The following is a 57,671-nucleotide window of genomic DNA, read 5'->3' on the forward strand; positions in this document are numbered from 1 at the left end:
TGTAGGTTCCCCCGTACACGCTGTTGGAGGCCACAATGTGGTCCCCTGCTCTGAGCAGCACCAAAAGGGCTGTATTCAGAGCCGAGGTACCGGAAGAGGTTACTACGGAAGCAATACCACCTTCCAAAGCGGCCAAGCGCTGTTCCAGGATGTCATTGGTCGGGTTGTTGATTCGGGTATAGATGTTTCCGAACTCCTGAAGCGAAAATAGATTCGCCGCGTGATCGGAATCATTGAACACGTAAGCTGTACTTTGATAAATGGGTACAGCGCGGGTTCCACCGTTCGCTTTAACGTCGTGCCCAGCATGGAGGGCGTTTGTTGAAAATTTTGATTGACTCATGATTTCTTTTTTAATTTATTTCCTAGTAATCTTATAGGATTATCAGAAATCAAGAGAAGGGAAGGCAGTATAAAACTGCTTGGGTTGTTATCTATCCTTATGGGTAGAATGTAGCACCTTCTTTGTAGGAGAACAAAGGGTTGCTAAGGCTTCGCAGGGTCTAGTCCCTCCACCTTTCTTGATAACTTAACAATACCTGTAATGAACTTTTCGAAAGCCAAATATAGAACGCAATTCTAATTCTGACCTAACTTTTTTATTTTTTATGAATTATTTGAGACCGAAGGCGTCTTTCACACGGTCCACATAATCCAGTTTTTCCCAAGTGAAAAACTCCACTTGCTTTTCTACTTTTCCGTTGTAAGGAGACTCGAATACGCGGGTCTCGCTGTGTGGTTCACGCCCCATATGTCCATAGGCTGCACTGGCTTCATAAATGGGGTTTCGAAGCTGTAAACGCTCCTCGACGGCGAAAGGACGCATATCAAAAATCTCTTGTACCTTTTCTGCAATAGCACCGTCATTTAAATCGACCTTGGCCTTGCCATAGGTATCGATAAAAATCGATGTCGGCTCCACAACTCCAATGGCGTAACTCACCTGAACCAACACCTCATCAGACACTCCCGCAGCGACTAAATTTTTGGCAATGTGGCGCGAAGCATAGGCAGCGCTTCTGTCCACCTTACTCGGGTCTTTTCCACTAAAGGCACCTCCACCATGTGCTCCCTTACCGCCGTAGGTATCCACAATAATCTTGCGCCCGGTCAGTCCGGTATCGCCATGAGGTCCACCAATCACAAACTTCCCCGTGGGGTTGATGTGGTAGGTGATTTCTGAGTCAAAAAGGGGACGCAAATTAGCCGGTAATTGCTCAACCACCAGCGGAATCAAAATTTCAATGATGTCTTTTTTGATTCGCGCTAACATGGCCTCATCCTCGTCAAATGCATCGTGTTGGGTCGAAACGACGATGGTATCGATGCGTTGAGGAGTATCGTCATCAGCGTATTCGATGGTCACCTGAGCCTTGGAATCAGGACGCAAATAATTCATACGCTCATCCGTACGTCTTAAATCTGCCAAAACGGTCAAGATACGGTGCGAAATATCCAAGGCCAAGGGCATATAATTAGGGGTTTCTTTGGTCGCATAACCAAACATCATCCCTTGATCTCCTGCTCCTTGTTCCTCCTTATTGGCGCGATCTACCCCTTGATTGATGTCTTGGGATTGCTCGTGTATCAAAGAAATGACCCCACAGGAGTCTCCACTGAATTGATACTCCCCTTTGGTGTACCCAATGCGGTTAATAACATCCCGTGCAATCTGTTGAACATCAAGGTAGGTATTGCTCTTTACCTCACCGGCTAAGACGACTTGTCCGGTGGTAACCAAGGTTTCGCATGCCACCTTGCTGTCTGGATCAAAGGCAAGAAAATGATCGAGTAAGGCATCGCTAATCTGGTCGGCAATTTTATCCGGGTGGCCTTCGCTGACCGATTCGGACGTAAAGAGATATGGCATATCAGTACTTTATCAGCAGATTTGACGAGAGTCAGCAGGAAAGATTACGCTTCCGAAGAGAAGAAATCACTGCTTTAGCATTTTTTCCAGAGGTTGCAATCAGTCAAATCTGTCCTCTATTTTTAAACTGGCACAAAATTAAGGGAATTCATCGGCCTCCACAAAAAAGAAAACCCGGCAAAGAGCCGGGTTTTTTCTTGGGGTAGAGTTTAACTCTTGAACTTCCTGATCGCGGAAGTGGTTTTTTCTACATTTCGGATCATTTGGGCTCTCAGCTCCGTAGTGTCTTTGGTTTGTCCACTAACCGCTACACGCAGGCGAGGAATCGTCATAATGACGTCTTTTTCGTTTTTCACCTTGTAGTTCTTCAAGACAACTGCCACCTCAATAGAATCCTGGGCAGCATTTTCCTTAAAGACACCAAAAATGTCATCCCAATCTACTTCATTCATCTCTTTCACCGTGTCCACCGTGAATTCTACTTTTTGAATGACTGTTTTAGAGGTAGCAAATTGAACTTCTTCTTTTTTGTCCTGGGCTTTAAGCTGAGTGGATACAAGTAAGACTACAAAGGCAATTAAAGCATTTTTCATTTGGATTGTTTTTTAGATTACGAGTCAAAATTGCCCTTTGAACCTTAGTGCATGGGTTAACCAACGTTAACGAGTGTTAAGCCTGCCAATAAAGACAATACTATCCTTAGTACTTTAGAGGCGTGAAGAAAGTCAAACAACACTGGATCGTCCTGGCAATAGCCCTGACAATGGTTTTAACCTTGGGGACCCAATACTATTGGAATGCTATTCATTTTGAAGAAAATCGCGTTCGTGTGCTACAAGACATACAAAAAGATCTTGATCAAGCTGTAATGAACTATTACCAGCGAACCAGTGCGGCCTTCTCTTACACCCTTATCGACACCCGGTCCGAAGAAGAACAAAAAGAGAATCAACTCGCCATGTACGAGTTGGTTCAAATGGACTCCATGAGCAGGTATTTCGGAGACAAGCAAAATCACAAAATGGGCGAGTATGATTTGGGACTAAAAGAGGCCATCGTGGATTTAGAAGGATTTACCCTTGTTAGAGGTAAAACCATTTTAGAAACCCGTCCGGACCTCAAGCAGTTCACTAACCGCATGAGTTGGACAGTACATTCTGATTCCATTCCCCTTTTTGTCTTAGAACAAGAAGTAGAAAAACTGCAAACGGATGGGAAATTTGACTATTCCTACCAGCTGAGCTATTATAAAAAAGACAGTCTAATTATTCAATCTCAGCCTATCGAAGTTGAAGAAGTCCTGATATCTCGAAGTAAATTTCTTCCGGAAAATGACCATATTGAACTCGGCGTAAATTTACCCCCAAACAGTCTCTTTAAAAAAGGGCTCTTAGGCATTGTTTTATCTGTCATCCTCTCGGCCACCGTCCTCTTCTGCCTATTATACTTGTTGCGCACCATCGCTCGCCAGAAAAAAATCTCAGAAATCAAGGACGACTTTATCGGTAACCTCACCCACGAATTCAAAACACCCATTGCCACCGCTTCTGCGGCCCTGCAGGCACTCAATCAGACGGAGGCCGCCAAAGAAGATAGTCTGCTTCAACGCTACACAGGAATCGCTCAAGGTCAGTTGGACAAACTCAATCAGATGGTAGAAAAATTACTGGAAACCGCTTCCCTTCATGCGGAAGAAGTACAGCTGGCCAAAGAAGAAGTGAATGTTGTAGACTACACTAAAGACTGGCTGGAAAGATTAAAAGAACGCAAACCTCAAGGCAGTTTAGTCCTTCAATTTGAGGAGGGGCTTTCATCCTATTCTCTTGACCGTTTTCATTTCGAAAATGCCTTGTCCAATATCATTGAAAACGCTTTTAAATACGGTAAGCCTCCTGTACAAGTCGCTTTTAGTGCAAAAGGAAAATCCCTTTGCATTACCATCACGGATCAAGGTCATGGAATACCCAAAGAAGAGCAAGAGCGAATCTTCGAAAAATTCTACAGGATTCCTTCAGGTAACCGCCACGATGTCAAGGGCCACGGAATAGGACTCTACTACGCCAAGACCATCATCGAAAAACACCAAGGTCAGCTCCGTTACAGTGGAGATGAGCAGACCACCCAATTCGAAATTCTTCTTCCATGAGCACCTCTACTAGACTTCTTTTGGCCGAAGACGAAGAAACCCTCGGAGGCCTGGTTGCTGAGTATCTATCAACGCAGGGCTTTGAGGTGGAGTGGGCCAAGAACGGACAGGAAGCTCTCGAACTCTACCTGAGCCAGAAGCCGGACTTGCTTATTCTCGATATTATGATGCCTCGATTGGACGGACTGGAAGTAGCCAAAAAGGTGCGCATGGACAATGCACAGGTGCCCATTATTTTTCTTACCGCTAAAAGCCAATCGAAAGACGTTGTGGCAGGTTTTAAGGCCGGAGCAAATGACTACCTCAAAAAGCCTTTCAGCATGGAAGAGCTCAAGGTACGGACCGAAGCCCTACTGGGTCGTTTGCAAACAGAAGTGAAAACCGAAAGCCACACGATTGGACGTTGGACCTTCAATCACATTAAGCAAGAACTCAGTATGCCGGAACAACAAATCGCACTCACTCATCGAGAAGCCGAGCTTTTGTTCTATTTGGTTCAAAATAAGAACGAGGTCCTCGACCGTTCCTTTATCCTTAAAAAACTCTGGGGGGATGATGACTTTTTTTCGGCCCGAAGTATGGACGTCTTTATCAGTAAGTTAAGAAAAAAGCTCAAAGCCGACCCCGACGTTCAAATCCTGAACGTGCGAGGTCTGGGCTATAAATTGCTTTGTTAGAGATCGTATTTGATCTTGAAGTAAATATAGCGCGGTTGCACTAAATACTGAGAAGTACGGAAAAACAGGTCGTTAAAGCTGTCCTGGTTCAAATCGGTATTATTCGTCAGGTTCGTCCCATTCAAACTAAATTCCCAATGACTATCGGGCTTTTGATACGAAAGACTGGCATTTAAAAATCCGTACTCATTTTCGATGGTGCCCGCTTTATCCCGGTAATTGAAGTAATCGTAATCGGCCAAAAAGATAAACCCATTCAAGAAAGAGGCATCAAATTTTACAAAAGGACGATCCGTGTAAAAAGTACTTTCAATGGCCCCGTTCTCGTAATTGTTGATGTTGTAGCGGTATCCGATCTCTAGGTTTGGTGCCTTGCGGAAACTACTGCCCAAAGAAGCCGTATAGTCCTGGGTCAGCGAGCGTGAGTTCTGGGCCTGATCATTAATGATGTTGAAGGTGTTGGACCAGAAAACCGTGGCCCGTGTAGATACCTTTATCTTCCCAAATGTACGTTGAAAGCTCCCGGTCCCACTCAGGGTTTCGTCCTCTAGGTTCGAATTGATCGTCGTATTCACCTGGTTGATACCTCTGATGGCTGTGCTGCTTTTGAAAGCATCAATACGTCGGCTGTAGCTGGCATTGGCAAAAATGTTCTGCAAGTTGAACATATTGAAACTGAAGAAATTCAAGGACACATTGTGGTAGAGGGCACTCTCCAGGTCTCGGTTCCCCGAATACAGGGCGTTGTAATTATTGAAAATAAGGCCCTGAGCAAAACTGTTGATGTCCGAAAAATTTCGGGTTACACGGTAATTAAGGCGCAAACTCTCGGATTGCTTCCACTGCCAATTGATAAAGAGATCTGGTACCACATTGGTCAATTCATCGGTCACCGATGTACCCAATTGGCGGTTCGTCGCTCTATATTGGTGGACGAAGAATCCCGGATTGATCGTAAACTTGCCAGCGATCAGTTTTAGATGCAATCCGGCGAATAAATCCGAAAAGTCAAAGCGGACATCGTTGCCCAATTCTGCCTCCTCAAATTCCAACTCCCCTCCTCCATCGAGGATTTGAAATATTCGGGAATCAAAATCCTGCGAACTCTGGGTTGTTCCTAAGGTGAAGTTCAGATTGCTTTTAGCACCAGTCACCCAAAAGTAATCTAGCTTGGCATCGATGCGATTGGTCTTAACCCGTTGGGCCTGGTTGATATCGAAGTTACTTTGCCCTGCATCAAAAGGAATGGTCCCTGCAAAAGGCTGCTGGTCTCGAATCGCCTCGTAAAAAGGATCCTCCTCGCCAGTTTGAGACTCAATTTCAAGCGCAAAAATATGCTTGAGGTTCAGGGTGTAGTACATATTGGAATTCTGTGTCAGCGTATAAGGCTGTTGATCCTGAACTTCCTGAATCTCATCAGTCACATCTGCCACCGAAAGGGTATTGGTGTCTTCATTTTCATTACTCAAACGAAGAAGAGCATCGTACTCCCACTGAAAATTGGATGAAGGATTAAAACTCGAATTGAGTTTGATCAGCCCTAATTTGGATCGCTGGTCAGCTGAGGTCGTGGTTTGTTCCATTTGCCCACTACTGATGAATTGACGGGTTGCAACCGTTTCTAGGAGTGTATTGCTGTAGGAGTAAATTCCAAACCCACTTAAGCGCCAGCTGTTGCTGGGCTTGTAACTGAAATTAACCGCGCCAAACTTGGTGTTGATTTCTTTGGCCCGATTGTTTTGCAACAAGGAAAGCCCTAAACCACCCCCTGAGGTAGTAAAACTGGTCCCTGTATTTTGCTGAGTTCCCCCTCTAAAACCTCCGGTAAAGTTCCAGTAATCCCTTGAAGTAAAAGGCAACTCGCCCACATTATTCAAATCGGTGAGTACGCTTACACTGTACTTAGGGCTGTAGTAAAACAGTTTGGGATGGACCACGTAACGTTCATCTGCTCCCCCACCTGCTGTAATTTCTCCGAACCAGAACTTCTTCTTTCCTTCCTTCAATTTGATATTCAAAGCGATGTTATCCTGGTTATTGGTGACTCCTTTGAGCTGAGAGACCTCGGAATAATTACGTAAGACCTCTACCTTGTCCAAGGCGTTGGCCGGGATGTTTTTGGATGCCAATTTGGAATCTCCGTCAAAGAAGTCTTCTCCTTCAACCATGACCTTAGATACGCGTTTACCCTCCACTTCGATTTCTCCGTCGTCATTGACTTCTACCCCTGGAAGTTTCTCGAGAACGTCCGCCAGTTTTTTCTCGGTTCCTGAAACAAAGGAATCCGTATTGTAAACAAGGGTATCTCCCTTAATGGTAATGGGAATCTCGTAGGTCACCTCCACCTCATCCAAGTTCTGTGTTGCTTCCAGCATGGTCACATTCAAAATGATGTCTTCCGTATTGGTCGTGATGGTGAACTCCTTGGGCGCAAAACCCAGGTAACTGAATTTGATTTTATAAGAATTGTTCGCTTTGAGATTGATTTTATATTCCCCTTGTGGGTTCGTAATCCCGAAGGCTTCAAGGGCTTGATCTTTTTGATTGACCGCAACCACGTTGGCCACATCGAGAGGGTTCTGTAAACTATCACTTACCTTTCCGGTAAGGGTTATGGATTGAGCAGAAAGTCCCGTACAAGCCAGCAATACGATGAGGCTTGCCCATAGAGTGAGCTTATTTTTCATAAGGCCTATCCGCGAATTCTGATGGTGTTTCCTCCTCCTCTGCGGTTTCCTCCTCGGAAGCGCTCAGACATCTCTTCCATCTTATCAGCCATGATTTTGTTGTACTCCTCTTGGCTGACCACCTTGCCCTTCTTAGGTGCCGCAATGGGCTTCTTCTCTTCGGGGTTCAAGGTAATCTTCGTACAGAGAAGTGCGGTACGACCATCGCTTACTTCCAGGATGAGGCCGGGAAGTCCCCAATAAGGACCCGGGCCTTGACTTACCGGGATCTCCGGAGTAAACCAAGCGGTAATAACATCTTCTGTAGGCTCCTTTTCGATTCGACTGAGCAAAGAATTGTTCTCTGTACTGTCTTTTTGAATGCTGTCCTTTGCCGTTTCTCCTTCTTGTCCACGACGTCCTCTCTGCCCTCGGCGAGCCATTCGACGGAAGCGCTGCATCATAGTGGTATCGCGCTTACGGATGGCCGTAGCCTTGTAGCAGGTGTAGTTCCCAATCTTCTTGGTTTCAGTCCCCATTTTCCACTCCCATTGATTCAGACTGTCCGAGACCAAAAAGATCTTGCCGAATAATTCGGTCTGATTCTTAAAAGCCTTTTCCTGTACATTCTTGTAGTAGATGCCATAACTACCGGCAAAAGCCATTCTGAATCCACCACCAGCTGCAGCACCCGGAGTTTCTAATTTGGCCTGCTCTTGGTAGACACTTCCTGTGCGATCAAAATCCAAATCGAAGGTTTTCTCTGAAAATTCCTTCATGCGTTTCATGATCATTTCTTTTTGAGCAGCCGGAATATTCCGACCGTCCAGATCCATTTCGATTTTGGTCTTACTCATGTAAACAGCCTTCCCTTGGAAGTCCTGAGCATTCACCGAAAAATAAGTAAGAAAAACCAAGGTGAAAACGGTCACTAATCCCTTGGCACGAAAAAGGTGTAAAATTGATGTCATATGATGTTTATTACTGGAATGTGACTAATGTATTTGCTTTTGGTTTAAGGGGGACTTAAAAAAATGGTAAAATCCTGCTTTTCCGTCCTAAAGAGAACTCGTATCTTGGACCCTCTTATGGTCACCCCATCGGTGATCGCACCCTAAATTAGAACTTATGCACATTGCCGTAGCTGGAAACATCGGAGCTGGAAAGACCACCCTAACTACTTTGCTCGCCAAGCACTTCAAGTGGGAAGCGCATTTCGAAGACGTAGTGGACAACCCGTATTTGGATGATTTTTACACCCAAATGGAAAGGTGGAGTTTCAACCTTCAAATCTACTTTTTGGGTTCCCGTTACGAACAAGTACTCAAAATCCGCGAGAGTGGCAAGAACGTCATCCAGGACCGAACCATTTACGAGGATGCGCACATCTTTGCTCCCAACCTCCATGCCATGGGGTTGATGACCAACCGGGATTTTGAGAATTACAAGAATCTTTTTGAGCTGATGGAGAGTCTGGTACAGCCACCGGATTTATTGATCTACCTACGCAGTTCTATTCCCAATTTGGTGAAGCAGATCCACAACCGTGGGCGGGATTACGAAAACACCATCTCCATCGATTACCTCAGCCGCCTTAACGAGCGCTACGAGGCCTGGATCGATACCTATACCCAAGGCAAGCTCCTGGTCTTTGATGTAGACAACCTGGACTTTGTCAATAACCCGGAAGACTTGGGCTCTGTGATTACCCGAATTGATGCCGAGGTACACGGTCTTTTCGAAGTCTAATCCCTCAAAAAAAGACACAAAAAAACCGCGCCAATGGCGCGGTTTTTTTCGTTCGGATTGGGCTTAGATGCCTTTTCCATTTTTGTAGTCTTCTACGTGTTGCTCCACCTCTTCACGGGTGTCGCCTTTAAAGGTTACCTTTTCTTCTACAGGCTCTCCTCCTTGACTGTAGCTGGTCTCAACAACCGCCTGGAACTTGCCGTCAACCGTGTTAGACATTTCTACACTGATTTGCTTTTGGATCTCGCGAACCTCTTTCATTCCTTCCGTAGTGATCGCAATTTCAGTTCCGTCAGGACGGGTGATAGAAACAGCAGAATCATCATCCAAAGAAACCAAACTTGGAGCGATAACAAGCGCAACAACAGACATCAATTTCAAAAGGATGTTCAAAGAAGGTCCTGAAGTATCCTTGAATGGATCTCCTACGGTATCTCCAACTACAGCTGCCTTGTGAGCGTCAGAACCTTTGCGGCCTTCACTCTCGATCGTCTTCTTCGCGTTATCCCAAGCTCCACCAGCATTTGATTGGAAGATCGCCATCAATACACCAGCAGTGGTTACTCCGGCCAAAAGACCTCCGAGCATTTCCGCTCCACCGATGAATCCTACGAGTACAGGAACAACAATAGCCAAAAGACCTGGCAATACCATTTCTTTGATCGAAGCCTTGGTTGAAATCTCAACACATTTATCGTATTCAGCAACACCATCAGCCGCATCAAAAATCTTGCGATCCTCTGGAGTGGCTTTGGTGATATCAGAATCGTATTTTCTCATGATTTCCAAGGCATCTTTAAGTGCAGGAATATCACGGAACTGACGACGTACTTCCTCGATCATCGCCATGGCCGCACGACCTACCGCGTTCATCGAAAGGGCAGAGAATACAAATGGCAACATACCTCCGACAAGAAGTCCAGCCATAATGTCTGGCTGAGAAACGTCGATACTTTGGATTTTGGCCGTCTTCATAAAGGCCGCAAACAAAGCCAATGCAGTCAGCGCAGCAGAAGCAATGGCGAAACCTTTACCAATCGCTGCAGTGGTGTTCCCTACTGCATCCAATTTATCAGTACGCTCGCGAACCTCGCTTGGCAATTCAGCCATCTCCGCGATACCACCAGCGTTATCAGAAATAGGTCCATAAGCATCAACAGCCAACTGGATACCGGTGTTCGCTAGCATACCTACCGCAGCAATAGCGATACCGTAGAGTCCAGCGAAGTAGTGAGAAACCAAAATCGCAGCAGCGATCAAGATGATCGGGATAGCCGTAGACATCATCCCTACTCCAAGTCCTGCAATAATGTTGGTTGCAGCACCTGTATTGGATTGCTTAACAATATCGTTTACAGGTTTTGTTCCTGTTCCTGTGTAGTATTCTGTAACCTTACCAACCAAAAGACCGGCTACAAGACCAGCGATAGTCGCCCAGAAAACACCCATAGCGGTGTACTCTGTTCCAGCTTCCGTCCAGCTTTCTGGAAGCATATTGGTAATCAAGAAGAAAGAAGCGATCAACATCAATAATGCAGACCCAAATTCTCCAACATTCAAAGCGGTTTGTGGGTTTCCTCCGTCCTTTACACGAACAAAGAATGTACCGATGATAGACATCACGATTCCAACAGCAGCAAGAGCCATAGGCAAGTAAACGGCCCCAAGTCCGTCAAAGCTTCCTTGGAACTCAGGAAGAACAGCAAAGCTGGCTCCCAAAACCATGGTACCGATGATGGATCCAACATAAGATTCAAAAAGGTCAGCTCCCATACCGGCAACGTCCCCAACGTTGTCCCCAACGTTGTCTGCAATGGTCGCAGGGTTTAGCGGGTGATCCTCAGGAATACCGGCTTCTACTTTACCAACAAGGTCAGCTCCAACGTCAGCAGCTTTGGTGTAGATACCACCACCCACCCGGGCGAAAAGTGCAATAGAAGAAGCTCCAAGAGAGAATCCGGAAAGTACGTTTAGTACTTCACCAATACCCCAGCCCATTGTGCCGTAAATAGCGAAAAGACCACTAAGACCTAATACCCCAAGACCAACAACACCGAGACCCATAACGGCTCCCCCGGCGAAGGCTACTTCAAGGGCTTTCCCTAGGGAAGTTCGAGCTGCTTGCGTGGTACGGACATTGGCTTTGGTTGCGACCTTCATTCCGATGAATCCAGCCAATGCAGAACAAATGGCTCCAACGATAAACGAGACGGCTACAACACCATTGGATCCTTCTTCATTTTCTCCTTTGAAGAAAAGTAAAATGGCCACGGCGGCAACAAAAATGGCAAGAATCTTGTATTCTGCCTTGAGAAAAGACATGGCTCCATCAGCGATGTTCTTGGCAATACCTGCCATTTTTGCATCACCTTCTGATTGTTTGGATACCCATGAATTCTTAATAAACACATAGATGAGGCCTAATAAACCGAAGGCCCACAAATAAGGTACGAGTGCTTCCATAAGGATTTAGTCTAGTAAAAAAATTAGGTTTTTTTTAATGCCTGCAAAAGTAGTAAAATATGCACACAACCTTGATTTTTTAGAAACTAAATCCAAAGCTTCCGGTCACCCCAAATCGACGGGCATCTGGATTGTCGAGGTAATTCCCTCTAAAATTGAAATCCAAGCGGAATATTTTGAAGATGTTCCCCACACCGAAAGAATACTCCCAATACGGTCGGTCAGAGGGCGCTTGCAAGGGAATATTGGTCGGAGCACTCAAGGCGATATTGCCTTGAGAGAGTTCACCCCAGGCCGCCCGGAAGCCGACGATCTCCCGTAGATTAAGTTTCCTCAAAAAAGGAAGCCGTGAAAAAAGCCGTCCATTGAAGTTGTGTTCCAAATGCAGGGTCGCATAGGTGTCGGTGACAAATTCGTAGAAATCCAGATTGGGAAAGGTCTTGTACAGAGAGAAAACGGTTTGGTTCCCTGGGATGACACTGAGCAGTCCCAAAGGCACTTCCCCATAAGTTTTACCTAATTCCAGGGTAGAAGTCAATCGGCCGAAACCGCCGATCTGCCAAGGCTGGGTAATAGACAACTGTACCCGTTCGTAATTAAAGTCACTACCCAAAAATCCAGAAACTCCTTTGGAGTAGTTCACCAGAAAGGTGGGGAAAGGATCATCTATTGTAATGGGTTCCACCCCATAGCCAATAGTCCTTCTTCCCGGGGTATAGATTAAGGTGGTGTTCAGATCCATTTGTTGTAAGGAAGAAGAAACCCCTCCCGGCGCTTCCGGATCGACATAGTCCAAACTGAATTCGTCTGGCAAGGCCGAACTCAAACTCCGGAATGTACTTCCAACTCGGACCCTAAAGTTCTTTACCGGTTGCCACTCGAGGTTGAAGGTACTTAAGTTGATGTTGGTCAATCGGTTGTTGTTCCCTACGGTGACAATGGCGGATGAAGCAATACTGCGACCCAGTACGTCCTGGGTGCTGGTCAGACTCAAGCCCAATTGCTCAATATCTCGCCGGTTCCCCGCCGATAAGATGAGCCGTTGTTTTCGGTCCAAGAGCACCTTGGCCGAGAAGCCATGTTTGAATTTATCGTCCTTAAAACCGTAAGCGGTATATCCCTCTAGGCGCCAGGTGTCGTTTTGCCCAAAATAGGTTCGTCCCCCCACCCGCAAGCGTATACCTTCCGCCTGGTTGTTACCGAAAGTACTGTAGACATCCCCGATATCCAGGTTCCATTTATCAACCTCTATATAACCCGATCCCAAAATACTGACTAGGTTGTAATAGGTTTTGAACTTGGGCACCGTGTTGAGCGTATCCAATAGGGTAAATATGCCCACTTCGTCCTTATTGAGCTGCTCCAGTCGGGCATTGGCCCAAAAGGTGCTGTCCCGGTTAAACAGTCGGGGATCATAAGGATCGCTTTGTTTCTTGTAGAACTCGTCAGGCTTCTTCTGGTTGAATTGATAATTATCGTAAACCGTAGTCCGTTTTCCGTAAATCCCACGAGCATCCTCTTTTTTAGAGAAACTGAAATCACTTAACATATAATCCCGCTTGAGCAGAAAAACGGAGTCGTTCAGAACCTCAAATTCCTGAGCGATATAGATTTCTTTGACCCAGTTGATATTGGCGCTTTTGGTTACTGCCAAATTGATTTTCTTGATCGCATAGGTCGAATCGTTCACCCAAAAATCCCCTTTGAAGGTGAGTTCATTTTTCCGGCGTGGGTAATAGACAATATTGTAACACCATTTGTTGTCGATAAAGGCGCTGTCGTTCAGCACGTAGTTATACACATCCACTCCGGTGCGCGAGAGCGGGCTGGTAAAACTCTTATCAAAAAACTTGAGGTAGTTGTCGTAGATATTGTAATCCGAATAGAGATCTTCCACAAAGGCCGTTATCGCCTGGTTGCCTTCGAATCCGGAATTCTTATTTCCGCGGACATCAACCCGTTCTTTACCTAGAGGGTTGTTACCGTAAACTCTTTCGGAAACCTCATTCAAAAAGAAAGGCAGGTAGGTCTTCCCCGTTATTCGGGAGGTATCGAGGTCATCAAAAATAAATTCCATTCCCCTGAACATTCGGCTGTTGGCCATGCTGCTGTCGATGGAATTTAAATCGAACTGGATCTTCTCGTATTTGTCGTATTGGTAGTAGGGGTATTTGCGCAACCCGTTGACCTTCTTGTTCTTCCAAATTTTCCGGAGTAAATCAATGGCCGGATTGTTCTTTTTGGATTGCTTCCCGGTGTAGACAATCACCTCCTTCAGGGCCTGGGTCGATTCCTCCAAGCGAATTTCCATTTCGTAGGTAACCGCCTTCACCAATTCAATTTCTTGGAGGGAATAGCCTAGAAAAGAAACACTCAAACGGAAGTAACGCTCCTCACTCTCGAGGTAAAAACGCCCATTTTCATCGGTGATGGTTCCTTCGGTTGTATTGGTAAATAGCACATTTGCGAAGGCGATCGGTTCACCTTGAGTGTCCAACACCTTACCGCTGACCTTGGTTTGCGTCCACGCAGAAAAAAAGGAACAGCATAGCAGCCCCAACAAAAATACTCTCTTCAATGACCCTCTCATAGGTGTTGCATTATTCAACGCATAGGCCTTTCGCAAAAACCGTACCCTTCTTTTAAAAAAAAGCCCTGCTCTGTAGTAGAGCAGGGCCAATATACCTTACTTATAAGGCACTAATCTTTGTACAACACTTTTTTAACGGCCTTGATTACATCCTGTGCATTCGGCAACCATTCAGCCAAAAGAACAGGGGAATAAGGCGCGGGAGTATCTGCTGTATTGATTTTTACAATCGGAGCATCCAGATAATCAAAGGCTTGGTTCTGCACTTGGTAGGTGATCTCAGTCGCCACGTTACCAAAAGGCCAGGCTTCTTCAAGAATGACCAAGCGGTTCGTTTTCTTGACCGAATCCAAAATGGTTTTGTGATCCATTGGACGTACGGTTCTCAAATCGATAACCTCACAGCTAATGCCTTCTTTAGCCAATTCATCAGCTGCTTTGTAAGCCTCTTTGATAATTTTCCCGAAAGAAACGATGGTCACGTCATCTCCAGCACGTTTGATATCGGCAATGCCGATGGGAAGCAGGTACTCTCCATCGGGCACCTCTCCTTTATCACCATACATCTGCTCAGACTCCATAAAAATAACCGGATCGTCATCGCGAATAGCCGCCTTGAGTAAACCTTTTGCGTCATAAGGATTGGAAGGAACAATCACTTTTAAACCAGGGCAGTTGGCGTACCAGCTTTCAAAAGCCTGAGAGTGCGTTGCCGCAAGCTGACCTGCTGAAGCGGTTGGCCCTCGAAAAACCATTGGAATGTTGAATTGTCCACCGGACATCTGGCGCATTTTTGCAGCGTTGTTGATGATCTGGTCAATCCCTACCAAAGAAAAGTTGAAGGTCATGAACTCGATGATCGGACGGTTCCCCAACATGGCAGACCCTACTCCGATACCGGCAAAACCGAGCTCCGAAATAGGCGTATCCAACACACGGTCTGGCCCAAATTCATCCAGCATTCCTTTAGAAGCTTTGTAGGCTCCATTGTATTCTGCCACTTCCTCTCCCATGAGGTAAATGGTCTCATCTCTTCGCATTTCTTCAGACATAGCCTCTGCGATGGCCTCCCTAAACTGAATTGTTCTCATTAATCTCTGATCAAATTTTGAATGCTTCTGCTAAAAACAAGCGCTAAAATACAACAATATGCAGCAAACCGAAGGAGCACAATTATCATTTTTTTGTGAAAAAAATACTATGCATGCATAATAAATTCAGAAGAATAGCTTTATCTTTGTGGAGCTTTAATCAATCCTTTTACCCTATGAAAATTCTTGTGTGCATTAGCAATGTGCCGGATACAACTTCCAAGATAAATTTTACGGACGGTGATACTCAGTTCGATAAGAACGGTGTGCAATACGTGATTAACCCAAATGATGAGTTCGGATTGACCCGAGCCATGTGGTTTAAAGAAAAGCAAGGAGCCACTGTACACGTGGTTAGCGTGGGCGAAGCAGATGCTGAACCAACGCTTCGCAAGGCCTTGGCTATTGGTGCTGATGAAGCGATTCGCGTGAATGCACATCCTTCTGACGGATTCTTTGTCGCTCGCCAATTGGCCGAAGTTGTGCAAAAAGGAGAGTACAGTCTTGTCATCGCCGGAAGAGAATCGATTGATTACAACGGAGGAATGGTTCCTGGGATGCTGGCACATCTACTAGGAATGAACTTCGTGAACACCTGTATCAGTCTTGAAATTGACGGAAATAATGCCACTGCGGAACGCGAAATCGACGGAGGAAAAGAAACCCTTTCCACTTCACTACCTCTTGTTATTGGAGGACAAAAAGGATTGGTTGAAGAAAGTGATCTTCGCATCCCCAATATGCGCGGAATCATGATGGCACGCAAAAAAGCCCTCCACCTGGTTGAACCGGTAGAAGCCCCGCAGCGAACACAAGATCAAAAATTCGAAAAACCAGCTCCTAAAGGCGCTGTAAAATTGGTTGATGCCAACAACTTGGATCAATTGATCGATCTACTACACAACGAAGCAAAAGTAATTTAAGCCCGAGCAGATATGTCCATTCTAGTATACGCAGAAACTGAAAACGGAAAATTGAAAAAGAATGCGCTGGAGCTGGCATCCTATGCAGGAGCTCTGGCCAACACCCTGGGAGCCCAAGTAGTCGCAATGACCATTGGCGCCGAAAACGCCAGTGAACTGGGTAAATACGGGGTAAATAAAGTATTAAACGTCACTCAATCCGAATTGAGCTCCTTTAACGCACAGGCCTATGCCTCTGCCTTAACCCAGGCTCTTCAAAGCGAAGGCGCTACTGTTGCCCTCATCGGATCCAGTGCAGATTCCAAGTATATGGCTCCCCTGTTCGCCGCCCAGGCCAACGCGAGCTATGTACCGAATGTCGTGGAGCAGCCCTTGAGCACGTCCCCTTTTCAAGTGAAAAGAACAGCCTTTTCCAACAAAGGATTTGCCATCACAGAAATGTCTGCTGATGTCAAAGTGATCGGAGTGGCTTCCAATTCTTTTGGCCTTCAGGAAAAAGAGACGGCTTGTGAAGTGACTGATTTTAATGTTAACCTTGGAGACGGAGACTTCAAAACCAAGTCTGTAGAGGTAGATAAAGTCGTCGGGAAAGCGACCATCGCTGACGCTGATATCGTTGTCTCTGCCGGACGTGGTCTTAAAGGACCTGAGAATTGGGGCATGATTGAAGAAATGGCCGATATTCTTGGTGCCGCTACTGCTTGTTCCAAGCCTGTTTCTGACCTGGGTTGGAGACCGCACGGAGAGCACGTAGGACAAACCGGTAAACCGGTTGCGACGAATTTGTACTTTGCGATTGGAATTTCAGGTGCCATTCAGCACCTGGCGGGAGTGAGCGCTTCCAAGGTTAAAGTGGTCATCAACACCGACCCGGAAGCTCCCTTCTTTAAGGCAGCAGATTATGGAGTGGTTGGAGACGCCTTCGAAGTTGTTCCTCAGTTGATCGAAAAATTGAAAGAATTTAAAGCGCAAAACGCTTAATTTTTGTTAATTTGTCTTCCTTAAAAGCAGGAGAAATCAGGCACTAAAGACTGTGATCTCCGGCCTTCAAGGCCCTCACTTAGGAAGCGATCATATGAGTTTAGTACGACTTAAAATCAAGGGTATTTCATACAGTCAGACCCAAAACGGTGCTTACGCCTTGATTTTGAACGAAGTAAATGGAGAGCGGAAGCTTCCCATTGTCATTGGAGCGTTCGAGGCTCAGTCCATTGCGATTGCCCTGGAGAAAGACATTAAACCTCCTAGACCTTTAACACACGATTTATTCAAGAATTTTTCGGATCGCTTTGAAATCGTCATCAAACAGGTGATTATTCACAAATTGGTTGATGGGGTCTTTTATTCCAGTATTATTTGTGAGCGGGATAAGGTGGAAGAAATCATCGATGCTCGAACCAGCGATGCCATTGCTTTGGCTCTTCGTTTTGATGCTCCTATTTTCACTTACAAGGCCATCTTAGACAAGGCGGGGATTTTCTTGAAATTCTCTTCCAAAGAGAAGGACGAAGGTGGGGATGAAAGCATCCTTGTCGACGAAATTTTGCAGGAAGGCGAAACGGTTGAAATGGATGCAGGGAATGCACAACCTTACAAAGAATTGAGTTTAGACGAGTTGAGGCGAGAGCTTGAGAAGGCCGTTGCCAACGAAGATTACGAGAAGGCCGCCCAGCTTCGGGACGAGATTTCCAAAAGACAATAAACACCATTTGATCGCAGGCCATCCGTGAACGCATTTGCAAGCACTTTTTTGACCATAGTACCTAATCAGGATTTTTCAATGGAGAGCCTATTGAGAGGACTCTTGGGTCTCTTTGTGGTCCTAGCCATTGCCTTTGTCTTCAGCTCCAATAAAAAAGCCATCAATTGGAAAACCACGGCCATCGCTCTGGTGCTTCAGTTTTTGTTGGCCCTAGGGATTTTGAAGGTTCCTGCGGTTCAATGGTTCTTTAACCTGATGGGGCAATTCTTCAACAATGTTTTGGAGTATACCCGAGAAGGAAGCCTCTTTGTTTTTGGTGGCTTGATGAATCAGGAAGACCCTCATATTGGGTATGTTTTTGCCTTTCAAATCCTGCCGACTATCGTCTTCTTCTCTGCCCTGACCTCTGTTCTCTACTACTTTGGGGTCATTCAAAAAATAGTTAAAGGCTTGGCCTGGTTCCTGACCAAGAGTTTAAAAATATCCGGGGCTGAGAGCCTTTCTGTCGCCGGAAATATCTTTTTGGGCCAAACAGAAGCCCCTCTTCTGATCAAAGGCTATTTAGCCAAAATGACCCGTTCCGAAATCTTTTTGGTCATGGTTGGAGGAATGGCGACTGTAGCCGGTGGGGTACTGGCTTCTTACATTGATTTTTTGGGAGGAACGGATAAGGCTATGCGCTTGGAATTCGCACGCCACCTGATAGCGGCCTCCGTCATGGCAGCACCTGGCGCCATTCTTATCGCCAAAATCCTAGAACCCCAATCCGAAAAAGTAGACTCTACCTTGCAGATGAGTAAACAGGAAATCGGAAGCAATGTGCTCGACGCCATTTCAAAAGGAACATCTGACGGACTCAAACTTGCCATTAATGTTGGAGGAATGCTCCTGGTCTTTATCGCCTTTATCGCAATGATCAATGGAATCCTGGGTTTTATTGGTGGATTCGGAGGCATCGATGAAGCCATTGCAGCCAACAGCTCCTTTGATGGCCTGTCTCTGGAAGCCATCTTAGGCTTTGTTTTTATGCCCTTGATGTGGCTCATTGGAGTGGCGCAAGAAGACCTAGGGCTTATGGGGCAACTATTAGGGCTTAAACTGGTTGCTTCTGAATTTATCGCCTACACAGAACTTGTTCCTTTAAAAGATGCTGCACAAACGCCTCACTTGGCCTATCAGAAATCCATTTTGATGGCTACTTATATGCTTTGTGGTTTTGCCAATTTCGCTTCCATTGGAATTCAAATCGGAGGAATTGGTTCCCTCGCGCCCAACCAACGCAAGCTCCTCTCCGAATTCGGTCTGAAGGCTGTTTTGGGAGGTACACTGGCTTCCCTCTTGTCGGCCACCTTTGCCGGCATGATTCTCGGATAAGCCCTCACACCAGTTTTCGCACCTCTTTTACATTGGCTTAATCTTCTCCCCCGAAGGTTTTACTATCTTCCATAGATTCATCAAACCAAAACTCTAGGGCCATGAGTACAGAAATGAAATACTCCCTCAAATAGCAACCAACTTTATACCAACCAGTACCGATAGCGAAATCAGGGCCCATAATTCCATTGTAAAATGGATCATTTTGGCAACGCCATCACCAATTGGTCTATTTCTGAACTCAAAAGAAACCCGGGGATGTCGTTGGCGGTGAGTTCCTAAGCCTGCCGGTAGATGGCTATCTTCGGCTTACCGTGAACTACAATAACCTCACTGAATTGGAATCCTTAGATGACGATGCAGAAGTGCAGCTAAAGAAGAAACAAAGCGGTTAATAAATCCTTGAAAACCCCTACAAAAAAACAGTATCTCCTCCGGGCTCTTCTGCTATCTTAGAAGTTGCTTAAAAGAGAGGAAAACATGCAGGAATACCACGACTTATTGAAACACATCTTAAAAAGCGGAAACCAGAAAACCGACCGCACCGGGACGGGTACCCAAAGTGTTTTTGGTTACCAAATGCGTTTCGACCTGCAAAAAGGTTTCCCCTTGGTCACGACAAAGAAAATCCACTTTAAATCCGTGGTTTACGAACTGTTGTGGTTCTTGAAAGGAGAAACCAACATTGGTTACCTGCAAGAAAACGGCGTGCGAATCTGGAATGAATGGGCCGATGAAAATGGTGATTTAGGTCCTGTGTACGGTCATCAATGGCGCAACTGGAATAGCGAAGGAATCGATCAAATTACCCAGGCGATTGAACTGATCAAAAACAACCCGGATAGCCGGCGCATTATTGTATCGGCATGGAATCCCAGTGTTCTGCCGGATACCTCCCAGAGTTTTGCAGCAAACGTTTCACAAGGCAAGGCAGCCCTGCCACCCTGCCACGCCTTTTTCCAGTTTTACGTGGCGGACGGAAAGCTTTCCTGCCAGTTGTATCAGCGCAGTGCCGACGTCTTCTTAGGGGTTCCTTTTAATATCGCCTCCTATGCCCTGCTCACCCAGATGATGGCCCAAGTATGCGGTTTAGAAGTGGGGGATTATGTGCACACTTTCGGAGACGTACACATTTACCAGAACCACAGAGAGCAAGTGGAGCTGCAACTTCAACGTGAAGAGAAACCTCTTCCCCAATTGCATCTGAATCCAGCCATCAAATCCATTTTTGATTTTAATTACCAGGATATTGAGCTGGTCAATTATGATCCCCACCCACTGATCAAAGCCCCCGTAGCGATTTAAACTCGACAAAAGGACTTTAAGGACCTGCTCTTTTTCCGTATTTTTAAGGGAAACGACTCGCATGGTTCTGACCGATACCCTTCTCGATCTGTTTATCGAAACCCGGGAGCACAGTGAAGCCCTCTGTGCACCTTTAGAAACAGAGGACTATGTGGTGCAACCCCTCGTAGACGTCAGCCCACCTAAATGGCACTTGGGTCACACCACTTGGTTTTTCGAGGAATTCATCCTTAAGCCCCATGCCACCGGTTACACCGTGTACAACGAGGATTTCGCCTTTGTCTTCAACAGCTATTACGAAGCGGTCGGTAAACGTGTGATACGGGCCGATCGAGGCAATCTTTCAAGACCTTCGGTCAAGGAGGTCTATGCCTACAGGCGTTATGTGACTAAGGCGCTGGTAAAGTTCCTAAAATCGCATCCGAATGCGCCGGTACAAGAGCTTTTACAAATCGGTATCCATCACGAGAAACAACACCAAGAACTGTTGCTTTCAGATATCAAATACATTTTGGGTAACAACCCACTCCTCCCCCCTTACAAGACAAACTTCAAGGAGTCCTCTGATCAGAATAAAGGCCCTCTGGAATGGATCCCCATGGATTCTGGCATGTACTCCATCGGCCACCAAGGAAATGATTTCTGCTACGACAATGAACTGGGCCGGCACGAGGTCTACCTCGGGGAATATATGATTGCGAATCGCCTGGTAACCAACATAGAATTTCTGGAATTCATCAAAGCAGGCGGCTACTCCAATTTTGAATACTGGCATGCCGAAGGTTGGGACTGGGTCCAACGAAACAAGATCCAGGCTCCTCTTTATTGGCATCAAGTACAAGGCGAGTGGATGCACTATCAACTAAGTGGCCTTACCGACATCGATTTGAATGCCCCGGTTACCCACATCTCCTATTTTGAGGCTTTCGCCTATGCTGAATTCAGAGGCTTTCGACTTCCTACTGAATTCGAATGGGAAGCAGCTCAACAGCACCTGGGTTGGGGAGAACGTTGGGAATGGACCGGAAGTGCTTACACACCCTATCCCGGCTTTATTAAAGCTCCTGGAGCCCTTGGCGAATACAATGGCAAATTCATGGTAAGCCAGCAAGTGCTTCGAGGAGCTTCCATTGCAACTCCCTCCAAACACAGCCGACCAAGCTACCGAAACTTTTTTCATCCTCATCTGCGCTGGCAATTTACGGGCCTGCGCCTAGCCCAATAAGCAACTCATTTTATGCAATCCAAACCTAACCGCTCTTTTGAGAGTGAATTCGAAAAGGACGTTTACGAGGGACTAACCCGTTACCCTAAACGCTTGTACTCCCGTTACATTTATGACGAAAAAGGAGACAAGCTTTTTCAAAAAATCATGGCCATGCCTTCCTACTACCTCACCGATACCGAACTGGGTATTTTGGAAGAGCACAAAACAGCCATCGCTGAGCATTTCAAATCGTTAGGAGAGGCCTTTGAACTCTACGAACTCGGTGCAGGAGACGGAAAGAAAACCAAAATCCTGCTGCGCGAATTCGTTGAACAGGGACTGCCTTTTACTTACCGTCCGATTGACATCTCGGCTCATGTACTGCAGGTTCTACAAAAAGCCGTGATAGCAGAAATACCAGAAGTACATATGGACCCAATCCAAGGCACTTACTTCAACACCCTTCGTGAAATCAAACACCAAAGTGATCGAGCCAAGGTTGTTCTTTTTCTCGGCTCCAATATTGGGAACTTACTGCACCCTCAAGCCGTAGAATTCCTCCGTGAATTAAAAGACTGTCTGGGCCCGAAAGACATGCTATTTATTGGTTTTGATCAAAAGAAGGACCCGCAGACCATTTTGGAGGCCTATGACGACAAGGAGGGAATCACCGCAGCTTTTAACAAAAACCTATTGCATCGGATCAATGCAGAACTGGGTGGAAATTTTGAGATCGATGCCTTTCGGCATTGGGAAAGCTATGATCCCGAAACCGGCACAGCGCGTAGTTTCTTAGTCACAGAGTCCCCTCAGAAGATAGAAATTGAGGCCCTGGACCTGCAGGTTGAGTTGGATGCCTGGGAAACGATTCACACCGAAATCTCTCAGAAGTATGACCAAAAGACCATTGAATGGCTTTGTGAACAAGCGACCTGAAACCTGTATGTTTCTTTTCAGATTCCAGACAATGGTATAGTAATTATTTAATTAAAGTGAATTAAAATGAAAGCCATTTGGAACAATACGGTACTAGCCGAAAGTGATCAAACCCTTATCATTGAGAACAACCACTACTTCCCAGAAGACAGCTTGAACAAGGACTACTTTAAGCCCTCCTCCACCCAGACCCATTGCCCTTGGAAAGGTCATGCTTCCTACTACACCCTTGAGGTAGACGGTCAAACCAATGCAGATGCCGCCTGGTATTACCCAGAGCCAAGTAAATTAGCGAAGGCAATAAAAAACCACGTCGCCTTTTGGAAAGGTGTCGACGTGGTTGAATAAAGTTTTATAGAACTGGATTGACTAGATATCGAGTACTGCGTTTTCAACTCCAGCATAATCGTTCCACTGGTAACGATCAGCCTCCGCATCGTTAGTGTACTGGTCGTCGATCAAGTAGCGGAATTCGTAGCTGTTTTCCATTGGGAGTTCAAACGTACCCTTAAAGGTTCCGTTTTTCAATTTTTTCAAAACACTGCCTTTAGGACTCCAATTGTTGAAATCTCCAACAACGGCAACTTGTGCAGCCTCTTTTGCAGGTACAGTAAATGTGACCTTGCAGACCGGCTTGGATTTTAGATATTGTTTTTTGATAGCCATCTGAAATATTTTTTTTATTAACGCAAAAGAATTAAGAAAAGTATTTTCCCACAACAGCTTGCGTTCGATTTATCAATTTGGTAAAAATGCTGTAATATCAGACAGTTATCAATAAATTGTAGGGGATCAAATTTGTAATCTCCCGCCTATGCCAGATCAATTTTGGGACTTCTATAACAAGGAGGCTATTTGCTCAACTTCTTCTACAACGTTATAGAAATGAAAGCCCAGTCGAATTCTTCCAGAGCGGAGCGCACAATGCACTTTTGCACCCTCATTTAGGCGTCTCCATCGCTCTTCAGAATAGGCAATACTGTAGATCATTCCGTGTTGCGAGCGGTTGAAGTCTAGCTCGTCCAGCAAGCCTTTAGCCCCGATATGGGTCAGAACCGCCTGGTGTAGTTTTTGGTTTTGCTCAACAATAGTCTCTAACCCCCAATCCATAAGCTGTTCTACAGACCGTCCCAAGGAACCCAGCGCAAGAGCATCCTGATGTCCGGGTTCCAGACATTCCGCAAGACCAATCCCAGCACGTTTATCGGCGTCGCCTCGCACGGATCCAAATCCCAATTGCGATAGTTTGGTATTGGTCAGGGTTCTGTCATTAAAGCAGAAAAAACCATTGCCGTAACCGCCCAGTAGCCACTTATAGCCACTAGCACCTAACACATCAATGCCGGAAGTATCGAAATCAAAAGCCTCAATTCCACAATACTGTGTTCCGTCGGCTATAATCAGCAATCCGGGATGCAGCCTTTTGATCTGCTTTAGCCACTGCATATTGATTTGAAAACCGTCCAACCACTGAACCAAACTGATGGCCAGAATATCAATTCTTTCTTTTTTTAAAATCTCGGTGATTTCCTCTTCAACCAAAAGACTCTTAGCCACGGTTCTTATCTTATAACCACGCTCTTGAAACGGCCACAATAAAGAAGGGTATTCCCCCTCCAGACACAAAACCGTTTGCTCCTTAGGGAGTCCTTCCAAGAAGCATTGAACCCCCAACTGAAATTGGGAACCAGCGCCAGAGCCCTTTCATTTTGCACACCCAAATAACGACGCAAGCTTTTTCTGGTTTCAGAAAGAATCGCCTGCTGCTTCATAAAAACTTGCGCTCCCCCTTTCAAAAATACCTGATCCTGCTCCCTCCTCCATTCCACAAGGGTTTTACTGATTAGACCACAGGCCGGAGTGTTGGCATATACGCCTCCCTCAAGACCAGGAAACTCGGAACGATCTGTAAATTGCGGCATGACTTTTGGCCTATTTTGTAAATTAGAACTATGAAGCAACTCTCCTTTTTTAAAAAAATACGGCTCCCAAGGTCAATTTGGAAGAGCACGAGATGCTCGAGTATGCCCAAAATAGGGTTTCTCAGAGAAAATGGCTTTACCAGCATATCGTTATTTTTGCGCTCGGAAGCGTATTTCTGATTTTGATCAATAAAATCCTGAAGTACGGAGCCGCTTATGACTGGTATGCCTGGGTGATGTTGCTCTGGGGATTCCTGCTGGCGCTGCACGCTATAATGTCTTGATTGCTCACAAGTTTATGGGTAAAGACTGGGAGCGTCGCCAACGCGAAATACTGGTCGCTAAACAAAAAGAAAAGATTGCAGAGCTCCAGAAGGAGATCCAGACTGACTTTCCGCTGAATAAAGTCAATAAAAAAGAATCGATTGAGCAGTAAAATAATCCTCATTGCCGCTGCGGCAGAAAACAATGCCCTGGGATTTCAGGAACGCCTTCCCTGGCATTTACCCAATGACTTCAAACGTTTTAAGCGCCTTACTTCTGGTCACAAGATTATCATGGGGCGGAAGACCCTGGAGACTTTTCCTTCTGCCTTGCCCAACCGGGAACACATTGTTATCACTCGCAATAAGAATTACCAAGCGCCCTTTGAGTGCCAGGTAGTGGGTTCCATGGAAGAAGCATTGGCGCTGGGTGACGGACAAGAAGACCTGTACATTATTGGAGGAGGTGAAATTTATGCGCTAGGACTGCCTTTTGCAACCCATATCGAACTTACCCGTGTACATACTGAAGTACAAGGAGATGCCTTTTTTCCGGATTTTTCTGATGAAGAGTGGGTATTGGAAGAAGCCGAGATGCACCCCAGCGATGACCGGCATGCCCATGCCTTTACCTTTTTGACTTATAGCCGCAAAGCCTGAGGTACCTCCTGGCGGTTCATACCTCGAAGAAATTCTTGCATAAGATCGGCCTTTCCGGTACTAAAAAACTGGTGCATGGCAGGAGTGTTCCCGTCCTTTTGAAGGGCATGTTGCTGCAGTACTGCCGCCGTTTGTCTGGCAACCGCTTCCCCAGAATCAAGAATCTGAACAGAAGAAGGTAAACGTTTCCGGAGTAAGGGTTCCAAAAACGGATAATGGGTACACCCGAGAACCAAGACATCGATATCCTGTTTGAGCAAGGCTTCAAGATGCCCCTCCAAGAGGTCCTGAAGGGCTGTTGCCTGAAGATCCCCTGTCTCAATCGCTTCCACTAGGCCCGTTCCTACCCTTTCGATCACTTGTATACCCTGGGTATGCAAGTCCCGAGTTTGATGAAAAAGACTACTGGTCAAGGTGCCTTGTGTGGCCAAGACACCGACATTTCCCGTCTGGGTTTTCAGGGCGGCAGGCTTAATGGCCGGTTCGATCCCGATAAAAGGCACCGAATAGCTCTTCCTCAATTCGGCAATAGCATTGGTTGTGGCTGTATTACAAGCCACGACGATCAATTTACTGCCTTGTTCCAGTAGGTAACGCGTCATCCGGTGAGATCGTTCACGTATGACCTCCGCAGTGCGCTGTCCATAAGGCGCAAAACCACTATCAGCGACATAAACCGTCGATTCCGTGGGTAAAAGGTGGTTCACCTCTCTCCAGACGCTGAGTCCTCCTACTCCGGAATCAAAAAAACCAATAGACTGGTTTGTGTTCATATAGACTTCAAAAAAAACCACCTGAAGATACATCTTCAGATGGTTTTATCTATTGAGGGATGTCAATTTAAAATCCCAATTCCTTCTTTACATCCGGCAAAAGGTTCTTCCCGTTTGCGACCAATAAGCCCAAGCCAGGACTGGCGTCGTAGACGTACTCGTACCCCTGAGCAGCGGCCACCTTATCAATAGCAGCTTTGGCTTTCTCAGAAATAGGCGCGAACAACTCGGCTTGTTTCTTTTGCATTTCTTGAACGGCTTGCTGTTCTGCTTTTTGGATACTTCTCTCGTAGCCTTGCAATTCATCAGCACGCTTCTTGTTTTCTTCCGCTGTTTTACCAGCAGCCTCATTTTGGTACTGTTGAAACTTATTGCGAAGCTCGGTGTATGAACTCTCAATGTCTGCACGATACGTCTCCTGCAACTTCTTTAATTCGGCATTGGCAGCGATCATTTCTGGCATCTCAGAAAGGAGCTGTTGCACGTTAATGTGCGCAACCTTGGCCTGTGCCTGTACAAACTGTGTGGTGGCAAAGCAACATACCAAGCCAATCACGGCCATTTTCAACTGATTCATCATGTTTAGTAACGTTTAAATTTGAGTGTTAATGTTTGTTTTTCTATCCTAACCACTCCCCTTTTGGTTAGTGGTATCTTTAGGTTGTTCTCCTTGTTCTTTTTTGTTTCTCTCTTCGAGCTTGGCCTTTCTTTTGGCTTCGCGCTCTTCTAAGAGTTTCTTTCTTCTTTCTTCGTAGGCCTTCTTTCGCTCCTCACGTAATTTGAGTTGTTCCGCTCTTCTGGTTTCCGCTTTTTTCTCTTTATCCGTCTTGGCGGCTTCCGCTGTCGCTTGGCGTTCTTTAATCGCCTCGCTTACTTCTGCGGTCGCTTCTTCTCCTTTTTTGTACTCCTTTAGCCGTTGCTGTAACTCCTGTTTTTTCTTAGAAGCACTGATCTTTCTTGTACGACCTATCTCCCTCAGCACCAAGTCACTAATGTCGTGTCTTTTTTCGGAGTACAACATTACGACATCTGCCGATTTATCGAAAATAAAATCATACCTTTTGTTGGCACCGATTTTCTGTACTTCGTTAAAAACCTGATCCTGTATCGGCTGAATCAGCAATTGCTTTTGCAAAACCAAGTCACCTCTGGGGCCGAACCGATCTTGCTGGTAATCGATAATTTCGCCTTCCAGGAAGCGAATTTCTTCTTCACGCTCCGCGATCAGCTCGTTGGTCAGAAGCACTTTTTCGGCTTCTAGGTCCTCCTTCATTTGTTCCAGCTTCGCCAGCCGGTCCTCAATTTCTTTTTTCCATTTGTCTGCCTTGGCATTGAGCTGGGCAGTTGCCTCCCGGTACTCTTCCACATTTTCGAGTATGTACTCCATGTCAATGTATCCGATGCGAACGCCACGCTGGGCGTATCCCATGTTTAGCACGCACAAGAACAAGAGGACAAGAGAAAGGTGCTTTTTCATCTTTCTTTCATTTTGAATCTAAGAAAATATCGTGCCAAACCAGAGAGTGAGTCACTGAAATCCGGCCCAAACACTGTTTTCTCAGGTGTTCGTTAGAATTGCTGGCCGATAATGAAGTGCGTTTGCCAACCACTGACCCCAATGGAATTCGGATTGTTGTCTTGGTCGAAACCATACCCAAAATCAATTCCTAAAAGGCCAAACGCCGGCATAAATATTCGCAGCCCCATTCCGGCAGATCGTTTCAATTGAAACGGATTAAACTCACTAAAATTGTTAAACGAATTTCCAGCTTCTAAAAAGGCCAGACCGTAAATGGAGGCGGTGGGTTTTAAGGTAAATGGATACCTCAACTCCATGGAGAATTTATTATAAATGGTACCACCATCCTGTTCTAAACGTCCAGTAATCGGGTTGGTACTAAATGGAGTAAGGGAACTATTTTCATATCCACGCAACTGAATAACGTCACGACCATCCAGAGTGAAGTTACCCAAACCATCTCCTCCAACGAAGAAACGCTCGAAGGGTACATCCCCAATGTCTTTGTTGTAATTCCCTAAGAAACCAAATTCTGCATTGGTTCTCAAGACAAGTTTTCCGGTGATTCGAGAGTACCAATCTCCTTTGAATTTGATCTTGAAGAACTCGAGTAATTTAAAACGTTCTTCTTCCAAAGCTTCCAAACGAGCACCCAATGCAGGGGCAGCTGGATCATTCGGACCAATCTCAAGCAATTCTAAGGACACTTCTTCTATCTCATCACGAATTGCCTTGAAGTCCTTGCCTGAGAACAGAGAATAAGGCGGTGTAAACTTAGCCGTCAGGTTAAAGTTAGATCCACTGATTGGGAAAATTCTACTAGGACCTTGTGAGCTACGTGCGATTCCTAAGGTATAGGTCAAGGAGTTCGAACTACCGTTACCGAAGTTGAAAAGACCGTTGTTAAAATTGTTGAAATCGTAGTACTGATAGGATACACCGTGCGAAATCGAGAAGTAGTCATCCGGCCACTGCAAACGCTTCGATAATCCAGCAGAGATACCTGTAATAGAGAAGCCTCGACTTTTATCTACGTCGATTCGACCGTTTCGAAAATTCGAAGCAAACTGTTGAGTTCTTTGAAAAGACAAATTGAATCCTACAGGCTTCTTTCCTCCTAACCAAGGTTCTGAAAAGTTCAAACTGTAGACGCGGAAAGTACGACTCGCCTGCAAACGCAAAGAGAAGGTCTGTCCATCCCCCATGGGTACAGGCTGATAGGATTTGCCATCAAAAATATTCTGAATAGAGAAGTTATTAAAGGAAAGTCCAAGAGTTCCAATAAATCCTCCACCTCCGACTCCACCTTGGAGTTCGATTTGGCTGGAACCAGATTCTACAAGGTTGTACTTGATATCGACCGTTCCTGTATTGGGGTTCGGGTTTTGAATGTCCGGAGCGATTTGCTCAGCATCAAAGAAGCCCAACTGACCCAACTCACGAATGGTACGTACAATAGCGTCTTTGCTGTACTTCTGACCTGGTGTTGTTCGCAGCGAACGGTAAATTACGTGGTCATTGGTCTTGTCGTTACCCTCTACAACAATGTGGTCCAAGAAGGTTTCTTTTCCTTCAATAATGCGGATTTCGAAGTCAATGGTATCATTGATAGCCGAAACCTCTACAGGATTTATCTGAGAAAAAAGGTAACCGTTGTTCTGGTACTGATTCGTTATGTCCTGGGCATCGGGCTTGCTCTGATCCGCGATTCGCTCCTTTAGCAAGACACCATTATAAGGATCGCCTTTTTGAATTCCAAGGATTTGACGCAACTGTCGATCAGAATAAACACTGTTACCCACGAAGTCTATATTACCGAAGTAGTAGCGGTCACCTTCCTCCAACTTTAAACGGAGTTCAATATTGTTTTCATCGACCTTGACGAAGGTATCCGAGAGAATACGGGCATCGCGGTATCCACGCTCGGCATAAGTGTCGACGATATTCTTTAAATCTTCTTCGTAATCCGCCTCAATGTATTTCGACTTCTTCCAAAAGCGATAGAACTTTTTCTTCTTGGTTTTCTTCAGTCCCTTACCACTGCGCAACAGTTTGTCGGACAACTTTTCGTTCCCCTCAAAATGAATAGCCGAAATCTTCACTTTTTCTCCTTTTTTCACATTGATGACCATGCTGCGGGCATTGACCGCGGAGGTATCGGGCTTGGTTACTATAGTTGCACTGGCATTGAGGTAACCTTGCTTGCGGAATTTATTGACGAGGTAGTTGCGGGTATTGGCGATCAAGCTTTCCGTTAGCTTCTTCCCCTTTTTCAGATCCGTCTCGTTGATGATGTCTTCGATCTTTCTCTTCTTAACACCATAGACAGTAACATCGGTAAGTGTAGGTCTTTCGCGAATGCTTAGCTCTAACCAGATCTTCTCGCCTTCAATCTTGGTTTGGTAGATCTCTACATCAGAAAAGAGATCCAGCTTCCACAGTTTCTTGATGACGTTCGCGATTTCTTCTCCAGGAATAGTTAGACGCTGCCCAACGGTAAGTCCGGTAAAGGTTTTCACCGTTTGTTCGTTATAACTCTGCAGACCGGTTACAGAGATTCCCGCAAGGGTGTATTCCTTGCCTTGGCCCAGGCTGGCATCCTGTGGAAAAGCGATCTGGGTTATGAATATAAGAAGGAGTAATAATTTACTCGGAGAGCGGAATAGTTCGGTCTGCCGAATCCAACTGTTCACTAGTTTTTCCAAATCGTCGTTCCCTATTTTGGTAATTCATAATCGCCTCCACTAAATGATGCTCTTGAAAATCTGGCCAAAAAGCATCCACAAAATACAACTCCGCATAGGCAATCTGCCAAAGCAAAAAGTTGCTAATTCTGTGCTCACCACTAGTGCGAATCAACAGATCCACGTCTGGGAGGTCATGCGTGTAAAGATGATTATTAATAATTGTTTCGTCAATATGATCGGGCGAAATTAGGTTATTTTTAACTTTGGAACAAAGCGTTTTTACTGCTGTTTTTAGCTCTTCGCGAGATCCATAGCTCAAGGCCAGTGTCAAGGTCGTTCCCGTGTGGGAACTGGTCTTTTCGATCACCTCTTTCAATTCTTTGTGAACCCTATCCGGCAAAGAATCGATTCTTCCGATCGCATTGAGTTTTATATTATTTTCTGTTAAGGTTTTTAGCTCTCTTCTTAAAGAAGCCACCAACAGACGCATCAGCGTCTCCACCTCCAGCTTGGGGCGGTTCCAGTTTTCGGTAGAAAATGCGTAGAGTGTGAGGTAGTCTATTTTAAGGCGGGCACAGTTCTCTACGGTTTTGCGAACAGCTTCCACACCATTCTCATGCCCAAAAACGCGAAGCTTGCCGCGCTGTTTAGCCCAACGACCGTTGCCATCCATAATGATCGCAATGTGTTTCGGTCTTCCTGATTCCTGGACATCTGCCAGGGTTTTCCTTACTTCATTCAAAACAGTCTCGGCATGGTTTCCGGCCAAAGGTATAGGTTAAAGAAACGCCGGAAAAAACATACCAATCATCACTGAAAAAATTTCCAAAACGGAACGATTCAAAGTTTGAACCTTCAGGATTACTGGCATCCAGGTTGTCCGTTAGCGTATACCGGGCCCCAATTTCGGCCCCCAAGATAAGAAATTGATTGATACGTATTTTGCCCCCGACAACCATTGGGATAGCAAACGAGCCATCACGCTGGTCTAAAATGCGCAATTCATTTGGCGGAGTACCATCAATATAATTGTAATCATACCGAAAATAGGTTACCCCAGTGTATAAATAAGGTGTAAATGCCGGACCCAAATTATGAAGGTTGTACTCCCAAAAATGAAATTCCAGTCCAGCAGAATACTCAACAATGGTGTTGTTTACTCTATAACCACGAGTTCGTCTGGACGACAGGCTCGAGCGTGTGTCATCAAAAATAAGGTTGGCACGCGTCATACTTGCCCTCCAGGCGTAGCGCTTACTCTTGTTCCATTTGAAGATTGCTCCAAAAGCTAAACCCTCTGGATCGACATAATTCGTTCTCCCTACATCACCAATAGCATTGGCCCCACCAAAAAATCCTCCGACTTCGAAAGTTTGGGCACTGGCCGAAACAGTGATCAATAATAAAAGGGCAACAGTAATTCTCATATACGCATTGTGCAAATACGACCCAGGTCGTAAACCAGGTGTAGATAGGTCATATTGTGTTCCTTGAGTAAAACATCGAAAGCGGCAAAATATTGTCTAGTTTGAAGGGATTTTTCAGAGAGAATACCCACTAGTTTCGTTGGTCCTGCCCCCAGAGCAATTTAGAGCGTAATGTGTTGAAAAAACTTCCGCTTTGGTACTCCAGCATGGGTAAAGTGAAATCAGCTTTTTTGATGATCAACTCTTGGCCGTTAGGCACCGTAACAATGCGTGAATCCAAAGAAACCAGATGATTGTCTTCTCGCCCGGAGACCCGGATTCTGATTTCGGTTTCATCCGAAATAACCAAGGGGCGCGCATTGAGGTTATGCGGCGCTATAGGAGTTAACACAAAAGATCGGGCTGAAGGGGCAATCACAGGCCCTCCACAACTCAAAGAATACCCGGTAGACCCCGTTGGTGTTGCAATGATCAAACCGTCAGCCCAATAAGAAGTGAGGTATTCTCCATCCAAATAAGTCTCTACGGTAATCATCGAGGTTGTGTCTTTTCGACTGACTGTGATTTCGTTCAAGGCGAATTGAAGGTCTCCAAAAGCACCGTCCAATTGACCCGGAGCTAAGGCAACGAGCGATCGGTTTCCTACTTTATAGGCACCCGCCTTAAAGCCTTGAACCAGCTCTCGTACTTCCTCTCTTTTAAAGGTGGATAAAAAACCTAGTCGACCCGTATTGACTCCAACCATGGGAATTCCAAACTCCCTCACATAAGTGACGGCGCGAAGCATGGTTCCATCGCCACCAAAGCTCACAAAAAGATCAAAACTCGAATCCAATCCGGAGTCCAGGGTAAAAGTGGGCAGCTTTCGCACTGCCGTTTCGCGCTGAATCTGCTGATAAAAATCCCGATCTATATGAATATCGGCCTTCTGCAGATCCAATTCCTCAATCATTTGCATCACCCAAGGAATATCTTCTGGTTGAATAAGCTGAGAAAATAAGGCGACCTTCATTATACATTAAGGTATTTGTCGAGGTAATCAGAACGCTGTTTCAGGTCTTCCATAAACTGATCGTCGTTATTACCAAAGAGGATGCTGTAGTTGTATCGGCGGAAGGTCTGAATCACCTCATTCAGGTTTTCGGACCCCAGTTTCATGGTCAACTGTACCACATCATTTTGCATGCCCGAGATAAAAGCCCCCAGGATGCGGGTATTGTTGCTCTCTACAATCTGAGCAATTTCACTGAAAGAGTAATCCTTTAGCCCAGTCGCAATAACCAAGATTCCTCCGGGCTCTCTAAAAAAAGGCGTATCGATAAATACCCCGACCACTTCATTGAGGTCGTAATACCCCTGCACCCTTTGCTTAAGATCCACCACCGGCACAATATTGGCTTCATGACGAGAAAACTCCTCCAAAATATCCAACCAGGAAGTGTCTTTGTTCACCGCAAACACCTCAAGAGATTCCCGAAAGTCCCGGATGGTTTTTTCGGGATCAAAACAGGCGAGGTCGTTTTCGGGCAGCAGCCCAATAAAGCGTCCGTCCTCCGTCACAGCCACATGCGAAAAGGAGGTGTCCTCGAAAAACGAGATCACCCCATCGAGCGTTTGCTCGATTTCGAACACCGGAAGGGTATTGAGGATGTGCTGCGTCAGATTCATGATCTTAAATTACAATTTTAGCAGGGTAAATATACGGGGAGCCTGCGTATTTTTGCGGTTTGTAAGGATAACTTTATGACTCGACTCAGTGTAAACATCAATAAATGGGCCACCCTGCGAAATGCACGAGGAGGAAACACCCCGGATCTATTGCTTACCGCTACCAGAATTCAGGAATACGGGGCAGAAGGAATCACCATCCACCCCCGCCCGGATGAACGCCACATCCGATACCAGGACGCCTATGACCTCAAACCAATCGTCCACACCGAATACAATATAGAAGGAAACCCCATCCCCTCTTTTTTAGAAATGGTCCTAAAAATTAAGCCTACGCAGGTCACCTTAGTCCCGGACGGACCCGATGCCCTGACCTCCGATCACGGTTGGGATGTCAATACGCATCAGGGATTTTTACAAGACGTTATTGGGCAGTTCAAAGAAGCGGGCATTCGGACTTCGATCTTTTTAGATCCTGATCCCGCCCTGATCACAGGTGCTGTAAAGACGGGAGCAGATCGAATTGAACTGTACACCGAAGGCTACGCCAGTCAGTATGGCCAAGACAGAGAAAAGGCCATTCACCCTTATCACGAAACCGCCCTGGAAGCAAAAAGACAGGGAATTGGTGTAAACGCGGGGCACGACCTCAACCTGCAGAATATTGCCTTTTTTGCTGAGCATATCCCCGAGCTATTGGAGGTGTCTATTGGCCATGCACTGATTTGCGAATCCATAGAAAAAGGACTCGACAATGTGGTACGTATGTACCTTAACCGACTCAAAAGCGATATCGAATGAGCCCGCTTCACTCTCAAATACTCGGCCAAGGGCAACCCCTCTTGGTCTTGCATGGTTTTTTAGGCATGTCGGACAACTGGAAATCCCATGGTCTTCAATGGGCGAAAGAAGGCTTTGAAGTTCACTTGATTGACCAGCGCAATCACGGCAGAAGCTTTCATTCTGAGGAGTTTGACTACAGGGTGATGAGTCGAGATCTCAATGAATACATCCAGCAACAGGAACTCAAGAATGTCTATCTACTCGGGCATTCCATGGGCGGTAAAACCGTCATGAACTACGCTTGTGATTTTGCAGGCCAGGTGACAAAGCTCTTGGTGGCGGACATTGCCCCAAAATACTACCCCGCTCATCACGGTTATATCTTCGACGCGCTTAACTCCCTTGACTTTTCAAAGATTAGCAGTCGCGGAGAGGCCGATAAGGCACTCGCTAAGCATCTAAGCGATTGGGGAATGCGGCAATTTCTGTTGAAAAATCTGTATTGGATAGAACCGGGCAAACTGGCCTTCCGCTTTAATTTAGAGGTTCTTGGCAACCGCCTGGAAGAAATCGGAGAACCCCTGAGTAGTCAGCAGCAATACGATGGTCCTACCCTCTTTTTACGAGGAGATCGGTCCGAGTACATTGTTGAAGCCGACCTTTCTTTGATCCAACAGCACTTTTCGGAAGTCGAAATAAAAACCATAGCGAATGCTGGACATTGGCTTCACGCCGAAAATCCGAAGGATTTTTTTAAGACTTCTCTGACTTTTTTTAAAGAATAGCCCTTTTTTTTATTATGCACGCATAATTCTTTGCCCAAAGGATTTGCAGCACAACATTTTTCAATTAGATTTGTTATTAATGATTTAACTGTAAAATCATCAAAAACTAACTTAAATTTTTATCAAGATGAAAAAGTTTTACGGAAGTCTGCTGGTAGTTGCCCTCCTAGCAGTAGGATGTGCGGAGGATGATCCAGTGATTGTCGACCCGATGGATGATGATCCGATTGTCTATACTAGCGGATCAGCTGATTTCAGCTCCTACGTAGCCATAGGGAACTCGCTAACAGCAGGTTTCTCGGACAACGCCTTGTTTATTGACGGACAGACCAACTCTTTCCCGAATATGTTGGCCCAGAATTTTGCCTTAGCTGGAGGAGGATCCTTCAATACTCCATTTATGGCCGACAACCTTGGAGGAATGACCTTAGGCGGTAATCCCATTTCCGGTAACCGTTTAATTCTATCCTTTGCATCAGGTTCACCTGCACCGGTACCAGTTGCAGGAACAGGAACAACAGAAATCTCTAACGTACTAACAGGTTCTTTCAACAATATGGGAGTTCCCGGCGCAAAAAGCTATCATGTTGTAGCACCTGGATATGGAAACTTGGCCGGTGTACCTATCGGACAGGCCAATCCCTATTACGCTCGTTTTGCAAGTAGCCCTAATGCTACTGTTTTGGGTGATGCTATGGCTCTAAGCCCAAGCTTCTTCAGTTTGTGGCTTGGAAACAATGATGTCCTCGGGTTTGCTGCAAGTGGAGGTAGCGGAGTTGATCAGGCTGGAAATTTAGACCCCGCAACTTATGCTGGTAATGACATCTCCGACCAAAACGTTTTTGCGAGTGTTATGAACGGAATTCTTCAGACCCTAACTTCTGGTGGTGCTGAAGGAGCTATCGCAAACATTCCTGACGTTTTAAAAACGCCTTATTTCAACACGGTTCCTTTCAATGCCATTCCATTGGATCAGGCTACTGCAGATGTAGTTAACGCCGCCTACGCACCTTACAACGGAGGTTTGGCTCAGTTACAACAAGCTGGATTCATTACAGCAGAAGAACTTGCGAAGCGTACTATCAATTTCACCGCTGGAAATAACGCTGTTGTAATAATTGACGAAGACCTTACAGACCTGACGGGAGTTAATCCTGATCTGATCAACATGAGACAGGCAACAGCAGAAGACTTGTTGACCCTTCCTGCGATCTCTTTCTTGGGAACATTGGCCAACCCTGCTGATCCTACTTCCATCAATGGAGTTGCTGTTCCTTTAGCGGACAACTGGGTCGTTACTCCGGAAGAAGGCATGATGATCAATAATGCCATTGCTGGATACAACCAAACGATTGCAGCGCTTGCTACGCAATACGACATCGCCCTTGTGGATGCGAACACTCTATTTGATGATTTGGTTGCCAATGGATTTACCCAAGCAGACGGATCTGTGGTTACAGCGACTTTCGCAACCGGCGGTGGTTTCTCTTTGGATGGAATTCATCCTTCTCCTCGCGGATACGCCATTTTGGCTAACGCTTTTAGTGCAGCCATCAATGCGAAATACGGATCTAATATGCCAATGATTAATCCTTTAGGATTTAAAGGACTTTACGTCAACTAAGTTCGCAGAACAAAGAATTTGTATTTTTAGGGGTACCTCCGATGGAGGTACCCCTAATTTTTTGCCCATGAAAGTCTTATTGCGCACCCTTTTATCTGCCTTGCCGTTATCGCTTTGGCTCACTTTTTACCTGGTGTCCACGTCGATACCTTCTTCACCGCGATTTGGGTAGCCGTAGCCTTGGGTATTTTCAACTTCTTGGTCAAACCTTTCCTGATCATTCTGACTCTTCCCATTACCATCATAACTTTGGGATTTTTCCTGTTGGTGGTCAATGCCCTGATTATTCAACTCGCCGATTATTTTATCAGTGGATTTCAGGTAGACGGCCTCTGGTGGGCCATTCTTTTCAGCTTGTTACTCTCTCTGCTGCAATCCCTTCTCTTTAAAATGCTGAAAGAGGACCCTAAGCCACACCGAAAGCCCAGAGCAGAAGGAGAATAAGTATTTGCTCCACCTTTTAAAATAGACTACTTTTGCTCCCCCTTTTAAGGATGTAAAGTTGACGTATGAATATTACTAAGGAGCAGATTGACGATCTGAACGCAGTTGTAACTGTAGCTGTAAGCAAAGAAGATTACCAAAAGAACGTAGACGGAATTCTTCAGAATTACCGTAAACAAGCCAATATTCCTGGGTTTCGGAAAGGACAAGTACCGATTGGACTGATCCGCCAGCAATACGGAAAAGCTGTTCTGGTTGACGAGGTAAACAAACTTCTTCAAGATTCTTTGAACACTTACCTCAAAGAAGAAAAACTAGACGTTTTGGGCAACCCATTGCCTCGTCTAAAGGAAGACTTTGATTGGGACCAAGAGCCCTTGGCTTTTGAGTTTGAATTGGGTCTGGCTCCATCCTTCGACGTTAAGCTAAAAACAAGAAAAAGTATTACCCACTTCCAAATCAAAGCCGACAAAAAGGAAGTCGATCAACAGATGGAGCGAATCCAAAAACAGTACGGCAAGTTGATCAGCAAGAACGAAGTGACCAAAGAGGATGAAGTGACGGGTAGTTTCCGTAATGCCGAGGAAGAAATCGAGCACAAAACCACTTTTGAAGTCAGCCAAGTCGCTGCCAAGAAAGCAGCCAGCACTTTGGTTGGTGCTAAGCCTGGTGACATCGTCAAACTAAAGACAAAAGGGCTTTTCAAAGAAACCTACCAACTGGCTGGAAACCTTGGAGTCGCAGCCGATAAGGCCGAAAAACTCAATGTGGAAGTTGATTTTGAAATCGAAGAAGTCAACCACAGAGAAGCAGCCGAATTAAACCAGGAGTTATTCGACAAGATCTTCGGCCCAGACCAAATCCATTCAGAGCAGGAAATGCGCGATAAAATCGTGGCTGATTCTGAAGCCCAGTTCGTACAGCAGTCCGACCAAAAATTGCTCAACGACATCACGGAACGTCTTATTGAACAATGCGACTTTAAACTACCGAATGACTTCCTGAAAAAATGGATCCAAGCCAGTTCTGAGGAACCCATTTCTGATGACCAGGCCAAAGAAGAGTACGAAAAGTCTGAGAAAGGGATTCGCTACCAACTCATCGAAGCCAAAATCATCGATGAGCACGGTTTAAGCGTATCACAAGAAGAACTTATCGATTTTGCCAAAGGATTTATGAAATCTCAGATGGCTCAATACGGTCATATGAATCCTTCCGAGGAGGAGCTTTCTTCTTTGAGCATGCGTATTTTAGGGAACCCGGAAGAGGCCAAAAGACTGTCACAACAGTTGATGAGCCAAAAACTGTTGGAGCTCTATAAAAAAGAGGCAAATCTGAAGGTAAAGGAAGTTTCTTATGAAAACTTTATCAAGGAAGCCTATGGCAGTTAGCCGGTAAAATAGCTGTATCTTTAAATCGCTTTTAGGGAAACGTTGAAGGTTTCCCTTGATTTACTTGTCGATAACTATGGACTACGGAAAAGAATTCAAAAAGTTTGCTACCCTGGATCAAGGAGTAAACAGCCTTTATTACGATAAAATCATCAGCAGCATGTTCCCGACGAGCATGACGCCGAACATCATTGAAGAACGCCAAATGAATATTGCCGTCTTTGATGTATTCTCTCGCCTGATGATGGACCGAATCATCTTTATGGGAACAGGAATCAACGACCAGGTCGCTAACATCGTCCAGGCCCAGCTCCTTTTCTTGGAGAGTACGGATTCGACGAAAGATATTTCTATTTACATCAACTCGCCAGGTGGCAGTGTTTATGCCGGTTTAGGTATCTACGACACCATGCAGTTTATCAAGCCTGATGTGGCGACCATCTGTACGGGGATTGCTGCCTCTATGGCTGCCGTACTCTTGTGCGCTGGTGAAAAAGGAAAACGCAGTGGACTTACCCACAGCCGAGTGATGATTCATCAGCCCCTTTCAGGTGTGCAAGGACAGGCCTCAGACATTGAAATTGCGGCCAAGGAAGTGCTTAAACTGAAGGACGAACTCTACCATATCATTGCTAATCACAGCGGACAAACCTTCGACAAAGTTTACGAAGACAGTGACCGCGACTACTGGATGAAGGCCGAAGTGGCCAAAGAATACGGGATGATCGACGAGATTCTCGTAAGGGAAAGGGACTAGTTCCGACTATTGTGATCTACTGATAATCATGTAGATACAAGAATTACTTTCGATTTTCGTTAGCTATCTTAGAGATGTATTATGGCCAAGGATAATTTAGAATGTTCATTTTGTGGGCGAAAAAAGCCAGAGACCAACCTGTTGATTGCCGGGCTTGACGCGCACATCTGTGACCGTTGCATTGAGCAGGCCCACAGCATTGTTGCTGAGGAGTCCAAGCAAAGCAAGGGCCAGGATATCAATGCTGAACTGGTCCTTAAAAAGCCCATCGAAATCAAGGAGTTCCTAGATAGCTTCATCATCGGGCAAGAGAGAACCAAAAAGGTCATGTCTGTGGCGGTATACAACCACTACAAACGTCTACTTCAACCCCGATCTCAGGAAGACGGCATTGAAATTCAAAAAAGTAATATCGTCATGGTCGGTCAAACCGGTACCGGAAAGACCTTAATGGCTAAGACGATTGCTCGAATGCTCAATGTACCCTTAGCCATTGTAGACGCCACCGTATTGACGGAAGCCGGATACGTAGGGGAAGATGTCGAAAGTATCTTGACACGCCTGCTTCAGGCGGCTGATTACAATTTAGAGAAGGCCGAAAGAGGTATTGTCTTTATTGATGAGATCGACAAAATTGCCCGCAAGAGCGACAACCCCTCCATCACCAGAGACGTTTCTGGTGAAGGGGTGCAACAAGGTCTGTTGAAACTCCTCGAAGGAACCGTGGTTAACGTTCCACCGAAAGGAGGACGTAAGCACCCGGATCAAAAATTCATCGAAGTCAACACGGAGAATATTCTCTTTATTGCTGGCGGAGCATTTGATGGAATTGAACGACTGATCACCAAACGCTTAAACATGCAGGCGGTCGGTTATAGTGCATCTCGTGCCGAGGATCAGTTAGACAACGAAAACCTCTTGCAGTACATCATTCCAAAAGACCTCAAGGAGTTTGGTTTGATTCCAGAAATCATCGGACGTTTACCCGTGTTAACCCACATGAATCCGTTGGACCGCAAGACCCTACGTGCGATTCTAACGGAGCCTAAGAACGCGATCATTAAGCAGTACGAGAAGCTGTTTTCTATGGACGAAATCGACTTCAGTATTGATGACGAAGCCCTGGAATTCATCGTAGAAAAAGCAATAGAGTACAAACTCGGCGCCCGCGGATTGCGTTCGTTGTGCGAAGCTATCTTTACGGATGCCATGTTTACCCTGCCATCGAGCGATGACAAAGAATTCCACGTCACCAAAGCTTACGCTGAGGAGAAGCTCTCTTACGAGACCATCAACAAATTAAAAGCGGTCAGTTAAGCCGATCGCAGGCTGTGCTCCACTTCAATCAAATGGCTGCAGATACACTGCGCGATGTGATCATCCATATACATACTGGAACCGAAACGAGGTATGATGCTCAGGTTTTTGTCTTGCGACTTCAACTTTGAGCATTCATCTCTTTCTCCGTAGTAGAAATAGGCGGGTACTTCCCCTACATGATCGACTGGTGCCAATTCCGTAGAAGAAACCAACCAAAGGGATTTAGGGTTTAGTTCCGGAGCAACGGTTTCCCAGACCAACTGACTTCCCAATCCGAATCCCATATAAACGGTATCCTGACCGGCACTATTTTGTTTTTCTGCTTGAATAAATGCCTGCTGAGCATGGCTCCAGGCATTGTCCAAAAAATCAGATCTCATCGAAACAAGATCCTGGGAAGAAAGACGGAATTTACCGAGTTCCTGAAGGTCGTAGTAAGTAATTTCGAAATACGGGTGAAGAGCGGCGAGGTAGGTGGTGATCCACTTGTCTTTGCGGTTTCCGGATACATCCGAAACCAGGACTAATCGTTGTGACATGCGTTGTAGGTTAAATTTGGGTTCTACATTAACGCAAAGAAGAAGTCCAATATTGCCCTAATTCATCGAGAGGAGCTCATCCAGGTACTCTCGACTGTTCGAAAGTCTTGGGATTTTATGCTGCCCACCCAGCTTGTTCTTGGACTTCAACCAATCATAAAACAAGTCTTCTCGGGCAATGTGCAGGACAGGTCGACGCAAAGTGATATCGTTGGCTCGCTTGGCTTCGTAATCGGAGTTTAAATCCTTCAAGACCTCGTCCAAAACAGTAGTGAATTGTTCTAAGTCTTTGGGCGGAGTTCGGAATTCGATAAGCCATTCGTGCGCTCCCTTCTCCTTCCCTGACATAAAAATAGGCGCCGCCGTATACTCTTTAATCTCTGCACCGGTTTGAATGCATGCCTCCCGAAGGGCCATCTCGGCATTTTCTATAATGAGTTCTTCCCCGAAGGCATTGATGTGGTGTTTGGTCCGCCCGCTAATCTTCACTCGATAGGGGTTCAAAGACGTAAAGCGAACCGTATCGCCGATACTGTATCTCCAAAGACCCGCATTGGTGGTAATGACCATGGCATAATTCACCCCGAGTTCAACCTCCCAAAGCGGTACCGCGTTTAAAGGTTGGGTATGGTATTCGTCCATGGGAACAAACTCGTAAAAAATACCGTAATCCAGCATCAACAACAGATCGTCTGCATCGTTGCGATCCTGAATCCCAAAAAAGCCTTCCGAGGCATTGTAAATCTCGTAGTACTTGAAGTTAGCCCTTGGCAAAAGTGCTTTGTACTGCTCCCGATAGGGAGTAAAACTCACTCCTCCATGGAAGTAAACTTCTAGATTCTCCCAGACTTCAAATAAATGCTCTTTCCCTGTCTTTTCCAACACAGCATTGAGTAGAACCAACATCCAAGAGGGCACACCCGCTAAGCTGGTCACTCTTTCATTGATACTCTCCGAGACGATGGCCTCCAGCTTAGATTCCCATTCAGACATCAAGGACACCTTGCTGCTCGGGGTACTGCTGTACTCCGCCCAAAGTGGCATATTATCGATGAGAATAGCCGAGAGGTCTCCAAAAAAAGTACCGTTGTCTTCGTAGAGTTCCTTACTCCCTCCCAGTCGCAGACTTTTACCCGTAAAGAGTTGAGAGTTTTCGTTGTTATTCAGATAAAGACACAGGAGGTCCTTGCCTGATTTGTAATGGCAATCCTCCAGAGCCTCCTGAGAAACGGGTATAAACTTACTCTTGGCATTGGTGGTTCCACTACTCTTGCAAACCAACGGATTTGGGTCGGCCAGAAAATATTTTGTTCTCCTAAGCGGGTTCTTTCGATCTGAGGGGCAATCTCTTCGTATTTGACAATAGGGATGCGTTCTGCAAAATCCCGGTAGCCATTCATAGAGCTAAAGTCGTACTGTTTTCCGATTTCGGTTCCCTTGGCAAAATAGGTCAGCTGTTGGAGTACTTCGAGCTGCACATCCGCGGGATATTTGAGAAAGAGTTCGATTTGGTGATACCGTTTGCGCAGCAACCAGGACGCTATAGAATTAAAGAGGGGTATAGGCATTTTCGGTATCTTTGGCCCGGTGAGGCATAATGGCTAAAATAGCCTTAAATCCTCGTTTTACAAATACAATTCAAGCATGCTTTTTCAGGGGGTTCTCCGCAAAATGTCAACGGTTTTTGACCAGCCCATCCACTACTTTTGGCAATTGGGTGAAGATCGTCTTCACGTCAATCAACTATTGGGTAAACGCCTCGAAATTCAGTTTATTGGGCAACAGTGCCTGAATTGCGGCAACGAGCGTCCGATCTTTCGCCAAGGCTTTTGCAGAAGCTGTTTTTTTGAAATCCCCTCTGCCGGAGATTGGATCATGCGTCCCGAATTAAGCACCGCACATCTAGACAAAGAAGACCGGGATCTCGCCTACGAGAAAAAGGTGCAATTACAGCCCCATATTGTCTACTTGGCCAACTCGAGTCATGTCAAAGTTGGAGTAACCCGTAAAAGCCAGATTCCTACGCGCTGGATTGACCAAGGAGCTCACCAGGCCATGGCCATTTTAGAGGTTCCCAACCGCTATTTGGCCGGAATAACCGAGGTTGCGCTGAAAGAACAAGTCAGTGACAAAACGAGCTGGCAAAAAATGCTAACCCAAAAAGAGGAAACAGCTGACTTGCAAGCCCTTTACCAAGAAGTAAAGTCACTCTTTCCGGAGGAGGTAAGGGAATATGCGGTGGAACACCCCGAACAGTGGAACCTGCATTTTCCGGTCGAAAAAACACCAGAAAAAGTCAAGAGCTTAAACCTCGAAAAGGAGCAACAGTTTGCTGGCCAACTCAGTGGCATCAAAGGGCAATACCTGATCTTTGAAGACAACCGGGTCCTCAATGTGCGGTCCAACGAAGGAACGGTCATTGGCCTAAACATCTTCAATAGCTAAAGAGGCTTAGTTCTTTTTGGTGGTGGTGTCTTTTTTCTTGCCCAGTAGACCCCCAAGCAGGGATTTGGCCTTATCCTTGACCGCGTCCTCTTGCTGAGTACTGTCCTTTTTCTTCCCTCCTAAAAGACCTTCCAAAAGGTTACCGGCTTTCTTAGAACCGTTATTCAAGAGCTTGTCTTTTTGCAGTTCGATCAGGCGCTTGCCGAGATTCGTTGTAGCCGATTGGAGATCCGACTCTAAACGAGGCGAACTGTAATAGCCCGTAATTTTACCCTCAATAGGTATGCGCAAGGCATTCAATTCCGGATCGTTCATGGACTCGAGCATACGAGTGATATCCTCGCCCAGGTAGTTTACCGGGACATCCATCCGGATGCGGTAATCCAGCAATTGATCAAAAGCATGCCCACCACTGATTTCGATAGGAATGTCTTTGTACCGAAGGGTGAAAGGCTTCAACTTTACTTGGCCATTATCAAAATCCAGCTCAGTTTTTAAGTCTTGTACAGGAAGTGACTCAAAGTCGATAAACGCAAAACCATTGTCCAGCGCCGCCAAAAGAGGAGCCTGCTCCGCATTGATCTTGGTGGTGGTAATACGTGAATTCAGGAGTCCTTTCATGGTTCCCAGATCCAAGCTCAGGTTATCCTTGAGGTTCCCTTCAAAACGGACTTCGGACTGGAGTTTTCCATCAAGGGCCTCTCCTACTGGGGCTAAAACCTTGAACAAGGTCAAGGAGTTGAAGGCTTCCGATACTTTTAAAGACTGGGCCTTCATCCCCAGAGAAAACTCAGGCAGGGGTTCCTTGGTCGAAACCAAGCCATTCACTTGAATGCTTCCGCCCAAAAGCTCCCCTTGCAAGTTGCTGATGGTTGCGGTTTCTTCCTTGATTCGAAGTTGACCACTGACATTGCGCAGGGTCAGGTTGTCGTACAGCACCTTCTTCGCTTTGGCGTCGATGGTACAATCCAGGATGGCCGGAATCTTGATTTTTTCCTGAACCAATTCAGGGCTATTGGGTCCGCTTCCCGGGGAATCTTCGCTTTCTATGGCTTCGTCTACCATAAAATCATTGACGACAAATTGCTCCGAATTCATCTGAAAACGTCCTTCCATACTCTCCTTATTAAAAAAGAAGCCCAGAAGGTTGTCAATACGTCCAGTAGCACTAAAATCCGTTTGTCCCAGCTTTCCGTCGAAGTACTTTAAGTCGACCATCTTTGGGGTAAACTCCACAGCAGCCAACTTGACTTGTAAGGGATTCTGTAGCTCTTCCCCTGCGTACTCAAACTCCAAAAGATTAAGGGTTCCCTGGGTCTTGGTATTCTCGTATCGCTTGGCCTCAACATCAGACATCGAAAACTTGGTGCTGATATCGGCGACCAATATCCCCCCTAAATCATAAGTGGAAGGCATTGGATAAGCCTTGGCTAGGTTACTCAAATTGAGCTTTCCTTTGATCTCGGCATCTACGGCGGTGTTGCCCGTCAGATTTTCGATCAGGGCCTTCATTCTAAAGCGATCACCATCCAGATTAAAAGCGAGTTGCTTGAGATCCAGGTAGGTCTCTTCTGCCTTCCCAGAGGTATTTAAAATTTCGGCCTCGATATTGACCTCATTGACCGATTTGTCCAACTCCGGATACTTGAAGGAGGCATTGTCCGCGTCGATTCGAATGTCAAAGGTTGGAATATTGGTTTCATTCAGAATCCCTTTCACTTTTCCGTTCACCGAAAAATTCCCTCGGGTTTGCACCCCTTCGATATCTTGTGAAAAGCGTTTTGGAATTACGGCCAGAAAGTTTTTGAAATCGGAAGAAGGAGTTCTAAAATTCAAATCCAGCAGCTGGTGACTTTCGTTGAGTTGAACAAAGCCATCAAAAACCAGGGGCAACTGATTGATTTGCGCCTCATTCTTTAAAAAGACGTACTTATTGAGATTCAAATTGATCCCTATTCCCGCTTTCAAGGCGATTCGCTGATCCGTCAAATAGGCCATACTGTCATAAGAAAAGGAAACCAAGGCTTCGGTTTCGGTCTGCAGATCTGATACCGCTAATCCCAAGTCACCCCAACCGTTGTGGCGGATATCGCGCACTTCTAAAAAGGTTCCGCTTTCCTGATCACGGTAATTCACCCGACTTCTTTTGATGTGGTATTCCTTCAAATCAAAACTCACTTGCCCTGAGGAACCTCCATCGGTGCCCGTAGCAGACTCTCCACCACTCTTAGCAATATCATAGTTGTTACGGCCAGTGGAATCCACCACCACGTTCAGAAGGGCATCTTCCAGCTCCAATTTTTTCACTCCGATATCACTGGAACTTCCTTGAAAAATGACCCCAAGTGACATTTCCAGATCAATTTGCTCGGCCTTGAACAAGGTGTCTCCCTCAAAAGGAGCTTTATTAACCAAAGCCAGTTGATTGATGGTAATATGTGCGTCCGGAAATCCCTTCCACAAACTGAAATCGACCGACTCAAAATCCAGGGTCGCATCAATTTGCTCGTTGACCTTTTCTTTAAAGAGGTCCGCCAGCTTGCCTTCGACCAGGTAAGGCAAAGCAATAGCAATACCGGATACCAGGAGGATAGCGTAGAATAAAAGTCGTTTGATGGTTTTCATACCTCAGGCTTTTTATTGGGTTATAACAGCGCCCTAGTCCAAAGAAATCTCTTCTCCTACCTTTAAACCAAAACGGCGTCGTATGATATATACGAACAAATAGAGCAAAGGGGTGTCGAAGAGGGCAATCATTACTTTAAAAAGGAAACCCGCAATAACCAAACCGTAAAATCTCGACCAGGCAATTTCTCCAAATGAACAGAGCAACAAGACCACGGTAAAGGTGTCGATAAACTGAGAAGAAAAAGTCGAAAAGTTATTTCTGAGCCACAGGTATTTACCCGCTGTCATCCGTTTCCAGAAGTGGTACACCTGAATGTCGACAAATTGAGCCAACAAATAGGCCATCATCGAAGCAAACACGGCGACGATGGTGTTTCCAAAAACATCCGTAAACATTTCATTATTGACCGGAGACCATTCCGTAGCCGGCACAGCGGAAGCGGTGTACACAATCAACAAAGAGAAAAAGGAGGCAAAAATCCCTGCAATGACCACCTGATTGGCTTTCTTCTTTCCGAAGATTTCGGAAATCAAATCCGTAATCAAAAAAGTGATAGGATAAGGTAAAATACCGACCGATATTTCGAAGATGGGTGCACCAAATATGGTAATATCACCAAAGGGTTGCCAATAGAAAAACTTCTGAAAGATCAGGTTGGACACCACCAAGGAGGTGATGAATAAGGCCCCCATATAGAGGTAAATCTGATAGGCCAGTCGCTTGTCGGCGAGCTTCATAAGACTATTTAATATTTAGCTGAAAAGGCATGTGAGCTTGCACTCCTTGGGCTTCCGACAGATTTTTAACCTGCTTGTAAGCCTTGTAGAGTTCACTACCCAATTCCTTTTCTAGGGTCTTTTCTGCCATACGGGATTGGGCTCCTCCTAAACCATCCATCAACCGCTCGAATTCCGATTTAAAGCGAGGATACTTGGTCACGCGGTAAGAAGACATTTCGGCCAGCTTGGCTGCTTCTTCTATCGCTGCTTCCAAAGATCCCAACTCATCTACCAATCCAATTTCAACAGCCTCTGCCCCGCTCCAAACACGGCCTTGGGCAATCTTATCGACCTCTTCAACAGTCATTTCGCGGCCCTCAGCCACACGGCTTAAGAAGGTATCATAAGTGCGCTCCACACTCTCCTTAACCTGAGCTCTAAAGGAGTTCGACATGGGTTCGAAAATGGAGTAATCCACGCTGTTTTTGTTGGTCCCGACCTGCTCGGCATTGATCCCAATTTCCTGAGCAAACTCACTGAAGTTAGGAATGGTTCCGAAAACACCAATCGAACCCGTAATAGTGGTCGGTTCTGCAAAGATTTTTGTGCCGGCTACGCCAATGTAGTAACCTCCGGAAGCAGCCACATCTCCAAAAGAAACCACAACGGGCTTCACTTCTCGGGTCAGTTGTACTTCTCTCCAAATCAAATCCGAAGTCAAAGCGCTTCCTCCGGGAGAATTCACGCGTAGAACAACTGCCTTGATGTTGTCGTTGTTACGGGCTCTTCTCAAAGCAGAATTGATCGTTCCCTGCCCGATCACCTGTGGAGACCCCGAGCCATAGCCGACTTGCCCTTGGGCATAGATCAAAGCAATTTGCTCCTTCCCCTTCTTCAGGCGTTTGGACTTGGCGTATTTCATATAATTCTTGAGACTTACAGCCGGTATTCTTGCCTTCTCTCCAATGTTTAATTCGGTTCTTAGACGGGCATCGTACTGATCTTGGTAGACCAAAGAATCGATCAATCCATTCAGCACGGCCAGCTCCGGAGTTCTACCGCCCAATTCATCGGCGATGCGGTTGAGTTCAGAGACATCAATACCTCTTGTTTCTGCAACATCTTCCAGCATGCTTCCCCAAAGTGATTCAATCAGGGATTTGATTTGCAGGCGGTTTTCGTCGCTCATGCGATCAGCTAAAAAGGGCTCCACGGCACTCTTGTACTTTCCGTGGCGCACCACTTCCATTTTAACACCGGTCTTCTCCTGAAAGTCCTTGAAGAAAAGCACTTCACTCGAAAGCCCTTTAAAGTCCATGATCCCTTGTGGGTTCAAAAAGACCTCGTCCGCGACACTGGCCAGGTAGTATTCCTTTTGACCGTAAAAATCTGCGTAGGCGTAGATGAATTTTCCCTCTGACTTAAAGTCAAGCAGGGCTTCTCGAATTTCTTCTGTTTGGGCCATTCCGGCCAACAGGCTGCTGGTCTTGATGTTGATGCCTTTGATGCGGCTATCATTCTTGGCCACGCGAATGGCGTGGAGGATTTGATCCAATCCGGCCGATTCTTCAAACAAACCAGAAAAAGGGGCATCTGCTGGAGTCCCTACATAATCCACAATCGGCTCACTAAACTGCAGTTCCAATACTGAGTTGTTGCGAATACTCACTGGATCCTCAGCACTGCCGAGAACAGAGATAAAAATGACAAACATGAACCAGAATATCCCCAGTGCAACCAGGGTCCCCATGATAGAGGCTAAAAAATTCCTCAAAAACTTCATATAAACTTTCTTAGTGCATAGCTTAAACGCTAAAGATACGCAAAGCCGTGTTTCCTTATATGTCTTTCTCGAAAGGGATTTGTTACTTTACATTATGAATAAAAAAGGGAGCGAGCGCATCTTTATTTCTTTAGGAAGTAACCAGGGAAACCGGTGGGCTCATCTGCAGCGCACGATCTTCATTTTAGAAGAAAAAGCGGGTTCTGTCTTACAGTGCTCTCCGGTTTATGAAAACCCAGCGGTGGGCTTTGACGGAGCTCCTTTTTACAACTGCTGTGTTGAACTAGAAACCGAGCTCAATCCCCAAGCCCTTTTGGAGGTTTTGTTGGAATGCGAAAAGGAAGCCGGACGACTGCGTTCGGGCCGGGGTTATAGCGATCGCCCCATTGATTTGGATCTTCTTTTTTACGGCGATCAACGGATCGAAAACGAAGCCCTGGAAGTCCCCCATCCCCGATTACATAACCGGGGTTTTGTACTTCAGCCCCTTGTCGATTTGGGCATAGGAAGCTACCACCATCCGAACTTAGAAAAGCCCGTCGCTGAACTGGCCGATAATGCCCCGGACAAAGGAGACCTGCAAGTTGTCGATGGACGTTTGTTCTGCTCTGTAACCGAGATCTTTGATCAACTAGATTACCTGGCCATTGAAGGCAATATTGGGGTCGGAAAAACCTCCCTGACCAAAAAACTAGCCGCCGATCACAACGCCAGGCTGCTGCTGGAACGCTTTGAAGACAACCCTTTTTTACCCCCTTTTTACAAGGATCCGCAGCGATATGCCTTCCCACTCGAAATGTCCTTTTTGGCCGACCGATTTCAACAACTGCAAGAACAACTGCCCCAGAGTTCCCTCTTTAGCGACCGGGTCTTTAGCGACTACCACCTGAGTAAATCCCTGCTTTTTGCACAGGTGACCCTGGAAGCCGATGAACTTCGCTTGTACAAAAAGCTCTATACCCTGATGCAGCAATCTTTGCCCCAACCTCAGCTGTATGTGTACCTGCAACAAAACACAGAACGCCTACTCGAAAACATCAAAAAGAGAGGGCGCAGCTATGAACAAGAGATCAAACCGGACTACCTCCAGCAAGTAGAAGAGGGCTACCGCTTGTTTTTGCAGCAGTACCCCGGACCTAAATTACTCATCGATGTAAGCGATTTGGATTTCATGGAAAATCCAGCGGATTACCACTACATCATTCGGGAGATCGGCGTCTTTTTATCGAAGAAATAATACCGTTTATCGATCATACAACCCAATTAAATCGATTATTTGGTCGCCGGATGATTAATCCCTTTATTGCGCGTCCTATAAACTAACTCATATTTATATGAAAAACCCCGATTGCTCCTGCAGTCGGGGTTTTTTGTACTTACTGTTGTGCGAAGCGCTTTTTGCGCACAAACTCCCAAATCGCTATACCTGCCGAAACGGAAACATTGAGGGAATGCTTGGTCCCGAATTGGGGAATCTCGGCCACTCCGTCGCACTGACTCACCACCTCCTGACTCACTCCTTTGACCTCGTGCCCAAAGACCAAAGCGTAGTTCTTTTGAGGATTGACGTCGATATCTTGAAGCGCTGACGATCCTTCCGCCTGCTCTACCGCCCAGACTTCCACGCCTTCTTGCTGTAACTTCTCCACCGCATCCAGGGTCTTTTCTTCGTATTCCCATTGCACGGTTTCGGTGGCACCCAAGGCCGTCTTGTGAATGTCTTTATGAGGGGGCTTGGCCGTAATCCCACAAAGGATGATTTTATCAATCAAAAAGGCGTCTGCCGTTCGGAAAAAAGAACCCACATTGTTCAGACTTCTCACCTGGTCCAAAACGAGTACCAAACCCGCCTTGGGGCTTTCTTTAAACTCCTCTACACTGAGCCGATCCAGCTCTTCATTTTTCAGCTTCCGCATTTTTTCCACTTTAAGAGGTAAAATATCAACATTCCCGGGCTAAGCCTTGGCTTTGTCCTATTTTAGGCAAAATTAGCTCATCATAACGATTAACGACAGCAACCTATGGCAAAGAAAGGGAAAGTGACCCCCTTGATGAAGCAATACCAAGCCATTAAGCAAAAGCATCCGGAAGCCTTGCTTTTGTTTCGGGTCGGAGATTTCTACGAAACCTTCGGACAGGATGCTGTGCGTACGGCAGAGGTCTTGGATATCGTCCTGACTCACCGCAATAACGGTGGGGATCAAACCGAGTTGGCGGGCTTTCCGCACCACGCGCTAAACACCTACCTGCCCAAGCTTGTTCGAGCTGGAGAACGGGTAGCGATTTGTGATCAATTAGAGGATCCCAAACAAACCAAGACCATCGTCAAAAGAGGCGTGACCGAATTGGTAACCCCGGGGGTCGCCCTACACGACGATATTCTGGAAAAAAAGAGCAACAACTACCTGGCCTCCCTTTTCATTGGCCGGCAAAAAACCGGACTGGCTTTACTGGACATTTCGACCGGTGAATTCCTGACGACAGAGGGTAGCCTTGGCATCATCAACAAACTCCTTCAACAGTTCGCTCCGAGTGAGATTCTGATGCCGCGGACAGATCGAAAAAAAATAGAACAAGGCGAAGTGCAATCTTCCGCCCACCCTTTTTACCTGGACGGTTGGGTTTATTCCGAGGACTACGCGCTCGAAACCCTCACCCGGCATTTTAAGACCAAAAGTCTGCAGGGTTTCGGAATACAAAACACCCATGCCGGGGTTTTGGCCGCAGGAGCGATTTTGCACTACCTCTCCGAAACCCAGCACAAGCAGTTGAGTCATATCAACCGCCTACAACCCCTTGGAGACGATCGGCACTTGTGGATGGACCGCTTTACTTTGCTCAACCTGGAACTCTTTAGCACGGCAAGAGGGGAAGGAACTCCCCTATTACAGATCATTGACCACACCCATACACCCATGGGCGGTCGAATGCTCAAACGCTGGTTGGCCTTTCCACTTACTGACCGCAGTGCCATCGAAAAACGACTGGAAGCGGTTGAACTGCTTTTCGAGGCCCAGCAAAACCTCAATGAAAGTGAGTTGTCTTTTGGAGAACTGGAAGACGCTTTAAAACAAATTGGAGACCTCGAACGCTACATGGCCAAGGTGGCCACTGCCAAGATTCAACCGAGAGAATTTTTACGTCTTGCAGAATCTTTAGCCGCTGTTCAAAAGGTTCACGAGACCTTATCTGCGGTAGAAAAAGGTCTTTTAAAAGAATTACAACCCGCACTCAAGGGTTGCCCAAAACTAGAAGAACGACTTTCGACGGCCATTGACCAGGAAGCCCCAGCTATCGCCCAAAAAGGCGGCATCTTTGCCAAAGGCTATTCTGAAGAGCTCGATGCTCTGAGAGAAAAAGGCGCCAACAGCAAAAGCTTTTTGGACGCTCTGCTCAAAAGAGAAGTAGAACGCACCGGAATCACCTCCCTAAAAATCGCTTCCAATAACGTCTTTGGGTACTATATCGAGGTGCGCAATACCCACAAAGACAAGGTACCGGAAGAGTGGATTCGCAAGCAGACCTTAGTCAATGCCGAGCGCTACATTACCGAGGAACTCAAAGAGTACGAGGTCGAAATTTTGGGGGCGGAAGAGAAGATCGCTCAGCTGGAAGAACAGCTCTACACTCAACTTATCACCTTCGCGCAACAACATATTCAGGAAGTACAGGGCTGTGCACAAGCCATCGCTCAGGTCGATGTACTCAGCAGTCACGCACGCCTGGCTTACCTGCGGAAATACAAAAAACCGGTCCTTCTGGATTCTGGAGAACTCCGAATCGCCGAGGGTCGTCACCCGGTAATTGAAACTCAATTACCTCCCGGGGAAGACTATATTGCCAATGATGTCTTGTTGGATCAGAGCGAACAACAACTCCTGGTCATTACCGGTCCCAACATGAGCGGTAAGTCCGCTCTTTTGCGCCAAACGGCCCTAATTGTGATTCTGGCCCAAATGGGGTCCTTTGTTCCGGCGGAACGCGCAGAATTGGGTATCGTTGATCGCCTCTTTACCCGAGTAGGCGCAAGCGATAACCTCTCGAAAGGAGAATCCACCTTTATGGTCGAAATGAACGAGACCGCATCCATCATGAACAACCTCTCTGATCGTAGTTTGCTTTTGATGGACGAGATTGGAAGAGGTACGAGCACCTACGATGGAATCTCCATTGCCTGGGCCATTTGCGAATACTTGCACGAGCACCCGTCCAAACCAAAAACCCTTTTTGCGACTCACTACCACGAGCTCAATGAACTCACCCACCGTTTTGATCGCATCAAAAACTTCAATGTGGCGGTAGAGGAACTAAAAGACAAGGTGCTCTTCTTGCGTAAACTGGTTCCCGGAGGCAGCGCCCACAGTTTTGGTATACACGTGGCCCGAATGGCCGGAATGCCATCGACCATTGTAAAACGTGCAGACAAGTTGCTCATTCAAATGGAAAGTTCCCCGGAGAAGAAAGAAACTCCTATGAGTCAGGTCGCCGAAGAAGAAATGCAACTCAGCTTCTTTCAACTCGATGATCCCTTGTTGGAAGAGATCAAAGAAGAAATATTGGACCTCAATATCGACAACCTCACCCCGGTGGAGGCCTTGATGAAACTCAACGAGATAAAACGCCTGCTAAGCCGCTCCAACAAAGCGATCTCGTAAGGTTCAAGCCCGAAAACCGAAACAGAATTTCAAGGAATATTCCTTTGTTATTCTTTCTGTTTTATAGAATTATATTAAATTTGCTCCCCGCTCTAAAGAAGACGGGTTAAGCGTAGCTTTTTAGAGTAGGGAAACCTGAATAATGCGAAAATAGCTCAGTTGGTAGAGCATCACCTTGCCAAGGTGGAGGTCGCGGGTTCGAATCCCGTTTTTCGCTCAAAAAACGCTGCTGGTCAGCGTTTTTGTTGATAGTCCAGCCTCCGCAGTACCCCTGTGGAGGATCCGCTCGGATGGTGGAATTGGTAGACACGTTGGACTTAAAATCCAATGGCCATTGTGGCCGTGCGGGTTCAAGTCCCGCTCCGAGTACGAATGAAAAGAAAAGTCAGAGTTTACGCTCTGACTTTTTCGTTTCTATAGACTTTGCCAAACTTGTTTGAGTAAAGGATTAGGAACGAAAAAAAGGGCCACCGGCCTGGCTTTTATTTTCTCACCACGTTCGGCCGGGACTCTGCGAAGCGAATTCCCGCTCTTCTATTTTCTATTCTAAATGAGTGCCCCCCCCCTTTCAGGAGAGTCTTAAACGTTTAAAAGACGGCTCGTATGAGCCCTATTAAGGATCTTGCCAAAAAACAAATAATGGAAAGACCCATAGTCACGTTTACCAAAACCACACATAGGGGTACGATGGTCCTTATAATCAGTTTTAAGTATGATCATGAGCTTAAGGAGTATATAAAGAAATTCAACGGCATTACTTGGAGCAGCTCCCTGGGATGTTTTCACATACCCTTCAGCAAAGAGGTTACCAATACCCTTTTTAAATACTTGAGACGCAAAGGATACTTTATTGATTACTCGGCGCTAAAACCTAAAAAAGCATCCTATTCCACCCATTACCAGGTGCAAAAAGCCGCTCTTGGTTCTGAGATAGCAGATGAGGTTAAAATGGACATCAACTCATTAAAAAAATGGATGGCCCAGAAAAGATACAGTATGAATACCATCAACACTTATGAAAGCATGCTTTTGGTGTTTTTTCGTTTTATGTATCCGAAGAAATCGAATGACATCAATGAAAAAGATGTTATAGCCTTTAATGCCGATTATATTCTGGCCAATGGATTTTCTTATACTTATCAAAACCAAGCGATAAACGCCCTTAAACTCTTCTTTAGACATTTAGACGCAGGACACACACTACCTCACCAGATAGAACGACCTAAAAAATCAAAGAAATTACCAGAAGTCCTAAGTATTGATGAGGTAAAGTCAATATTAGAAAACACGACAAATCTTAAACACAAGACCCTGTTAAGCCTTCTTTATTCCTGTGGCTTAAGAATTGGTGAAGCCTTAAAACTATCGATTAGAGACATTGATCTTAACAGAAGGTTTATGCATGTAAAATCTGCTAAAGGGGCTAAGGACCGGTATGTTCCGGTACCCACCCAAATGATCATCCTACTCAATCGATACATGAACAGTTACAAACCAGGGCACTATGTGTTTGAGGGGCAAAAAGGTGGTCGTTATACCGATGTAAGCGCAAGACAAGTTTTAAAGCGATCAATAGAAAAGGCCGGAATCAAAAAGAATGTAACCCTGCATACTTTAAGGCATAGCCATGCCACTCACCTATTAGAAAATGGTACGGATCTAAGATTTATTCAAGAACTTCTGGGCCACAGTAGTCCCAAAACAACCATGATTTACACACATGTGAGCACCACTAGTTTGGATAAAATAAAAAACCCCTTTGATGATTTTGAGCTATAAAATAAAGAGCAACCTTTTTCATCGGTTATATTCCTATTTTAGAAGTGTATAGATGTGTTTTACATTTATATAAACAAGTTGGCAACCATTTAAAAAGAGAAAATGAAACACATCCTAACAATTTTCGGACTTCTATTCTGTGCGATAGTTTTTGGACAGACAGATAGTAATATATGGTCTGACACTGATACCATTTCGACAGAACTGTACGAATTTCAAGTTCCAACAAAATGGAGAAACTTTGGAAAAATGATGGGTGGAGGACAAGGACCAGAACAATTTTTCGAAGCGAGTGGACAGGGACTCCCAATAAGTTATAATGGAGGACCTGTAAAAGTTTCTGTTTTTCTTGTAAAGATGGATCAATCAAAGAATCTCAAGAGTGCAAAAGAAAGTGTAATAAGTGGCTACTTTGAAAACCCAGACAGAGTTTTTAAAAAGGATAAAGATTACCAAGAAGAAAGCTTTATTCTTTCGGATAAAAACGAAGCCATTTTGCTAAACACAAGATTTTACAGGAAATCAAAAGGACTAAATCAAAGTCGCTTTGATTTGGCGACTTACTCTAAAAAACATAAGACTGCATATATGTTTACAGTTTCTATTCAATACGTTGACGACACTTATGATTTCGAGACTGAAAATGACCTGAAAGATTATGCGAAAAAACTGTATTCAACCTTTATGTGGAACTAAAAAACGATTTGCCAACATGGTGTATAGTGCATACCCTTCGGGATACGCACCATACACAAACCGTTGTAGCCAATTTGAGAAATGAGCAATAAAGGAAAAAGACATAACAAAAGGTGGCTGATTTCACGACTTAAAACTTCTGGAAGTAAAAGACGATATGTGAATGATGGTGACTACTCGGATACCCGAAACACGAAAAAGAATAAGAATACGAACTGGGACGAATTGCCAACCTTTGAGGGCATGGGACAAAGTTTTAAATTCTTTAATAGTAAAATAAATTATGGATTACTTATTCGATTCTTAAGAGGTAAAAATGGTTCCAATTGGAATGATGTACAAAAAGAAGTTTCGGAAAGAATACCAAGTAACTTAAGCGAGTATAAGGATTGTTTAAAATGGTTTGTTGCCGATTTAATCGAAAAACGGGAAGACGGACTTTGGGATAAAAGAGAACAGAAATATTTACTCCTTAATCCCAATGAACCATATGATTGGAACATACATATCTCTAAAGAGTTTTATGTTGACCCTGACTCAAATGAATTAGTCAAAATTGCGGATTTTCCTTCCAATAGAAAAACCAAAGGAATGAGTAGTGAAGAATTGCGGAAATTCAGAGAGACTGAAAAGAATTTGAAATTAAAAGAAAAGCAATTCAAAATATTGGAACAGAAAAAAGTTGAACGAGAAGTTGAAGTAATTTTAAAAAACAAAGAAGAATAAAAACTGTCTACAACAAGGTGTAAAAATGCATTAAAACGCATTTTACATTAAACGTTATGGCCAAGCAAAAACAACAATGAGAATGACATACATACTTTCAATTTTAATTTTCTTCAGTTGTGGACAACCAATTGTGACTGAAAACGAATCTGAAGTGACAAGCATTTCAGAAGTTACTCAAAATGGTCAATTAAGAACGGGATGGTATTTCTTAAGCGATAAGGATAATGGAATTGAAAAGACCCTTAACGGAACTAAAGAAATCTACTATTTGAACCCTTCGCCAATCGTGACAGCTGACAACTTCACTGAACTCGAGATTTACCAAAGCAATTATGGCGATTACGGTATGACAATTCGACTTGACAAAAAAGGGACTAAACAATGGAGCATTGCAACAGGCAAATCAATTGGAAAAAAATTAGCCTTGGTTATTGACAATGAATTGTACTTCTTGCCTCAAGTAAACGCCCAAATTGATGTTGGTATAACTGCTTTAAATCGTGGTGACTTGTCAGAAACAGAGTTGAAGGCGATTAAAAATATAATTGAAAAAGAGAAAAAATAAAAAAGGCCAGGCCATAACAATGGCTAAAAAACATAGACCTAACCAAACAAACCGTTTCTACGCTTTTTAGCCGGAACGTTGTAGCCAATGTGAAAAAACGAACGTGAATGAACAAAACAATATTTGAGATTACCAAAATGGACTGTCCTTCGGAAGAGAATCTAATCCGAATGAAATTGGACGGAATTTCGAGTATTGAAAATTTGGACTTTGATATTCCAAACCGAAAACTGACCGTTTTTCATAACGGAGAAATTGACCAAATCGAACAGTCAGTTCTGGAATTGAATTTGGGCGGTAAGAAAATCTCGACAGAACAAACTGACCAAACGGAATTTAAGGAAACTACAAACCAGAAAAAACTACTCTGGACAGTACTTGCAATAAACTTCGCCTTTTTCCTAATCGAG

Annotated in this window: 52 protein-coding genes, 2 tRNA genes, 2 pseudogenes and 1 riboswitch (2 of these 57 cut by a window edge); of the genes and pseudogenes, 31 read left to right on the forward strand and 25 right to left on the reverse strand. The window is 45.4% G+C overall.

Going from position 1 to position 57,671, the window contains the following annotated elements; translation table 11 throughout:
- The 3 genes from BST99_RS08330 to BST99_RS08340 all read right to left on the reverse strand — a co-directional run.
- Positions 1–343, reverse strand: the beginning of a protein-coding gene (locus tag BST99_RS08330) for an O-acetylhomoserine aminocarboxypropyltransferase/cysteine synthase family protein (protein ID WP_105001387.1). 950 nt of this gene lie to the left of the window's left edge; only the first 343 of its 1,293 coding nucleotides appear in the window; the start codon lies at positions 341–343; its stop codon lies off the left edge, out of view.
- 84 nt (positions 344–427) lie between these two features.
- Positions 428–531, reverse strand: a riboswitch (SAM riboswitch).
- Positions 532–613: 82 nt separating this feature from the next.
- Positions 614–1,870 carry a methionine adenosyltransferase gene (gene metK / locus BST99_RS08335; RefSeq protein ID WP_105001388.1) on the reverse strand — a complete coding sequence of 419 codons (1,257 nt, stop codon included), beginning with the start codon at positions 1,868–1,870 and terminating at the stop codon, positions 614–616.
- Between the two features lie 209 nt (positions 1,871–2,079).
- Positions 2,080–2,463 carry a hypothetical protein gene (locus BST99_RS08340; RefSeq protein WP_105001389.1) on the reverse strand — a complete coding sequence of 128 codons (384 nt, stop codon included), beginning with the start codon at positions 2,461–2,463 and terminating at the stop codon, positions 2,080–2,082.
- Positions 2,464–2,585: 122 nt separating this feature from the next.
- Here BST99_RS08340 and BST99_RS08345 point away from each other — a divergent pair, with 122 nt between their 5' ends.
- On the forward strand, positions 2,586–4,016 hold the full coding sequence (locus BST99_RS08345; RefSeq protein WP_105001390.1) for a sensor histidine kinase: 1,431 nt from the start codon (positions 2,586–2,588) through the stop codon (positions 4,014–4,016).
- A complete protein-coding gene (locus BST99_RS08350) occupies positions 4,013–4,693 on the forward strand; it encodes a response regulator transcription factor (protein ID WP_105001391.1) in 681 nt (226 codons plus the stop codon). Before BST99_RS08345 ends, BST99_RS08350 begins: the two co-directional genes overlap by 4 nt.
- Here BST99_RS08350 and BST99_RS08355 read toward each other — a convergent pair.
- Positions 4,690–7,380: a TonB-dependent receptor gene (locus BST99_RS08355; RefSeq protein ID WP_105001392.1), complete on the reverse strand. Its 2,691-nt coding sequence runs from the start codon at positions 7,378–7,380 to the stop codon at positions 4,690–4,692. The genes BST99_RS08350 and BST99_RS08355 overlap by 4 nt on opposite strands.
- A gap of 5 nt (positions 7,381–7,385) precedes the next feature.
- Positions 7,386–8,330 carry a GLPGLI family protein gene (locus BST99_RS08360; protein ID WP_105001393.1) on the reverse strand — a complete coding sequence of 315 codons (945 nt, stop codon included), beginning with the start codon at positions 8,328–8,330 and terminating at the stop codon, positions 7,386–7,388.
- A gap of 157 nt (positions 8,331–8,487) precedes the next feature.
- Between BST99_RS08360 and BST99_RS08365 the strand changes: the two genes are divergently transcribed.
- Positions 8,488–9,108 carry a deoxynucleoside kinase gene (locus BST99_RS08365; protein WP_105001394.1) on the forward strand — a complete coding sequence of 207 codons (621 nt, stop codon included), beginning with the start codon at positions 8,488–8,490 and terminating at the stop codon, positions 9,106–9,108.
- A 63-nt stretch (positions 9,109–9,171) separates the two neighbouring features.
- Here BST99_RS08365 and BST99_RS08370 read toward each other — a convergent pair whose 3' ends face one another.
- The 3 genes from BST99_RS08370 to BST99_RS08380 form a co-directional block, all read right to left on the reverse strand.
- Complete coding sequence (locus BST99_RS08370; protein ID WP_105001395.1) at positions 9,172–11,571, reverse strand: sodium-translocating pyrophosphatase; 2,400 nt, start codon at positions 11,569–11,571, stop codon at positions 9,172–9,174.
- 79 nt (positions 11,572–11,650) lie between these two features.
- A complete protein-coding gene (locus BST99_RS08375) occupies positions 11,651–14,161 on the reverse strand; it encodes a DUF5686 and carboxypeptidase-like regulatory domain-containing protein (protein ID WP_105001396.1) in 2,511 nt (836 codons plus the stop codon).
- 110 nt (positions 14,162–14,271) lie between these two features.
- A complete protein-coding gene (locus BST99_RS08380) occupies positions 14,272–15,252 on the reverse strand; it encodes a pyruvate dehydrogenase complex E1 component subunit beta (RefSeq protein WP_105001397.1) in 981 nt (326 codons plus the stop codon).
- Positions 15,253–15,428: 176 nt separating this feature from the next.
- Here BST99_RS08380 and BST99_RS08385 point away from each other — a divergent pair, with 176 nt between their 5' ends.
- From BST99_RS08385 to BST99_RS08420, 8 genes and pseudogenes are all read left to right on the forward strand, one after another.
- Positions 15,429–16,175, forward strand: a complete 747-nt coding sequence (locus BST99_RS08385; protein WP_105001398.1) for an electron transfer flavoprotein subunit beta/FixA family protein — start codon at positions 15,429–15,431, stop codon at positions 16,173–16,175.
- A 12-nt stretch (positions 16,176–16,187) separates the two neighbouring features.
- Complete coding sequence (locus BST99_RS08390; RefSeq protein ID WP_105001399.1) at positions 16,188–17,156, forward strand: electron transfer flavoprotein subunit alpha/FixB family protein; 969 nt, start codon at positions 16,188–16,190, stop codon at positions 17,154–17,156.
- Between the two features lie 94 nt (positions 17,157–17,250).
- A complete protein-coding gene (locus tag BST99_RS08395; RefSeq protein ID WP_105001400.1) occupies positions 17,251–17,877 on the forward strand; it encodes a bifunctional nuclease family protein in 627 nt (208 codons plus the stop codon).
- 54 nt (positions 17,878–17,931) lie between these two features.
- A pseudogene (locus tag BST99_RS08400) lies at positions 17,932–19,251 on the forward strand (NupC/NupG family nucleoside CNT transporter); the annotation flags it as partial.
- A 480-nt stretch (positions 19,252–19,731) separates the two neighbouring features.
- Positions 19,732–20,556, forward strand: coding sequence for a thymidylate synthase (locus BST99_RS08405; protein ID WP_105001402.1), 825 nt, complete (start codon positions 19,732–19,734; stop codon positions 20,554–20,556).
- A 61-nt stretch (positions 20,557–20,617) separates the two neighbouring features.
- Complete coding sequence (egtB, locus tag BST99_RS08410; protein ID WP_105001403.1) at positions 20,618–21,781, forward strand: ergothioneine biosynthesis protein EgtB; 1,164 nt, start codon at positions 20,618–20,620, stop codon at positions 21,779–21,781.
- Between the two features lie 12 nt (positions 21,782–21,793).
- The gene (locus BST99_RS08415; RefSeq protein WP_105001404.1) at positions 21,794–22,699 is read left to right on the forward strand and encodes an L-histidine N(alpha)-methyltransferase; all 906 of its coding nucleotides are present in this window, start codon (positions 21,794–21,796) and stop codon (positions 22,697–22,699) included.
- Between the two features lie 66 nt (positions 22,700–22,765).
- Positions 22,766–23,047: a DUF427 domain-containing protein gene (locus tag BST99_RS08420; protein ID WP_105001405.1), complete on the forward strand. Its 282-nt coding sequence runs from the start codon at positions 22,766–22,768 to the stop codon at positions 23,045–23,047.
- Positions 23,048–23,068: 21 nt separating this feature from the next.
- On the opposite strand, the gene BST99_RS08425 is transcribed toward BST99_RS08420, so the two are convergent.
- From BST99_RS08425 to BST99_RS14350, 3 genes are all read right to left on the reverse strand, one after another.
- Positions 23,069–23,365: an isoamylase early set domain-containing protein gene (locus tag BST99_RS08425; protein WP_105001406.1), complete on the reverse strand. Its 297-nt coding sequence runs from the start codon at positions 23,363–23,365 to the stop codon at positions 23,069–23,071.
- A 171-nt stretch (positions 23,366–23,536) separates the two neighbouring features.
- Positions 23,537–24,373 (reverse strand): aminotransferase class V-fold PLP-dependent enzyme, encoded by an 837-nt coding sequence (locus tag BST99_RS08430; protein ID WP_105001407.1) that lies wholly within the window; start codon positions 24,371–24,373, stop codon positions 23,537–23,539.
- Positions 24,262–24,621, reverse strand: a complete 360-nt coding sequence (locus BST99_RS14350) for a hypothetical protein (RefSeq protein ID WP_181044252.1) — start codon at positions 24,619–24,621, stop codon at positions 24,262–24,264. Before BST99_RS14350 ends, BST99_RS08430 begins: the two co-directional genes overlap by 112 nt.
- 77 nt (positions 24,622–24,698) lie before the next feature.
- Between BST99_RS14350 and BST99_RS14965 the strand changes: the two genes are divergently transcribed.
- The 3 genes from BST99_RS14965 to BST99_RS08440 are packed head-to-tail and all read left to right on the forward strand — an operon-like array spanning position 24,699 to position 25,544.
- A complete protein-coding gene (locus BST99_RS14965) occupies positions 24,699–24,905 on the forward strand; it encodes a 2TM domain-containing protein (RefSeq protein WP_317046142.1) in 207 nt (68 codons plus the stop codon).
- Between the two features lie 14 nt (positions 24,906–24,919).
- A complete protein-coding gene (locus tag BST99_RS14970; RefSeq protein ID WP_317046143.1) occupies positions 24,920–25,057 on the forward strand; it encodes a hypothetical protein in 138 nt (45 codons plus the stop codon).
- Positions 25,047–25,544 carry a dihydrofolate reductase gene (locus BST99_RS08440; RefSeq protein ID WP_181044188.1) on the forward strand — a complete coding sequence of 166 codons (498 nt, stop codon included), beginning with the start codon at positions 25,047–25,049 and terminating at the stop codon, positions 25,542–25,544. Before BST99_RS14970 ends, BST99_RS08440 begins: the two co-directional genes overlap by 11 nt.
- On the opposite strand, the gene murI is transcribed toward BST99_RS08440, so the two are convergent.
- From murI to BST99_RS08480, 8 genes are all read right to left on the reverse strand, one after another.
- The gene (murI, locus tag BST99_RS08445) at positions 25,526–26,317 is read right to left on the reverse strand and encodes a glutamate racemase (protein WP_105002476.1); all 792 of its coding nucleotides are present in this window, start codon (positions 26,315–26,317) and stop codon (positions 25,526–25,528) included. The genes BST99_RS08440 and murI overlap by 19 nt on opposite strands.
- A 67-nt stretch (positions 26,318–26,384) precedes the next feature.
- On the reverse strand, positions 26,385–26,894 hold the full coding sequence (locus tag BST99_RS08450) for an OmpH family outer membrane protein (protein WP_105001408.1): 510 nt from the start codon (positions 26,892–26,894) through the stop codon (positions 26,385–26,387).
- 48 nt (positions 26,895–26,942) lie between these two features.
- On the reverse strand, positions 26,943–27,794 hold the full coding sequence (locus BST99_RS08455) for an OmpH family outer membrane protein (protein WP_105001409.1): 852 nt from the start codon (positions 27,792–27,794) through the stop codon (positions 26,943–26,945).
- Positions 27,795–27,886: 92 nt separating this feature from the next.
- The gene (locus BST99_RS08460) at positions 27,887–30,541 is read right to left on the reverse strand and encodes a BamA/OMP85 family outer membrane protein (protein WP_105001410.1); all 2,655 of its coding nucleotides are present in this window, start codon (positions 30,539–30,541) and stop codon (positions 27,887–27,889) included.
- Positions 30,483–31,196, reverse strand: coding sequence for an isoprenyl transferase (locus BST99_RS08465; RefSeq protein WP_245916293.1), 714 nt, complete (start codon positions 31,194–31,196; stop codon positions 30,483–30,485). Before BST99_RS08465 ends, BST99_RS08460 begins: the two co-directional genes overlap by 59 nt.
- A 61-nt stretch (positions 31,197–31,257) precedes the next feature.
- Entirely contained in the window at positions 31,258–31,950 is a 693-nt protein-coding gene (gene porG / locus BST99_RS08470; protein WP_105001412.1) for a type IX secretion system protein PorG, read from the reverse strand.
- A gap of 130 nt (positions 31,951–32,080) precedes the next feature.
- A complete protein-coding gene (locus tag BST99_RS08475; RefSeq protein WP_105001413.1) occupies positions 32,081–32,962 on the reverse strand; it encodes an NAD kinase in 882 nt (293 codons plus the stop codon).
- On the reverse strand, positions 32,962–33,618 hold the full coding sequence (locus BST99_RS08480; protein WP_105001414.1) for a CBS domain-containing protein: 657 nt from the start codon (positions 33,616–33,618) through the stop codon (positions 32,962–32,964). Before BST99_RS08480 ends, BST99_RS08475 begins: the two co-directional genes overlap by 1 nt.
- Positions 33,619–33,693: 75 nt before the next feature.
- Here BST99_RS08480 and BST99_RS08485 point away from each other — a divergent pair, with 75 nt between their 5' ends.
- From BST99_RS08485 to clpX, 7 genes are all read left to right on the forward strand, one after another.
- On the forward strand, positions 33,694–34,419 hold the full coding sequence (locus tag BST99_RS08485; protein WP_105001415.1) for a pyridoxine 5'-phosphate synthase: 726 nt from the start codon (positions 33,694–33,696) through the stop codon (positions 34,417–34,419).
- Positions 34,416–35,186 carry an alpha/beta fold hydrolase gene (locus BST99_RS08490; RefSeq protein ID WP_105001416.1) on the forward strand — a complete coding sequence of 257 codons (771 nt, stop codon included), beginning with the start codon at positions 34,416–34,418 and terminating at the stop codon, positions 35,184–35,186. The genes BST99_RS08485 and BST99_RS08490 overlap by 4 nt, the downstream gene beginning before the upstream one ends.
- Before the next feature lie 127 nt (positions 35,187–35,313).
- Positions 35,314–36,810, forward strand: a complete 1,497-nt coding sequence (locus BST99_RS08495) for an SGNH/GDSL hydrolase family protein (RefSeq protein WP_105001417.1) — start codon at positions 35,314–35,316, stop codon at positions 36,808–36,810.
- A gap of 114 nt (positions 36,811–36,924) precedes the next feature.
- Positions 36,925–37,254, forward strand: a complete 330-nt coding sequence (locus BST99_RS08500) for a phage holin family protein (RefSeq protein WP_317046144.1) — start codon at positions 36,925–36,927, stop codon at positions 37,252–37,254.
- Positions 37,255–37,319: 65 nt separating this feature from the next.
- Positions 37,320–38,645, forward strand: a complete 1,326-nt coding sequence (gene tig / locus BST99_RS08505; protein WP_105001418.1) for a trigger factor — start codon at positions 37,320–37,322, stop codon at positions 38,643–38,645.
- Between the two features lie 76 nt (positions 38,646–38,721).
- Positions 38,722–39,402, forward strand: a complete 681-nt coding sequence (clpP, locus tag BST99_RS08510; protein ID WP_105001419.1) for an ATP-dependent Clp endopeptidase proteolytic subunit ClpP — start codon at positions 38,722–38,724, stop codon at positions 39,400–39,402.
- A gap of 81 nt (positions 39,403–39,483) precedes the next feature.
- On the forward strand, positions 39,484–40,719 hold the full coding sequence (gene clpX / locus BST99_RS08515) for an ATP-dependent Clp protease ATP-binding subunit ClpX (protein WP_105001420.1): 1,236 nt from the start codon (positions 39,484–39,486) through the stop codon (positions 40,717–40,719).
- Here the strand turns inward: clpX and BST99_RS08520 are convergent.
- Positions 40,716–41,261: a hypothetical protein gene (locus BST99_RS08520; protein ID WP_105001421.1), complete on the reverse strand. Its 546-nt coding sequence runs from the start codon at positions 41,259–41,261 to the stop codon at positions 40,716–40,718. The genes clpX and BST99_RS08520 overlap by 4 nt on opposite strands.
- A 57-nt stretch (positions 41,262–41,318) precedes the next feature.
- A pseudogene (locus tag BST99_RS08525) lies at positions 41,319–42,829 on the reverse strand (GH3 auxin-responsive promoter family protein).
- A 76-nt stretch (positions 42,830–42,905) separates the two neighbouring features.
- Here BST99_RS08525 and BST99_RS08530 point away from each other — a divergent pair.
- A complete protein-coding gene (locus BST99_RS08530; protein WP_105001422.1) occupies positions 42,906–43,706 on the forward strand; it encodes a DUF2797 domain-containing protein in 801 nt (266 codons plus the stop codon).
- A 6-nt stretch (positions 43,707–43,712) separates the two neighbouring features.
- Here the strand turns inward: BST99_RS08530 and BST99_RS08535 are convergent, their stop codons facing one another.
- The 3 genes from BST99_RS08535 to sppA are packed head-to-tail and all read right to left on the reverse strand — an operon-like array spanning position 43,713 to position 48,837.
- Positions 43,713–46,331, reverse strand: coding sequence for an AsmA family protein (locus tag BST99_RS08535; RefSeq protein ID WP_105001423.1), 2,619 nt, complete (start codon positions 46,329–46,331; stop codon positions 43,713–43,715).
- Positions 46,332–46,364: 33 nt separating this feature from the next.
- Positions 46,365–47,072, reverse strand: a complete 708-nt coding sequence (locus BST99_RS08540) for a queuosine precursor transporter (protein ID WP_105001424.1) — start codon at positions 47,070–47,072, stop codon at positions 46,365–46,367.
- 4 nt (positions 47,073–47,076) lie between these two features.
- Positions 47,077–48,837, reverse strand: coding sequence for a signal peptide peptidase SppA (gene sppA / locus BST99_RS08545; RefSeq protein WP_105001425.1), 1,761 nt, complete (start codon positions 48,835–48,837; stop codon positions 47,077–47,079).
- Between the two features lie 94 nt (positions 48,838–48,931).
- On the opposite strand from sppA, the gene folK reads away from it, so the two are divergent.
- Positions 48,932–50,074 carry a 2-amino-4-hydroxy-6-hydroxymethyldihydropteridine diphosphokinase gene (folK, locus tag BST99_RS08550; RefSeq protein ID WP_105001426.1) on the forward strand — a complete coding sequence of 381 codons (1,143 nt, stop codon included), beginning with the start codon at positions 48,932–48,934 and terminating at the stop codon, positions 50,072–50,074.
- Between the two features lie 139 nt (positions 50,075–50,213).
- Here folK and BST99_RS08555 read toward each other — a convergent pair whose 3' ends face one another.
- Positions 50,214–50,753 (reverse strand): RNA methyltransferase, encoded by a 540-nt coding sequence (locus tag BST99_RS08555; protein ID WP_105001427.1) that lies wholly within the window; start codon positions 50,751–50,753, stop codon positions 50,214–50,216.
- 105 nt (positions 50,754–50,858) lie between these two features.
- On the opposite strand from BST99_RS08555, the gene mutS reads away from it, so the two are divergent.
- The 8 genes from mutS to BST99_RS08595 form a co-directional block, all read left to right on the forward strand.
- A complete protein-coding gene (gene mutS, locus BST99_RS08560; protein WP_105001428.1) occupies positions 50,859–53,492 on the forward strand; it encodes a DNA mismatch repair protein MutS in 2,634 nt (877 codons plus the stop codon).
- A 144-nt stretch (positions 53,493–53,636) separates the two neighbouring features.
- A tRNA-Gly gene (locus BST99_RS08565) sits at positions 53,637–53,709 on the forward strand.
- Between the two features lie 67 nt (positions 53,710–53,776).
- Positions 53,777–53,861, forward strand: a tRNA-Leu gene (locus BST99_RS08570).
- A 234-nt stretch (positions 53,862–54,095) separates the two neighbouring features.
- The gene (xerA, locus tag BST99_RS08575) at positions 54,096–55,271 is read left to right on the forward strand and encodes a site-specific tyrosine recombinase/integron integrase (RefSeq protein ID WP_105001429.1); all 1,176 of its coding nucleotides are present in this window, start codon (positions 54,096–54,098) and stop codon (positions 55,269–55,271) included.
- 102 nt (positions 55,272–55,373) lie between these two features.
- Positions 55,374–55,967 (forward strand): hypothetical protein, encoded by a 594-nt coding sequence (locus tag BST99_RS08580; protein WP_105001430.1) that lies wholly within the window; start codon positions 55,374–55,376, stop codon positions 55,965–55,967.
- 81 nt (positions 55,968–56,048) lie between these two features.
- Entirely contained in the window at positions 56,049–56,693 is a 645-nt protein-coding gene (locus BST99_RS08585) for a hypothetical protein (protein ID WP_105001431.1), read from the forward strand.
- A gap of 82 nt (positions 56,694–56,775) precedes the next feature.
- Entirely contained in the window at positions 56,776–57,261 is a 486-nt protein-coding gene (locus BST99_RS08590; protein WP_146106248.1) for a SecDF P1 head subdomain-containing protein, read from the forward strand.
- A gap of 107 nt (positions 57,262–57,368) precedes the next feature.
- Positions 57,369–57,671, forward strand: the 5' portion of a protein-coding gene (locus tag BST99_RS08595; protein ID WP_105001433.1) for a cation transporter. The gene runs 492 nt beyond the window's last position; only the first 303 of its 795 coding nucleotides appear in the window; it begins with the start codon at positions 57,369–57,371; its stop codon lies beyond the right edge, outside the window.

This window comes from Aureicoccus marinus (assembly GCF_002954325.1).
Taxonomy (GTDB): Bacteria; Bacteroidota; Bacteroidia; order Flavobacteriales; family Flavobacteriaceae; genus Aureicoccus; species Aureicoccus marinus.

Bases quoted from the DNA above. Each gene is read 5' to 3' on its own strand.
- BST99_RS08490 (WP_105001416.1), top strand. From the start codon at position 34,416: ATGAGCCCGCTTCACTCTCAAATACTCGGCCAAGGGCAACCCCTCTTG.
- BST99_RS08590 (WP_146106248.1), top strand. From the start codon at position 56,776: ATGACATACATACTTTCAATTTTAATTTTCTTCAGTTGTGGACAACCA.
- BST99_RS08480 (WP_105001414.1), bottom strand. From the start codon at position 33,618: ATGAATCTGACGCAGCACATCCTCAATACCCTTCCGGTGTTCGAAATC.
- BST99_RS08535 (WP_105001423.1), bottom strand. From the start codon at position 46,331: ATGAAAACCATCAAACGACTTTTATTCTACGCTATCCTCCTGGTATCC.
- BST99_RS08360 (WP_105001393.1), bottom strand. From the start codon at position 8,330: ATGACATCAATTTTACACCTTTTTCGTGCCAAGGGATTAGTGACCGTT.
- BST99_RS14970 (WP_317046143.1), top strand. From the start codon at position 24,920: ATGGGTAAAGACTGGGAGCGTCGCCAACGCGAAATACTGGTCGCTAAA.
- murI (WP_105002476.1), bottom strand. From the start codon at position 26,317: ATGAACACAAACCAGTCTATTGGTTTTTTTGATTCCGGAGTAGGAGGA.
- BST99_RS08530 (WP_105001422.1), top strand. From the start codon at position 42,906: ATGCTTTTTCAGGGGGTTCTCCGCAAAATGTCAACGGTTTTTGACCAG.
- BST99_RS08420 (WP_105001405.1), top strand. From the start codon at position 22,766: ATGAAAGCCATTTGGAACAATACGGTACTAGCCGAAAGTGATCAAACC.
- porG (WP_105001412.1), bottom strand. From the start codon at position 31,950: ATGAGAATTACTGTTGCCCTTTTATTATTGATCACTGTTTCGGCCAGT.
- BST99_RS08390 (WP_105001399.1), top strand. From the start codon at position 16,188: ATGTCCATTCTAGTATACGCAGAAACTGAAAACGGAAAATTGAAAAAG.
- BST99_RS08425 (WP_105001406.1), bottom strand. From the start codon at position 23,365: ATGGCTATCAAAAAACAATATCTAAAATCCAAGCCGGTCTGCAAGGTC.
- BST99_RS08355 (WP_105001392.1), bottom strand. From the start codon at position 7,380: ATGAAAAATAAGCTCACTCTATGGGCAAGCCTCATCGTATTGCTGGCT.
- BST99_RS08455 (WP_105001409.1), bottom strand. From the start codon at position 27,794: ATGAAAAAGCACCTTTCTCTTGTCCTCTTGTTCTTGTGCGTGCTAAAC.
- BST99_RS08350 (WP_105001391.1), top strand. From the start codon at position 4,013: ATGAGCACCTCTACTAGACTTCTTTTGGCCGAAGACGAAGAAACCCTC.
- BST99_RS08585 (WP_105001431.1), top strand. From the start codon at position 56,049: ATGAGCAATAAAGGAAAAAGACATAACAAAAGGTGGCTGATTTCACGA.
- BST99_RS08380 (WP_105001397.1), bottom strand. From the start codon at position 15,252: ATGAGAACAATTCAGTTTAGGGAGGCCATCGCAGAGGCTATGTCTGAA.
- BST99_RS08375 (WP_105001396.1), bottom strand. From the start codon at position 14,161: ATGAGAGGGTCATTGAAGAGAGTATTTTTGTTGGGGCTGCTATGCTGT.
- BST99_RS08580 (WP_105001430.1), top strand. From the start codon at position 55,374: ATGAAACACATCCTAACAATTTTCGGACTTCTATTCTGTGCGATAGTT.
- BST99_RS08475 (WP_105001413.1), bottom strand. From the start codon at position 32,962: ATGAAGGTCGCCTTATTTTCTCAGCTTATTCAACCAGAAGATATTCCT.
- BST99_RS08385 (WP_105001398.1), top strand. From the start codon at position 15,429: ATGAAAATTCTTGTGTGCATTAGCAATGTGCCGGATACAACTTCCAAG.
- BST99_RS08465 (WP_245916293.1), bottom strand. From the start codon at position 31,196: ATGGATGGCAACGGTCGTTGGGCTAAACAGCGCGGCAAGCTTCGCGTT.
- clpX (WP_105001420.1), top strand. From the start codon at position 39,484: ATGGCCAAGGATAATTTAGAATGTTCATTTTGTGGGCGAAAAAAGCCA.
- sppA (WP_105001425.1), bottom strand. From the start codon at position 48,837: ATGAAGTTTTTGAGGAATTTTTTAGCCTCTATCATGGGGACCCTGGTT.
- metK (WP_105001388.1), bottom strand. From the start codon at position 1,870: ATGCCATATCTCTTTACGTCCGAATCGGTCAGCGAAGGCCACCCGGAT.
- BST99_RS08405 (WP_105001402.1), top strand. From the start codon at position 19,732: ATGCAGGAATACCACGACTTATTGAAACACATCTTAAAAAGCGGAAAC.
- BST99_RS14350 (WP_181044252.1), bottom strand. From the start codon at position 24,621: ATGCCGCAATTTACAGATCGTTCCGAGTTTCCTGGTCTTGAGGGAGGC.
- BST99_RS08365 (WP_105001394.1), top strand. From the start codon at position 8,488: ATGCACATTGCCGTAGCTGGAAACATCGGAGCTGGAAAGACCACCCTA.
- BST99_RS08485 (WP_105001415.1), top strand. From the start codon at position 33,694: ATGACTCGACTCAGTGTAAACATCAATAAATGGGCCACCCTGCGAAAT.
- BST99_RS08415 (WP_105001404.1), top strand. From the start codon at position 21,794: ATGCAATCCAAACCTAACCGCTCTTTTGAGAGTGAATTCGAAAAGGAC.
- BST99_RS08495 (WP_105001417.1), top strand. From the start codon at position 35,314: ATGAAAAAGTTTTACGGAAGTCTGCTGGTAGTTGCCCTCCTAGCAGTA.
- BST99_RS08450 (WP_105001408.1), bottom strand. From the start codon at position 26,894: ATGAATCAGTTGAAAATGGCCGTGATTGGCTTGGTATGTTGCTTTGCC.
- BST99_RS08395 (WP_105001400.1), top strand. From the start codon at position 17,251: ATGAGTTTAGTACGACTTAAAATCAAGGGTATTTCATACAGTCAGACC.
- xerA (WP_105001429.1), top strand. From the start codon at position 54,096: ATGAGCCCTATTAAGGATCTTGCCAAAAAACAAATAATGGAAAGACCC.
- BST99_RS08540 (WP_105001424.1), bottom strand. From the start codon at position 47,072: ATGAAGCTCGCCGACAAGCGACTGGCCTATCAGATTTACCTCTATATG.
- folK (WP_105001426.1), top strand. From the start codon at position 48,932: ATGAATAAAAAAGGGAGCGAGCGCATCTTTATTTCTTTAGGAAGTAAC.
- mutS (WP_105001428.1), top strand. From the start codon at position 50,859: ATGGCAAAGAAAGGGAAAGTGACCCCCTTGATGAAGCAATACCAAGCC.
- BST99_RS08370 (WP_105001395.1), bottom strand. From the start codon at position 11,571: ATGGAAGCACTCGTACCTTATTTGTGGGCCTTCGGTTTATTAGGCCTC.
- clpP (WP_105001419.1), top strand. From the start codon at position 38,722: ATGGACTACGGAAAAGAATTCAAAAAGTTTGCTACCCTGGATCAAGGA.
- egtB (WP_105001403.1), top strand. From the start codon at position 20,618: ATGGTTCTGACCGATACCCTTCTCGATCTGTTTATCGAAACCCGGGAG.
- tig (WP_105001418.1), top strand. From the start codon at position 37,320: ATGAATATTACTAAGGAGCAGATTGACGATCTGAACGCAGTTGTAACT.
- BST99_RS08340 (WP_105001389.1), bottom strand. From the start codon at position 2,463: ATGAAAAATGCTTTAATTGCCTTTGTAGTCTTACTTGTATCCACTCAG.
- BST99_RS08520 (WP_105001421.1), bottom strand. From the start codon at position 41,261: ATGTCACAACGATTAGTCCTGGTTTCGGATGTATCCGGAAACCGCAAA.
- BST99_RS08555 (WP_105001427.1), bottom strand. From the start codon at position 50,753: ATGCGGAAGCTGAAAAATGAAGAGCTGGATCGGCTCAGTGTAGAGGAG.